Source organism: Butyricicoccus pullicaecorum (assembly GCF_002160355.1).
In the GTDB taxonomy this organism is placed as follows: domain Bacteria; phylum Bacillota; class Clostridia; order Oscillospirales; family Butyricicoccaceae; genus Butyricicoccus; species Butyricicoccus pullicaecorum.
Genome location: NZ_NFKK01000003.1, coordinates 173,014 through 229,986, shown reverse-complemented (window position 1 = coordinate 229,986; position 56,973 = coordinate 173,014). Strand labels below are relative to the sequence as shown.

At 52.3% G+C, this 56,973-nt stretch carries 63 protein-coding genes and 1 tRNA gene (2 of these 64 cut by a window edge); 7 read left to right on the top strand and 57 right to left on the bottom strand.

All coding sequences use genetic code 11. The features are described from left to right. Both B5F17_RS04300 and B5F17_RS04295 read left to right on the top strand, forming a co-directional pair. On the top strand, positions 1-319 hold the 3' portion of the coding sequence (locus B5F17_RS04300) for a phosphatase PAP2 family protein (protein WP_087371176.1). It extends 236 nt beyond the left edge of the window; 319 of the gene's 555 nt are visible here — the last part of the coding sequence; its start codon lies off the left edge, out of view; its stop codon occupies positions 317-319. Positions 320-431: 112 nt separating this feature from the next. Continuing rightward, complete coding sequence (locus B5F17_RS04295) at positions 432-1,751, top strand: Na+/H+ antiporter NhaC family protein (protein ID WP_164470496.1); 1,320 nt, start codon at positions 432-434, stop codon at positions 1,749-1,751. 52 nt (positions 1,752-1,803) lie between these two features. On the opposite strand, the gene B5F17_RS04290 is transcribed toward B5F17_RS04295, so the two are convergent. The 8 genes from B5F17_RS04290 to mtaB form a co-directional block, all read right to left on the bottom strand. Continuing rightward, the gene (locus tag B5F17_RS04290) at positions 1,804-3,021 is read right to left on the bottom strand and encodes a dicarboxylate/amino acid:cation symporter (RefSeq protein ID WP_040332643.1); all 1,218 of its coding nucleotides are present in this window, start codon (positions 3,019-3,021) and stop codon (positions 1,804-1,806) included. A gap of 27 nt (positions 3,022-3,048) precedes the next feature. Next, complete coding sequence (locus tag B5F17_RS04285) at positions 3,049-4,332, bottom strand: L-cysteine desulfidase family protein (protein WP_087371170.1); 1,284 nt, start codon at positions 4,330-4,332, stop codon at positions 3,049-3,051. A gap of 246 nt (positions 4,333-4,578) precedes the next feature. Beyond that, positions 4,579-4,654, bottom strand: a tRNA-Val gene (locus B5F17_RS04280). Positions 4,655-4,692: 38 nt separating this feature from the next. Beyond that, the gene (locus tag B5F17_RS04275; protein WP_087371165.1) at positions 4,693-5,103 is read right to left on the bottom strand and encodes a CD1247 N-terminal domain-containing protein; all 411 of its coding nucleotides are present in this window, start codon (positions 5,101-5,103) and stop codon (positions 4,693-4,695) included. A 48-nt stretch (positions 5,104-5,151) separates the two neighbouring features. Then, a complete protein-coding gene (efp, locus tag B5F17_RS04270; protein ID WP_016146627.1) occupies positions 5,152-5,715 on the bottom strand; it encodes an elongation factor P in 564 nt (187 codons plus the stop codon). A gap of 214 nt (positions 5,716-5,929) precedes the next feature. Next, positions 5,930-6,085 carry a hypothetical protein gene (locus B5F17_RS14780; protein ID WP_162608072.1) on the bottom strand — a complete coding sequence of 52 codons (156 nt, stop codon included), beginning with the start codon at positions 6,083-6,085 and terminating at the stop codon, positions 5,930-5,932. Positions 6,086-6,150: 65 nt separating this feature from the next. Then, complete coding sequence (locus tag B5F17_RS04265; protein ID WP_016146629.1) at positions 6,151-7,266, bottom strand: S-layer homology domain-containing protein; 1,116 nt, start codon at positions 7,264-7,266, stop codon at positions 6,151-6,153. A 66-nt stretch (positions 7,267-7,332) separates the two neighbouring features. Continuing rightward, positions 7,333-8,628, bottom strand: coding sequence for a tRNA (N(6)-L-threonylcarbamoyladenosine(37)-C(2))-methylthiotransferase MtaB (gene mtaB / locus B5F17_RS04260; protein ID WP_087371163.1), 1,296 nt, complete (start codon positions 8,626-8,628; stop codon positions 7,333-7,335). A 210-nt stretch (positions 8,629-8,838) separates the two neighbouring features. Between mtaB and B5F17_RS04255 the strand changes: the two genes are divergently transcribed. After that, positions 8,839-9,138 carry a hypothetical protein gene (locus B5F17_RS04255; protein WP_016146631.1) on the top strand — a complete coding sequence of 100 codons (300 nt, stop codon included), beginning with the start codon at positions 8,839-8,841 and terminating at the stop codon, positions 9,136-9,138. Positions 9,139-9,205: 67 nt separating this feature from the next. Continuing rightward, entirely contained in the window at positions 9,206-10,096 is an 891-nt protein-coding gene (locus B5F17_RS04250) for a C40 family peptidase (protein ID WP_162608071.1), read from the top strand. 49 nt (positions 10,097-10,145) lie between these two features. Here the strand turns inward: B5F17_RS04250 and B5F17_RS04245 are convergent, their stop codons facing one another. The 11 genes from B5F17_RS04245 to B5F17_RS04195 all read right to left on the bottom strand — a co-directional run bounded on the left by B5F17_RS04245 (position 10,146) and on the right by B5F17_RS04195 (position 18,941). Beyond that, positions 10,146-10,703, bottom strand: coding sequence for a hypothetical protein (locus B5F17_RS04245; RefSeq protein WP_087371159.1), 558 nt, complete (start codon positions 10,701-10,703; stop codon positions 10,146-10,148). A gap of 124 nt (positions 10,704-10,827) precedes the next feature. Further along, a complete protein-coding gene (gene acpP / locus B5F17_RS04240) occupies positions 10,828-11,052 on the bottom strand; it encodes an acyl carrier protein (RefSeq protein WP_016146634.1) in 225 nt (74 codons plus the stop codon). A gap of 28 nt (positions 11,053-11,080) precedes the next feature. After that, positions 11,081-11,872, bottom strand: a complete 792-nt coding sequence (gene accA, locus B5F17_RS04235) for an acetyl-CoA carboxylase carboxyl transferase subunit alpha (RefSeq protein ID WP_087371157.1) — start codon at positions 11,870-11,872, stop codon at positions 11,081-11,083. After that, positions 11,869-12,720, bottom strand: a complete 852-nt coding sequence (accD, locus tag B5F17_RS04230) for an acetyl-CoA carboxylase, carboxyltransferase subunit beta (RefSeq protein WP_040332645.1) — start codon at positions 12,718-12,720, stop codon at positions 11,869-11,871. Before accD ends, accA begins: the two co-directional genes overlap by 4 nt. A gap of 23 nt (positions 12,721-12,743) precedes the next feature. After that, positions 12,744-14,090: an acetyl-CoA carboxylase biotin carboxylase subunit gene (gene accC / locus B5F17_RS04225; RefSeq protein WP_016146637.1), complete on the bottom strand. Its 1,347-nt coding sequence runs from the start codon at positions 14,088-14,090 to the stop codon at positions 12,744-12,746. A 16-nt stretch (positions 14,091-14,106) separates the two neighbouring features. After that, complete coding sequence (gene fabZ / locus B5F17_RS04220; RefSeq protein ID WP_016146638.1) at positions 14,107-14,529, bottom strand: 3-hydroxyacyl-ACP dehydratase FabZ; 423 nt, start codon at positions 14,527-14,529, stop codon at positions 14,107-14,109. Positions 14,530-14,542: 13 nt separating this feature from the next. Continuing rightward, positions 14,543-15,004: an acetyl-CoA carboxylase biotin carboxyl carrier protein gene (accB, locus tag B5F17_RS04215; protein ID WP_016146639.1), complete on the bottom strand. Its 462-nt coding sequence runs from the start codon at positions 15,002-15,004 to the stop codon at positions 14,543-14,545. Further along, positions 15,005-16,240, bottom strand: coding sequence for a beta-ketoacyl-ACP synthase II (gene fabF / locus B5F17_RS04210; protein ID WP_087371154.1), 1,236 nt, complete (start codon positions 16,238-16,240; stop codon positions 15,005-15,007). Between the two features lie 12 nt (positions 16,241-16,252). Continuing rightward, entirely contained in the window at positions 16,253-16,984 is a 732-nt protein-coding gene (gene fabG / locus B5F17_RS04205; RefSeq protein WP_087371151.1) for a 3-oxoacyl-[acyl-carrier-protein] reductase, read from the bottom strand. A 3-nt stretch (positions 16,985-16,987) separates the two neighbouring features. Beyond that, positions 16,988-17,947 carry an enoyl-[acyl-carrier-protein] reductase FabK gene (fabK, locus tag B5F17_RS04200; protein ID WP_016146642.1) on the bottom strand — a complete coding sequence of 320 codons (960 nt, stop codon included), beginning with the start codon at positions 17,945-17,947 and terminating at the stop codon, positions 16,988-16,990. Between the two features lie 10 nt (positions 17,948-17,957). Beyond that, positions 17,958-18,941 carry a beta-ketoacyl-ACP synthase III gene (locus tag B5F17_RS04195; RefSeq protein ID WP_242968700.1) on the bottom strand — a complete coding sequence of 328 codons (984 nt, stop codon included), beginning with the start codon at positions 18,939-18,941 and terminating at the stop codon, positions 17,958-17,960. A gap of 255 nt (positions 18,942-19,196) precedes the next feature. On the opposite strand from B5F17_RS04195, the gene fabD reads away from it, so the two are divergent. Beyond that, the gene (fabD, locus tag B5F17_RS04190) at positions 19,197-20,114 is read left to right on the top strand and encodes an ACP S-malonyltransferase (protein ID WP_087371148.1); all 918 of its coding nucleotides are present in this window, start codon (positions 19,197-19,199) and stop codon (positions 20,112-20,114) included. Between the two features lie 61 nt (positions 20,115-20,175). Here the strand turns inward: fabD and B5F17_RS04185 are convergent, their stop codons facing one another. From B5F17_RS04185 to B5F17_RS04035, 31 genes are all read right to left on the bottom strand, one after another. Beyond that, complete coding sequence (locus B5F17_RS04185; RefSeq protein ID WP_087371145.1) at positions 20,176-20,790, bottom strand: suppressor of fused domain protein; 615 nt, start codon at positions 20,788-20,790, stop codon at positions 20,176-20,178. A gap of 53 nt (positions 20,791-20,843) precedes the next feature. Continuing rightward, entirely contained in the window at positions 20,844-21,302 is a 459-nt protein-coding gene (nrdR, locus tag B5F17_RS04180) for a transcriptional regulator NrdR (protein ID WP_016146646.1), read from the bottom strand. Between the two features lie 103 nt (positions 21,303-21,405). Beyond that, positions 21,406-22,194, bottom strand: coding sequence for a sugar phosphate isomerase/epimerase family protein (locus B5F17_RS04175; RefSeq protein ID WP_087371143.1), 789 nt, complete (start codon positions 22,192-22,194; stop codon positions 21,406-21,408). Positions 22,195-22,255: 61 nt separating this feature from the next. Continuing rightward, entirely contained in the window at positions 22,256-23,167 is a 912-nt protein-coding gene (gene secF, locus B5F17_RS04170; protein ID WP_087371140.1) for a protein translocase subunit SecF, read from the bottom strand. 17 nt (positions 23,168-23,184) lie between these two features. Next, positions 23,185-24,519, bottom strand: a complete 1,335-nt coding sequence (secD, locus tag B5F17_RS04165) for a protein translocase subunit SecD (protein WP_016146649.1) — start codon at positions 24,517-24,519, stop codon at positions 23,185-23,187. Between the two features lie 74 nt (positions 24,520-24,593). Continuing rightward, entirely contained in the window at positions 24,594-26,024 is a 1,431-nt protein-coding gene (purB, locus tag B5F17_RS04160) for an adenylosuccinate lyase (protein ID WP_016146650.1), read from the bottom strand. A gap of 123 nt (positions 26,025-26,147) precedes the next feature. Next, positions 26,148-27,353: a pyridoxal phosphate-dependent aminotransferase gene (locus B5F17_RS04155; protein ID WP_016146651.1), complete on the bottom strand. Its 1,206-nt coding sequence runs from the start codon at positions 27,351-27,353 to the stop codon at positions 26,148-26,150. A gap of 148 nt (positions 27,354-27,501) precedes the next feature. Further along, entirely contained in the window at positions 27,502-28,158 is a 657-nt protein-coding gene (locus tag B5F17_RS04150) for a thiamine diphosphokinase (protein WP_087371138.1), read from the bottom strand. Then, positions 28,128-29,024 (bottom strand): ribosome small subunit-dependent GTPase A, encoded by an 897-nt coding sequence (rsgA, locus tag B5F17_RS04145; protein WP_206396699.1) that lies wholly within the window; start codon positions 29,022-29,024, stop codon positions 28,128-28,130. The genes B5F17_RS04150 and rsgA overlap by 31 nt, the downstream gene beginning before the upstream one ends. 6 nt (positions 29,025-29,030) lie before the next feature. After that, positions 29,031-31,241, bottom strand: a complete 2,211-nt coding sequence (gene pknB, locus B5F17_RS04140; RefSeq protein ID WP_162608070.1) for a Stk1 family PASTA domain-containing Ser/Thr kinase — start codon at positions 31,239-31,241, stop codon at positions 29,031-29,033. After that, positions 31,234-31,998, bottom strand: coding sequence for a Stp1/IreP family PP2C-type Ser/Thr phosphatase (locus tag B5F17_RS04135; protein ID WP_016146655.1), 765 nt, complete (start codon positions 31,996-31,998; stop codon positions 31,234-31,236). The genes pknB and B5F17_RS04135 overlap by 8 nt, the downstream gene beginning before the upstream one ends. Further along, on the bottom strand, positions 31,995-33,053 hold the full coding sequence (gene rlmN / locus B5F17_RS04130) for a dual-specificity RNA methyltransferase RlmN (protein WP_087371132.1): 1,059 nt from the start codon (positions 33,051-33,053) through the stop codon (positions 31,995-31,997). The genes B5F17_RS04135 and rlmN overlap by 4 nt, the downstream gene beginning before the upstream one ends. Then, a complete protein-coding gene (gene rsmB, locus B5F17_RS04125; protein WP_087371130.1) occupies positions 33,050-34,399 on the bottom strand; it encodes a 16S rRNA (cytosine(967)-C(5))-methyltransferase RsmB in 1,350 nt (449 codons plus the stop codon). The genes rlmN and rsmB overlap by 4 nt, the downstream gene beginning before the upstream one ends. Then, positions 34,392-35,093, bottom strand: coding sequence for a zinc metallopeptidase (locus B5F17_RS04120; protein WP_087371127.1), 702 nt, complete (start codon positions 35,091-35,093; stop codon positions 34,392-34,394). Before B5F17_RS04120 ends, rsmB begins: the two co-directional genes overlap by 8 nt. Positions 35,094-35,119: 26 nt before the next feature. Continuing rightward, entirely contained in the window at positions 35,120-36,049 is a 930-nt protein-coding gene (gene fmt, locus B5F17_RS04115) for a methionyl-tRNA formyltransferase (RefSeq protein WP_087371124.1), read from the bottom strand. Beyond that, positions 36,046-36,519, bottom strand: a complete 474-nt coding sequence (def, locus tag B5F17_RS04110) for a peptide deformylase (RefSeq protein WP_087371121.1) — start codon at positions 36,517-36,519, stop codon at positions 36,046-36,048. Before def ends, fmt begins: the two co-directional genes overlap by 4 nt. A 14-nt stretch (positions 36,520-36,533) precedes the next feature. Then, complete coding sequence (gene priA, locus B5F17_RS04105) at positions 36,534-38,978, bottom strand: replication restart helicase PriA (RefSeq protein ID WP_143287667.1); 2,445 nt, start codon at positions 38,976-38,978, stop codon at positions 36,534-36,536. 6 nt (positions 38,979-38,984) lie between these two features. Further along, complete coding sequence (gene coaBC / locus B5F17_RS04100; RefSeq protein ID WP_087371115.1) at positions 38,985-40,196, bottom strand: bifunctional phosphopantothenoylcysteine decarboxylase/phosphopantothenate--cysteine ligase CoaBC; 1,212 nt, start codon at positions 40,194-40,196, stop codon at positions 38,985-38,987. Beyond that, a complete protein-coding gene (gene rpoZ / locus B5F17_RS04095) occupies positions 40,197-40,541 on the bottom strand; it encodes a DNA-directed RNA polymerase subunit omega (protein WP_016146663.1) in 345 nt (114 codons plus the stop codon). A gap of 47 nt (positions 40,542-40,588) precedes the next feature. Further along, entirely contained in the window at positions 40,589-41,167 is a 579-nt protein-coding gene (gene gmk, locus B5F17_RS04090) for a guanylate kinase (RefSeq protein WP_040332466.1), read from the bottom strand. Continuing rightward, on the bottom strand, positions 41,148-41,420 hold the full coding sequence (gene remA / locus B5F17_RS04085; protein WP_040332467.1) for an extracellular matrix/biofilm regulator RemA: 273 nt from the start codon (positions 41,418-41,420) through the stop codon (positions 41,148-41,150). Before remA ends, gmk begins: the two co-directional genes overlap by 20 nt. A gap of 41 nt (positions 41,421-41,461) precedes the next feature. Further along, positions 41,462-42,337, bottom strand: coding sequence for a YicC/YloC family endoribonuclease (locus B5F17_RS04080; protein ID WP_087371112.1), 876 nt, complete (start codon positions 42,335-42,337; stop codon positions 41,462-41,464). Positions 42,338-42,351: 14 nt separating this feature from the next. Continuing rightward, on the bottom strand, positions 42,352-42,873 hold the full coding sequence (locus B5F17_RS04075) for a hypothetical protein (RefSeq protein WP_087371109.1): 522 nt from the start codon (positions 42,871-42,873) through the stop codon (positions 42,352-42,354). Continuing rightward, positions 42,873-43,472, bottom strand: coding sequence for a J domain-containing protein (locus B5F17_RS04070; protein ID WP_016146668.1), 600 nt, complete (start codon positions 43,470-43,472; stop codon positions 42,873-42,875). Before B5F17_RS04070 ends, B5F17_RS04075 begins: the two co-directional genes overlap by 1 nt. Further along, a complete protein-coding gene (locus tag B5F17_RS04065; protein ID WP_087371106.1) occupies positions 43,459-44,346 on the bottom strand; it encodes a DUF5685 family protein in 888 nt (295 codons plus the stop codon). Before B5F17_RS04065 ends, B5F17_RS04070 begins: the two co-directional genes overlap by 14 nt. Before the next feature lie 115 nt (positions 44,347-44,461). After that, positions 44,462-44,842 carry a SoxR reducing system RseC family protein gene (locus tag B5F17_RS04060; protein WP_162608069.1) on the bottom strand — a complete coding sequence of 127 codons (381 nt, stop codon included), beginning with the start codon at positions 44,840-44,842 and terminating at the stop codon, positions 44,462-44,464. Positions 44,843-44,881: 39 nt separating this feature from the next. Then, entirely contained in the window at positions 44,882-46,480 is a 1,599-nt protein-coding gene (locus B5F17_RS04055; RefSeq protein ID WP_087371103.1) for an NAD(P)/FAD-dependent oxidoreductase, read from the bottom strand. Next, entirely contained in the window at positions 46,477-47,823 is a 1,347-nt protein-coding gene (locus B5F17_RS04050; protein WP_087371101.1) for a CdaR family protein, read from the bottom strand. Before B5F17_RS04050 ends, B5F17_RS04055 begins: the two co-directional genes overlap by 4 nt. Beyond that, positions 47,820-48,713 (bottom strand): diadenylate cyclase CdaA, encoded by an 894-nt coding sequence (gene cdaA / locus B5F17_RS04045; protein WP_016146673.1) that lies wholly within the window; start codon positions 48,711-48,713, stop codon positions 47,820-47,822. The genes B5F17_RS04050 and cdaA overlap by 4 nt, the downstream gene beginning before the upstream one ends. Positions 48,714-48,819: 106 nt before the next feature. Further along, on the bottom strand, positions 48,820-49,956 hold the full coding sequence (locus B5F17_RS04040; protein WP_087371098.1) for an aminotransferase class V-fold PLP-dependent enzyme: 1,137 nt from the start codon (positions 49,954-49,956) through the stop codon (positions 48,820-48,822). Further along, on the bottom strand, positions 49,953-50,186 hold the full coding sequence (locus B5F17_RS04035; protein WP_087371095.1) for a putative Se/S carrier-like protein: 234 nt from the start codon (positions 50,184-50,186) through the stop codon (positions 49,953-49,955). Before B5F17_RS04035 ends, B5F17_RS04040 begins: the two co-directional genes overlap by 4 nt. Before the next feature lie 124 nt (positions 50,187-50,310). Between B5F17_RS04035 and B5F17_RS04030 the strand changes: the two genes are divergently transcribed. Then, a complete protein-coding gene (locus B5F17_RS04030; protein ID WP_087371092.1) occupies positions 50,311-51,513 on the top strand; it encodes an ATP-binding protein in 1,203 nt (400 codons plus the stop codon). A 66-nt stretch (positions 51,514-51,579) separates the two neighbouring features. Here the strand turns inward: B5F17_RS04030 and ispF are convergent, their stop codons facing one another. The 7 genes from ispF to B5F17_RS03995 all read right to left on the bottom strand — a co-directional run bounded on the left by ispF (position 51,580) and on the right by B5F17_RS03995 (position 56,530). Further along, positions 51,580-52,053 carry a 2-C-methyl-D-erythritol 2,4-cyclodiphosphate synthase gene (gene ispF, locus B5F17_RS04025; protein WP_087371089.1) on the bottom strand — a complete coding sequence of 158 codons (474 nt, stop codon included), beginning with the start codon at positions 52,051-52,053 and terminating at the stop codon, positions 51,580-51,582. Positions 52,054-52,055: 2 nt separating this feature from the next. Then, positions 52,056-52,766, bottom strand: a complete 711-nt coding sequence (ispD, locus tag B5F17_RS04020; RefSeq protein ID WP_087371087.1) for a 2-C-methyl-D-erythritol 4-phosphate cytidylyltransferase — start codon at positions 52,764-52,766, stop codon at positions 52,056-52,058. Positions 52,767-52,788: 22 nt separating this feature from the next. After that, positions 52,789-53,355: a site-2 protease family protein gene (locus B5F17_RS04015; protein WP_087371083.1), complete on the bottom strand. Its 567-nt coding sequence runs from the start codon at positions 53,353-53,355 to the stop codon at positions 52,789-52,791. Then, positions 53,352-54,101: a M23 family metallopeptidase gene (locus B5F17_RS04010; RefSeq protein ID WP_162608068.1), complete on the bottom strand. Its 750-nt coding sequence runs from the start codon at positions 54,099-54,101 to the stop codon at positions 53,352-53,354. Before B5F17_RS04010 ends, B5F17_RS04015 begins: the two co-directional genes overlap by 4 nt. An 84-nt stretch (positions 54,102-54,185) precedes the next feature. Continuing rightward, entirely contained in the window at positions 54,186-55,574 is a 1,389-nt protein-coding gene (locus tag B5F17_RS04005) for an MATE family efflux transporter (protein ID WP_087371077.1), read from the bottom strand. 3 nt (positions 55,575-55,577) lie between these two features. Then, positions 55,578-56,342, bottom strand: a complete 765-nt coding sequence (gene udp / locus B5F17_RS04000; RefSeq protein ID WP_087371074.1) for a uridine phosphorylase — start codon at positions 56,340-56,342, stop codon at positions 55,578-55,580. Continuing rightward, on the bottom strand, positions 56,336-56,530 hold the full coding sequence (locus B5F17_RS03995; protein ID WP_016146682.1) for a DUF951 domain-containing protein: 195 nt from the start codon (positions 56,528-56,530) through the stop codon (positions 56,336-56,338). Before B5F17_RS03995 ends, udp begins: the two co-directional genes overlap by 7 nt. A 103-nt stretch (positions 56,531-56,633) precedes the next feature. Between B5F17_RS03995 and B5F17_RS03990 the strand changes: the two genes are divergently transcribed. After that, positions 56,634-56,973 carry the 5' end (the start) of a S1 RNA-binding domain-containing protein gene (locus tag B5F17_RS03990; RefSeq protein WP_087371071.1) on the top strand. Its footprint extends 584 nt past the window's final position, so only the first 340 of its 924 coding nucleotides appear in the window; it begins with the start codon at positions 56,634-56,636; the stop codon falls past the right edge of the window.

The window sequence follows — 56,973 nt, the reverse complement described above, 5'->3', positions numbered from 1 at the left end:
CGTTGCGCGTCCTCGGCCGTTCCGTACTTATACCGATATTATACCGCTTGTCTCGCCGGGAGATTTGTATTCCTTCCCTTCCGGACATACATTGTCTTCCTTCTGCGCGGCGACTGCATGCTTTGGTTTTTACAAAAAACCGGGAATCGCATGCGGGGTACTTGCGGTATTGATCGGACTTTCTCGCCTCTATGTCGGCGTTCATTATCCGACCGACGTGCTGTGCGGTGCACTGTTGGGCATTGTGCTGGGCTGGATTTCGGTCTGGATTGTCAATCAGATCGGTGACCAAATGCATTTTCGCCGCATGAAATATTGATCTTCAGGGATATGCACAAAAGCATATCCCTTGTTTTTTCTACGAAAATCGTGTATGATAGGCTACAAGGAAAAATGACATGGAATATGTCAGAAAGAAAGTAGGTTTCACTATGAAAAAAGGAAATCCGTGGGCGCTGCTCCCGATTGCGGTCTTCTTGGTGCTTTTCATCGCGGTTGGCATCATAGATAATCGCATGGGCGGCATGTTCGGAGATTCCCTGCCAGCGATTGTTGGCTTTTTGATTGCGCTGATCGTTGCATTTTTGCAGAATCCCAAAGGAACCAAGCTGACCTTTGAGGAAAAGCTGAATACGATGGCGCGCGGTGCTGGTGAGGAGAACATTATGATTATGTGTCTGGTGTTCATTCTCGCAGGTGCATTTTCCGCTTCGGTAAAGGCGGCAGGCGGCGCAGATGCGACGGTCAATTTCGGCCTGTCCATTCTGCCGGGCAACGTCGCAGTTGTTGGCGTATTTATCATCGGCTGCTTTATCTCGACCTCGATGGGTACTTCGGTCGGTACGATCGTTGCACTGGCGCCGATTGCGATTGGTATCAGTGAAAAGACCGGCATTTCCATGGCACTGTGCATTGGTGCGGCGGTCTGTGGTGCAATGTTTGGCGATAACCTGTCCATGATTTCGGATACGACCATCGCGGCAACACGTACACAGGGCTGTGCGATGAAGGACAAGTTCCGCGAAAACTTTAAGATTGCCCTGCCTGCTGCGATTGTCACAGCGATTATCTTCTTTGTCAGCACGATGGGGACAAATTATGCGCCCGCTGAGGAACTGACATATAATGTGGTTCGCATCATCCCCTATCTGGTTGTCCTGATTGGTGCACTCGTTGGCTTGAATGTATTTCTGCTCCTGGTTGGCGGCACGGTCCTTTCGCTGGCCATCGGTGTTGCTTACGGAGACTTTGGTCTGCTGGATATTTTCAAGATCATGGGCGACGGTATTATGAGCATGTATGACATTACCGTTATCTCGATCCTGGTAGCTGGTGTCGTTTCTCTGGTTCGCCAGAACGGCGGTATCGATTGGATCTTGTACATGATTCGCCGCTGCATTCACGGTAAGAAGGGTGCAGAAATTGGTATTGCCGCGCTGTCTTCGGTCGTAGACTGTTCGACGGCAAACAATACGGTTGCGATTGTCATTGCAGGTCCGATTGCAAAGGAGATTGCAGAGGATTATGATATCAGCCCCAAGCGTACCGCTTCCCTGCTGGATATCTTCACCTCTACCTTCCAGGGAATCATCCCTTACGGTGCACAGCTGCTGTACGCAGCAGCAGCGACCGAGATGGCAACTCAGAAAATCTCGTCGGTGCAGATTGTGCCCTATTGCTACTATCCGATTCTGCTCGGTGTCAGCGCGTTGCTCTTCATCATCTTCGGAAAAGAGACTGCAAAGAAATAAGACATAAGAAAAGAGCTGTCCGTTTGGACAGCTCTTTTTTACTGCACAGAAATCAAAGAGAGAAATCGATGTGCTGTTCTTGGATATTGTGCTTTTCCGCATAACCGGTGAGCATCAGCGTGAGCGCACCGTCGCCGGTAACGTTACAAGCAGTACCGAAGGAATCCTGCAGCGCGAAGATGGTGAGCATAAGCGCTGTACCAGCATCGTCGAAACGAAGAACACCGGTGATGAGGCCCAGAGAAGCCATAACCGTACCGCCCGGAACACCGGGTGCACCGATCGCGAAGATGCCGAGCAGTGCGCAGAACAGAACCATGGTGCCAAAGCTGGGCAGAGAGCCATACAGGATCTTGGAAACGACCATGACGAAGAATACCTCGGTCAGAACCGAACCGCACAGATGGATATTCGCAAAGAGCGGAATACCAAAGTCGATCATGTCGTGACGCAGAACCTTGGATTTCTTCGCGCAGCGCAGTGCGACAGCCAGCGTAGCAGCCGAAGACATGGTGCCGACAGCAGTGATGTAAGCGGGACCGTAGTTGCGCAGAACATCCCAGGGATTCTTACCCGAGTACGCACCAGCCAGACCGTACAGAACGCCCAGCCAGATGTAATGGCCGATCATAACGATGATGACGACGATCAGGAAGACAGGCAGCTGCTTGGTGATCGTACCCTCGTATGCCAGCGTGCAGAAGGTGGTGCTGATGAATACGGGCAGGATGGGGATGATGACACAGGTAACGATCAGAAGAACGATGCGTTGGAACTCGTCGAGCGCCTGAGAGATTACCTTCGCGTTGCTGACCGTTGCAGCCAGACCGACCATAACCGAGATGACCAGTGCACTCATAACGGACATAATCTGCGGAATGTCCAGCTTGAAGACAGCTTCCGGTGTATCGCGCAGACCGTCAACCGCACTGGCGATATTCAGGTGCGGAATGATGGTAAAGCCAGCACCAGTGGACATGAGTGCAGCGCACAGCGACGATACATACGCCAGAATCAAGGCGACACCCAGCATACGCGATGCGTTCGAACCCAGCTTGGTAATCGAGGGTGCGATAAAGCCGATGATGATGAGCGGTACACAGAAGTTGATCAGCTGGTTTAAGATATACTTTGCCGTCACGATGACCTGAAGGATACCGGTGTTAATCGAAGCCGGCAGCAGATCCTCTGCGAGGAATAGGCCGACAGCCATACCGATGATAACGCCGAGAACCAGCTTCGCGGGCAGGCTCTTCAGAATTTTCATAATGTAGATTACCCCTTCCAATAAAATGACTTAGAGACCGGTCATAATGCGGATGATTTCCTTATCGGTCTCACGCATACCGTCGTGCCCCAGACGACCGATATTGCGGATGGTGTTTTCGACACCCTTGGTGACAATGCCGTCACCGCCATAGAACTGCTGGCCGTCACAGTACATCTGGTGACCCAGAATACCGGCGTCGACGGCTGCCGCAATCTTAGCCGCACACGAGGGTTTTGCACCGTCACAAATGACACCGGATACCGTTGCCAGAGAGTTGACCAAGGTGTGTGCGATATCCTCGTATCCTCCACCCTGCAGCCAGGCAATCGCGGAGCCAGCCGCACAGCCAGCGCTGACAGCGCCGCAGTATGCGGACAGGCGACCGATACCTGTTTTGAGGTGGATGGTCAGAAGGTCGGATAAAGTGACCGCCTGAATCAGTTTGTCATGAGACACTTGCAGTTCCTTGGCATATTCAATGACAGGAACCGATGCGGTAATGCCCTGATTGCCGCTGCCGGAAACAATGATAACCGGCAATTCACAGCCGCTCATACGAGCATCGGAACCAGCTGCTGCCATAGCGCGTGCGCGAATCTTGACATCGTTGCCGTAGTGATGCAGTAAAACTGAGCCGATATTCGCACCCCAGTTGCCGTCGATGCCGGCCTGTGCGATGGCAGAGTTATACTCGATCTGTCGTTCCACCATTTCGCGAACATCGTCAATGCGCATGGTCTCGACGAAATCCAGAATGCCCTCGACAGACAGACTGCTGCGGTCGGTGAGCGTAGAAGCTTGTACATTTTCTGCGGTGTGTCCAGCTTCCAAGAGCAGAACGCCGTCCTTCTCTACATGGACGATGTTGGTGTGATAGTCTGCAATGCGCAGCTTCACATAGGAGTCACCGGAACGTAGCGTCAGGATGATATCAAAAATGACATCTCCTTCGGCGGGACGGACGGTGATTTCGTGTTCGTCCAAATAAGTGCGGATGGCTTGCTTTTCGGCATCAGATACCGATGCAATGACTTCCAGAATCTGATCGGCGTGTCCTGCAACGATACCCGCTGCTGCAGCTGCTTCAATACCCTTCAGACCATCGGTGTTCGGCACGACAACACTCTTGACATTTTTGATGATGTTGCCGCTGGCTTCAACCAGAACGGTCTCGGGTAAACATCCGAGGATTTCCCGTGCCTTGGCTGCACCGTATGCAATCGCAATCGGTTCTGTACAGCCCATAGCCGGAACAAGTTCCTCTTTCAGAATCTGAATATAATTCTGATAACGGATGTCAGTCGGCTGCATGTGAGTTCCCCCTTTCCTGATAAAGCAGATAGAAATAATGCGAGGCCAAAGCCCTGTATCATTGTAGCATCAAAGGACAAAATATACAAGGAAATTCCACCAGAGGTTGTGTCTATTTTGGCATGGCGCACAAAAGACACCTCGTAAAATGTAACAACTTATAGAAAAACGTAAAAATATGCGAAAACGTGAAACCTTGATTTGGAAAATAAAAAAAGCAGTTCTCATTCGAGAACTGCTTTTTAGTGGTGGACACTAAGGGGCTCGAACCCATGACCTTCCGCACGTCAAGCGGATGCTCTACCAGCTGAGCTAAATGTCCATATTCAACGTTGGAGTGAACCAACGTTGAATATTATATCAGACTTCTTCTTCGTTGTCAAGCTCTGAAAGATCAAATTCTAATTCTTCTCCGCAGGCATTGCAAACGATAGAACCGGCACCCAACATATCCTGATCCAGGTAAATAATCTCGCCACAGGTCGGACAAACAACCTGATAGAGATCCTGATCGGGATCGGGGGCAATTTCATCCTCAGTGTCGTCATCGTCGAGGAGAAAATCCTCGGTGATTGCCGACAGCTCTTCGTAAACATCGTCGAGCTCATCAAGCAGTTCCTCGTTCTGCTGCTTGAGGGTCGTTACAGCCTCAGCCAGCTCATCGAGGGCAGACAGCATACCACTGAGTAATTTGCCTTCCTTTTTCTCGGTATCGATTTCAAGACCTTCAAACAGTCCTTTCAAGTAGGCAACACGTTCTGTGACAGTCATTTAACATCCTCCTCCGTGAAAAGTGAAGACAGTATATGAAATTGGGACTTAGCCCTTTGCGCGCTCGAGGTACTCGCCGGTACGGGTGTCGATCTTGATGCGGTCACCGATCTCGATGAAGAGCGGAACCTGAACGGTAGCGCCGGTCTCGAGAACAGCGGGCTTCAGGGTGTTGGTAGCAGTGTTGCCCTTGAAGCCGGGATCGGTCTCGGTGATCTCGAGCTCAACGAAGAGCGGGGGCTCAACTGCGAATACGCTGCCCTTGTAGGACAGAACCTTAACGTTGGTATTCTCCTTGACGAAACGGAAGTCATCGCCCAGAGTGGACTTGTTGATCGGCAGCTGATCGTAAGTCTCGGTATCCATGAAGTAGTAGAGATCGCCGTCAGCGTACAGGTACTGCATCTCCTTGCGTTCAACGTAAGCGGGCTCGTACTTATCGGTGGGGTTGAAGCTGCGCTCGGTTACAGCGCCGGTGATGACATTCTTCATCTTAACGCGAACGAAAGCAGCGCCCTTACCCGGCTTTACATGCTGGAACTCAACGACCTGAAGAACCTGGCCGTCCATCTCAAAAGTAACACCGTTTCTGAATTCACCTGCAGAAATCATAATTTTGAATCCTCCAAATCATTAAACACCAGTGTGTTCTAATAAATTCTAAATGAATGCTCATATATTCTACCCTATTTTGAGCTATTTGACAAGTCCCTTTTTCACGTTTTCGTGGAAATGCGCAGAATTCGTCGGGAATTCTATGCATTTTTTACGGGCAGGAAAAAAGCGCGGAGAGAGTTCTCCGCGCTTTTTTGTGGGACAGGATCGATTAACGGCAGCCGTTGCAGCCGCAGTCGAGAGCGGGCGTGTTGCAGCAGCAGGTATCCTGTGTGTTGTTTCCGCAGCAGATCCAGAGCAGAATGATTGCAAACAGGATGATGATCCACCAAGAATCGTTGCCCCAGCAAGAAGAATTGAGATACATAATGTTTTCCTCCTTTTGTGGATTACATCTTATCCTATGATATCAGGAGGAAATTGGTTCTTGATTTACAGGCCTTTTTTCTGGACGGCTTCCAGCTGGCTCTGAGAGAAGACACCGGCAGCGACGAGATCATCACATAGCCTGCTGCCGCGCTTGGTCTTGACGAAGAGCGCACGATAAGAGGTATAGGCGACGTGATCGCGCAGGAATTTTCCGCTTTGCAGGATGGCCTGCCGCTCCCCTGCCGTTTGAATGCCCAGATCAACCGCGCTCTGGTCGGATGTTGCCCAGCTGAAATCGCCACCTGTGTCGGAGTAGCCGAGAGCACGGAGCAAAAAGGTCATGTAATCCAGATAACGCAGATCCATGGTAGAGCCAAACGTCGTGGCATCAATTCCGCTGGTGTAGCCTTGTTGATAGGCGTAAGCAACGTAGCGAGTCGCCCATGCGGGAACATCGGTAAAAGGATGCGAACCTGTACAGGATAGCGCAGCCTGTTCTTTTCCCAGCAGACGAATGAGCATTACAATGCCTTCCAACCGGGTTGCAGGACGTTCCAGCTCATAGCCTTTGCTGGTGCCCTGAAACAGACCCAGTGATTGCAGCGCATCGGCGTATGCCATGTATTGCACGGTGACATTTGAACCGGAGGAAGAAGTTCCGGTTGTGTATTGCCCAGAAATCAGAACCGAACTACTGCTTTGCAGTTTGATCGATACATTATCATCTGCGGCTAAATAGATCTGATTGATTTGCAGTGCAGAACCAGCGGACACGGCCTCTCCAGTCGTCAAATTGATCCAAGTGCCCTGCGAGACAGCTGCACTACCCGATTGCAGCGTGATTTCGGTACCGGTCTGTGCGGTGATGACCGTGTTCGCTGCCAGAGAGGACGAAGTTTTGTCGCCGAGTGCAGCCATGATTTCGCTTTCCAAACGGGTTGTGATCATTTCGGTGTCGTATTGGCTTTCCAATGCGGTTAATTTGGTGGTAACCGAGGTGTTTAAGATGGATTTCGCCTTTGCAGATGCCTGCCCCGCAACAGATTCAAGGTATGTACCGAGTACGTAAGATTGACTGATTAAAGAGTCATTTGCCGAACCCGGAAGGCTGAGCGCTCCCGCAACCGTTCCGCCTATAAAGAGCGCAATTGCAATCCAAACGATGGGCTGACGCTTCATAATGGTGCACCGCCCTCCTTTTTGTAAATGTACTGTTTTTCAGTATAATCGCTGCTGAAAGTTTTGTCAAAGACAGATCTTTCCGGACAATCCGCTTTCGGTCAGACCGGTGATTTGCACGGGCAGCTGCTTGTTTTTGGAGATTGCCGGGTGCGCAGCCTGTACAGGAAAGCAGAAGTCACTGTGTCCACTCCATAGATCGGAACCGCTCACCGGGTGTTCAAACAATACGTTCATGGTGCGGCCAATAAATCGACTGCGGTAGTCTGCGCTCATCTGGGCGGCAATCGATTTTGCTTTTGTCGCGCGTGCAGATTTTTCTGCATCGGGAATCTGCATGGGCATGGATGCTGCCGGCGTACCCGGACGAACGGAGTATGGGAATACATGCATGTCCGAGAACTGACATTGCTGGATAAATTGTAGGGTCTGCTCAAATTCTGCATCGGTTTCACCGGGAAATCCCACGATCAGATCGGTCGTGATTGAGCAGTCCGGGAAGTATGTGCGTAATTGTTCGCAGCGTTCAGCAAAGAATGCAGCCGTATAACGGCGCTTCATGCGAGCCAGCGTGCTGTCGCAGCCACTTTGCAAGGATAGATGAAAATGGGGTCGTAAATTTTGATATGCGGCGAGCGATTGACAGAAATTTTCGTCAATCGTGCGTGGTTCCAAAGAGCCTAGACGAATATGAGTATGCGGAACAGCTTGGCAAAGCTGCACAATCAAATCCAGCAGGGATGGCTGTTTGGGAAGATCACGCCCATAGGAAGAAATTTCAATGCCGGTCACGACAATTTCCTGTACTCCCGCCTCGGATAGACGGATCGCTTCGGATACCGCGGTATCCATGGGCATGGAGCGAACATGTCCGCGTGCATACGGGATAATGCAGTAAGTACAGTAGTTGTCACACCCATCCTCTACCTTGAGCAGCGCGCGTGTGCGTCCAACAGGTACGCCAGCAGGCAATACTTCGTAGCTGCGTCCGGGACAGCGGAACTTGTCCAGATCGTGCGGGAATCTTCCCTGTATGGCTTCTTCGCACAGTGCGATGACTTCAGAGCGCGCGGAGGTACCGCAGATGAGGTCGATCTCTCCGCTGGCTTGCAGTTTGTCGGGCTCAGTCTGGGCAAAACAGCCGCAGGCGGCAATGATTGCATGTGGATTTTCCCGACGAATTTTATGGAATGCGCGCAGGTTTTTGTGATCGCTGATGGCGGTGACACTGCAAGTATTGATGATGAAAGCATCGGCATCATGCGTGCAGATTTCATGGCCGCGCGCCTGTGCCTGCTGCATCAGTGCCTGCGTTTCGAACAGGTTCACTTTACAGCCTAAAGTGTAAAAACCGAATTTCATGGATAGAACTCATTTCTTGTAAGATTGCCTTATATTATACGCGAAAGTGCGCAAGAACACAATAAGAACGGTCGGATTTCGCCTGTTTAGTAAATTTTAGTTTGACAATCACAACTTATTGTGATATTATATACACGTATTGTAATTCGCGTTTGTAACCAAAATGTAATTTACAACATCGTTTTGTAATATTAGAGAAGGAGATTTTGTATGGCATCTATCGTCAAAGACGGAGAGCTCCTGATGTACAAGGGCCATCCTCTGATGCGAAAAGAGAACATTATTTATTACGGCAGCATGGAAGATCGCTACATCATTATGATGCAGATTCTCGAGACCAAGAAAGAGGGCGACCTCGAGGTTGCGACTAAGGTTGCGGTTCAGCTTCAGCAGACCAGCCAGACCGTTCGCATGAAGGATCGCATCGTTAAGAAGAGCGAAAAGAGCAGCCTGTGGAGCGCGATGGATATTGCTTCCATTTGGCTGAGCCGTGCGTTGTCGGCGAAGTAAGACAGAAATCCACGTTTGAATCGCCGATCCGCATGGTTCGGCGAAGAGAAGGAGTATTCATATGAAGATGAAGCACGTAAAGGTGGTGCTGACGACCGCACTTTCAGCAGCGATGGTCATCGGAAATGCATCCGCCCTTTATGCGGGTGTTAATACCGCTTCTACCAACTTGAATTTCCGTGAATCCGCAGGAGGCACTGTAATCGGTGCAATTCCGAGCGGCGCGAGAGTAGCAGTCATCGACAATACCAGTGAATGGTATCGCGTTGCGTATAATGGCGCAATTGGTTATGTCAGCGCAGACTATATTCAGTACAGCGAAGACGGAGACGTAGATCTTGGAACGGGTATCGTAAACGAGGATTCGGTTAACATCCGTACCGAGCCCAACACCGATTCCGAGGTTATGCTCCAGCTGAATACCGATGATTGTGTTGACGTCAATGGCGTTGTCGATGGCTGGTACCGCGTTGCGATCGATGATACGGCAGGTTATATCTATGCTGATTATCTGACTTTCGAGCATACCATGACCGATACCCCGGCACAGCATCATGAAGCTGCTGCTACGCAGGAACAGTCCAGCGCAGAAGCGGACAAGCTGCTCAGCTATGCAGAGAAGTTCCTGGGCACCCCGTATGTTTACGGTGGCAGCACGCCGAGTGGTTTTGACTGCTCTGGTTTTACTACATACGTATTCCGTAATGCACTGGGTATTTCCCTGCCCCGTACTTCTTCGGAACAGAGCCAGACCTACACCCGTATCAATTCGATCTCTGAGCTCAAGCCCGGCGATCTGGTATTCTTCGGCAATGGTTCCAAGGTAAACCATGTTGGCATTTATGTTGGTGAGGGCGAGTTCATCCACTCTCCGCACACCGGCTCGTATGTCAAGTATGATACCCTGAACTCCGGCAACTACTACAAGAACTTCATGTGGGGCGGCCGCGTCCTGTAATGAGCAAATGACAAGACCTGAAACCAAATCGGTTTCAGGTCTTTTTTTATCAATCTAAGTTGATGTATAGGATTTCATTTTCAATCGAGAGCGATTGCAGCGAAATGCCCTGTGCACGCAGTCCATTGGTTGCAGCCTCAGCAAGCGTATCACAGACTGGCTCCAGTAAACTGTGCGGCAGTGTAAGTCCTCCGATTTCGAGCGCCTGCGGATGCAGGATGATGGAACCTTCCTGATATCCGATTGAGACAACTGCGGTGAGTTTGCATGTATTGGGCAACAGGATCGAGGCAGCGCGCGGCAATTCCAGCGCGCTGGGGTCGATGTCTGCGGTAAAACATGCACTTCCCTGCTCGGTCAATTGAATGTTCAAATTGGTCAGCGGGAAATCAACCGGAAGCTGCCGGGAAATCAGAGTAGTCAGGGCACCGCCGTCGAGTGTGATTTGTCTGGTATCCTGCTCAGCGTCACGCCCGGAAACCCGTTGAACGGTTGTGCGCGGCATATGCAGCGGTATGTCACTGTGCAAGACGACTCGTCCGATTAGAAGCACACAGAGCAGCAGACAAACGAACATGCAGACAGAGGGCAAATATTTACGCAGCATGATAGGACGCCTCACTTCCCGACTCTTTTGATAAAAGATATGTCGGTGAACGCATGGTTATGTTTTCCGAGCATAGAAAAAAGCATCCCAAACTGGGATGCTTTCTTGTACGCAAAGCGATCAATTACTGATTCTCTTCGATGTACTTGCAAATATCACCGATGGTGGACATCTTCATAGCTTCCTCGTCGGAAATGGAGATACCGAAGTTCTCCTCCAGATCCATCATCAGCTCAACGATGTCGAGGGAGTCAGCGTTCAGATCTTCCTTGATCTTGGTGTCCATGGTCATGGACGCTGCGTCTGCGTCGAACTTCTCAGCCAGCAGCTCACAAATCTTTTCAAACATAGTGTGTCTCCTTTTTGATAAAGAGTTTTTATTCTGCGAAAATTCCGATTTTGCGGAATTTCTCGTAGCGTTTTTCAAGCAGTTGGTCAATCTGCGATACATTCATCAGCTCTCGCAGCTGTTCACCAATTGCTTTTTTGACATTGCGCATCAGGGAACCACTTTCCGGAATGATGCCTTCAATCATGCCGAATGCATACAGATCATCCGCAGTGATTTTCAGACGCTCTGCAGCTTCAAATTCACGGCTGGCATCCTTCCACAGAATGGACGCACATCCGCGCGGCGAGATCACCGAATAAATGGCATTTTCCAGCATCAGAACGCGGTCGGCTACGGCCAGTGCAAGCGCACCGCCCGAACCGCCTTCACCGGTTACAATGCTGATAACCGGGGTGTGCAGCGCCATAAAATCACTCAGGCAGCGAGCAATCGCCTCACCCTGTCCGCGCTCCTCGGCGCCGACACCGCAGAATGCACCGGCGGTATCAACAAAGCAGATGACCGGACGATGAAACTTCTCAGCCTGCTTTGCCAGACGCAGCGCCTTGCGGTATCCCTCAGGATGCGCCATTGCAAAGTTTGCCTTGATGTTTTCCTCGGTATTTTTGCCCTTGCGGTGACCGATTACCGTAACCGGAATGCCCTGGAAGGTAGCGACACCGGCGCAGATGGCATAGTCATCTGCATAACCGCGATCACCATGCAGTTCGATGAAATCATCGAAGATGGTGCGGGTGTAATCGTCGATCGTGGGACGTTTGCTGTCGTGAATGATACGCATTTTATCGCGTACAGGGAGTTTTTCTTTTGTACTCATACCGAATCCCCCTGTCTCTGATGCATCCGCAGGAGCGTTTCCAGCGTGTGCTTCATTTGATTACGCGCTACAATTTTATCACAAAATCCGTGCGCAAGCAAGAACTCTGCGGACTGAAAATCATCCGGAAGTTTTTCGCCGATGGTACCCTCGATGACACGTCGGCCAGCGAAGCCGATCGTTGCACGAGGCTCGGCCAAAATAATATCTCCGAGCGAAGCAAAACTTGCCGTTACACCGCCGGTCGTCGGGTCGGTCAGAACGGTGATGTAGAGCAGACCAGCGTCCGAGTGACGGCGTACCGCACCGGATACCTTAGCCATCTGCAGCAGAGAGAACATACCTTCCTGCATGCGAGCGCCGCCGGAAGCCGTGAACAGAATTACAGGCAGCTTGTGTCGGGTCGCATATTCAAACAGGCGGGTCAGCTTTTCACCGACCACGCTGCCCATAGAAGCCATCAGGAAATGGCTATCCATGACACCAAGGCAGGTCTCAAGACCGCCGATGGTGCACACACCGGTAATCACGGCATCTTTCATGCCGGTCTTTTCCTGAAGGGTTTCCAGCTTCTCGCTGTATCCCTCGAAGTCCAGCGGATTGCAGGGACGGATATTGGAAAACAGCTCGGAGAAAGAATCCTTGTCGGCAGTAATGCGGATACGCGTGCGAGCAAGCAGACGCGCATAGTGTCCGCAAGACGGGCAGACGTAAAGGTTGCGGCCATAATTGCGTGCCTGTAAGTGTGTACCGCAGGCTTTGCAGACAATCTGCGGCTTTTCTTCAGGCAGCGTCGATGCAGATTTCATCTGCATGGAGGTTGTTCTTGTTTTCTGAAAAAGATCGATCAGCATGTAGAAAACCTCCTTTCTTAGCGGTCAAAATCGCCGTTGGCGATGGAATTGGTGTGGAAATTACCCGAAATAAATGCATCCGATGCCAGCAGATGTAAGTGGAAATCGGTGCTGGTGGTAACGCCGTCGAATAAGGTCTCAGCGAGCGCACGACGCATGCGGGCGATTGCCTGGGTTCGGTCTTCGCCGCTAACGATCAGCTTGCCGATCATGCTGTCATAGAACGGCGGAATCATGTAGCCCTGATAGGCAGCGGTATCCATGCGGACACCCGGGCCGCCGGGCAGGTGCATTGCGTTGATTCGTCCCGGACAGGGTGCGAAATCACGTGCAGGGTCTTCTGCGTTGATACGGCATTCAATGGCGTGACCGCGCAAATGCAGGTCTTCCTGCGTAAACGACAGCGGCTCTCCTGCTGCAATACGAATCTGCTCGCAGACCAGATCAACACCGGTAACTTGCTCGGTGACCGGATGCTCTACCTGAATACGGGTGTTCATCTCACAGAAGAAGAAATTCTTGTCGTTATCGACCAAAAATTCTACCGTACCGGCATTGATATAGCCAACCTTTTTGGCAAGATCACGCGCAGCACAGCACATTTTTTCGCGGGTTTCCGGATCGAGGAAGAACGAAGGTGCTTCCTCCAGCAGCTTCTGATGACGGCGCTGGATGGAGCATTCACGTTCAAAGAGATGTACGACGTTGCCCTGCGTATCACCCAGAATCTGCACCTCGATGTGGCGCGGATTCTCGACGTATCGTTCGATATACAGACGACCATCACCAAAGTTTGCCTGTGCCTCGCTCGATGCAGTGTCGTAGGCGCTCTTGAGCTCTTCCGGAGTCTTTGCGACCCGGATACCCTTGCCGCCGCCGCCGGCAGAAGCCTTCAGCATGACCGGATAGCCGATCTTTTTTGCCCAAGCCTCAGCCTCAGCGTAATCAGCGACCGCACCGTCCGAACCCAGAGCAACCGGTACACCTGCTGCAATGGCGGTACGTTTTGCCTCAGACTTATCACCCAGCAGATGAATGGTCTGCGGCTTAGGGCCGATGAAGGCAATGCCATTTTCAATGGCCATCTGTGCAAATTCAGCGTTCTCAGACAGGAAACCAAAACCGGGATGGATTGCCTGCGCACCCGATGCCAGCGCTGCCGAGATCAGGTTTTGCATATTGAGATAGCTGTCACGCGGATTGGCAGGGCCGATGCAAATGGCCTCGTCAGCAATCTGCGCGTGCAGTGCCTCGCGATCGGCTTCTGAATACACAGCAACTGAGATGATGCCAAGATCACGGCAGGCGCGGATGATGCGCACTGCGATTTCGCCGCGATTGGCAATTAGGATTTTTTGAAACATAATACAATCACCCGAATCACTTGCCGATGAAGCACTTAATTTCTGCTTCGGAAGCCAGTTCTCCGTTTACGAAGGTCTTGCCCTGTGCAATCGCAAGCGGGCCGCGCTGCTTGACCAGCTCGATCTCCATGCACAGCGTCTCGCCCGGATGAACCATGCGGCGGAACTTGGCCTTGTCGATGCTGGTGTAGAAAGCGGTCTTACCGCGGTTTTGCTCTTGAGAGAGCAGAGCAACCGCGCCGACCTGAGCCAGTGCTTCCAGCTGGAAGACAGCGGGCATGATCGGTGCGCCGGGGAAATGGCCCTGGAAGAAGAATTCTTCGCCGGACAGATGCAGCTCACCCTTTGCACCATTGTCAGACTGTTCGGTAATGGTATCAACCAACAGCATCGGCGGACGATGCGGGATGATCTCCATGATTTGTTCTTTGGTTAGCATGTGATTGCCCTCCTTACTCGATGACGACAAGTACCTGCTTGTATTCGACCATGTCGCCGTTCTGAGCGAGAATGCGGCTGACTGTGCCGTCACAGGGGGCGGTAATTTCGTTCATGGTCTTCATTGCTTCAATGATAAACAGCGTGTCGCCCTTCTTGACCTGCTGGCCGACCTCGATAAACGGCGGCTCTTCGGGAGCGGGAGCGCTGTAAAAGATGCCGACCAGAGGTGCCTCAACCGGCGTGCCGGAGAAGGATTCCTCGACCGGAGAAGCGGCTGCGGGCTGTGCCTGCGGTGCTGCGGCAGCTGCCGGAGCAGCGACTGCAACAGCGGGAGCGGCTACAGCAACCGGAGCCTGCTGCGCTTCGATGCGAATCTGAAAATCCTCACACTTGAGCGAGAACGCGGAAAGATTGCGCTGACGGACGGCATCCATCAGGTCAATCGACAGTGCCTTTAATTCTTTTGCGTCCATTTAGTCCTCCATTTTCCGGAACAGCAGAGCTGCATTGTGACCGCCAAAGCCCAGAGAGTTGCTCAGTGCGATATTGACGGGTGCTTCTACTGCATGGTTAGGTGTGATGTCCAAATCACAATCCGGATCGGGTTCCTCATAGCCGATGGTAGGCGGAATGATACCGTTCTGGATTGCCATGACACAGGCAATCGCCTCGACCGCACCTGCTGCGCCGAGCAGATGGCCGGTCATCGACTTGGTGGAAGAAATGTGCACCTTATATGCACTCTCGCCCATTGCCTTCTTGATTGCCATGGTCTCGATCTTCTCATTGATCGGAGTCGAGGTGCCGTGTGCGTTGATATAATCGACCTGATCGGGGGTGATGCCAGCGTCAGCCATTGCAACCATCATAGCGCGTGCGCCGCCCTCGCCTTCCGGATCGGGAGCGGTGATGTGGTATGCGTCCGAGGTTGCACCGTAGCCGATCACCTCAGCCAGGATTTTCGCACCGCGTGCCTTTGCATGGCTCAGGCTTTCGAGTACCAGTGCACCAGCGCCCTCACCCATGACAAAACCGCTGCGGCGTGCATCGAACGGAACCGAGGCTGCCTCCGGGTCCTCGCCGGTATGCAGAGCCTTCATGTTCTGGAAGCCAGCAGTTGCAATGCGGATGATGCATGCCTCTGCGCCGCCTGCGATCATAACGTCCTGATAGCCATGCTTAATAGCGCGGTATGCTTCACCGATCGCATGGTTGCCGGTTGCACAAGCGGTAACCGGGCAGATGGACTCGCCCTTAAAGCCGAGCAGCATAGAGATGTGTGCTGCGCCCATGTTGGCGATCATCTCGGGGATGCAGAGCGGAGATACGCGGCCGGGGCCCTTTTCGACCATCTTGGGGAATTCATCCTCAAATACCTTCAGACCGCCAACACCGGAACCGAAGAACACGCCCGAACGATAGGGATCGAAGGAACCTTCGACCAGTCCGGCCTGATCTGCGGCCTGCTTGGCTGCTGCGACTGCAAAATGGCAGTAGCTGTCCATGCGCTTTGCCTCGCGCTTATCAACATACAAAGTCGGGTCGAAGTCCTTGACTTCAGCCGCAAGCTTTGCTTTAAAGTTGGTAGTATCAAAATGGGTAATCGGTCCAATACCGTTTTTGCCGGTCTTCAGACCCTCCCAGAAGGTCGGGACATCATTACCGATCGGGGTAACTGCACCCATACCTGTGATAACGACTCTTTCCATGTATGATCCTCCTTAGATGCCCATGCCGCCGTCTGCGATGATAACCTGACCGGTTACGTAAGATGCGGCGTCGGATGCGAGAAACGCAACCACATTTGCGATCTCTTCCGGCTGGCCAAAACGGCCGAGAGCAATTTGCTTTTTTGCGCCTTCCTTGACAGCGTCGGGAAGGTTTTGGGTCATATCAGTATCAATAAAACCGGGAGCGACAGCATTTACGGTGATGCCGCGCGCACCGAGTTCCTTTGCTGCGGATTTGGTCATACCGATCAGACCGGCCTTTGCAGCCGAGTAGTTGACCTGACCAGCGTTTCCGGCGACACCGGAAACCGAGCTGATGTTGACGATACGGCCAGCCTTGGCACGCAGCATCATCGCACCACACAGACGGAGCATATTGAATGCGCCCTTGAGGTTGGTGCTGATGACCTCGTCGAACTGTGCCTCGCTCATGCGTACGAGCAGACCATCGCGGGTGATACCGGCGTTATTGACCAGAATACCCGGCACGCCAAGCTCTTCCTTGATTTCCTTGAGCGCTGCGTCACATGCTGCAAAGTCAGCGACGTTCCAAGCCTTTGCAACGGCACGAACACCGTGTGCACGGCACTTTTCTGCAACTGCTTCTGCCTTTTCTACCGAAGAAGAGCAGTTGATGACAACGTCGTGACCCTGCTCGGCCAGTTTTTCAGCGATTGCGGCGCCAATACCGCGGGAGCCACCAGTAATGATTGCTAATGCCATGCGTTAGCCTTCCTTTCCAACAAAACGTGCGGCGCGAGCGGCCAGTACTTCCTCAGCTCCGCCGATGAGCTTGTCCATGATTGCCTTACAGGTGGTGGGCTCGTTGAGCAGACCGGCAATCTGACCGGACATGAAGGTACCTTCCTCAAAGTTGCCGTCCTGAACAGCCTTGCGCAGCGAACCTGCGGTCATAGCCTCGATTTCCTCGAGTGAGCGGTCGTCGCCGGTCTTTTCCAGCTGTGCACACTTGCGTACCAGCGGAGACTTGATCGAGCGAACCGGATGACCGTTTGCACGGCCGGTAACCATGGTCGAAATATCGCTTGCTTTGAGAACGAGTTCCTTGTACTTGTCCGAAATCTCGCACTCTTCTGCGGTCAGGAAGATGGTGCCGCACTGTACGCCTTCTGCGCCCAGTGCCAGCATTGCAGCAACACCGCGGCCATCGCCTGCGCCGCCTGCACCGATTACCGGAATGCTGACTGCGTCGACAACCTGCGGCAGCAGAGCCATCGTGGTGGTCTCACCGATGTGACCGCCGGACTCCATACCTTCAGCGATGACGGCGTCTGCACCAGCGCGCTCCATGCGCTTTGCCAGTGCAACCGATGCAACGACCGGAATGACCTTGATGTTTGCGGCCTTCCAGTCTGCCAGATACTTGCCGGGGTTGCCTGCACCGGTGGTGATGACCTCGATCTTTTCTTCTACAGCCAGCTTTGCCAGATCATCCGCATTGGGGCTGAGCAGCATGATATTTAAGCCCAGCGGCTTTTTGGTCAGAGCGCGTGCGGTGTGGATCTCCTGACGGATGACTTCAACCGGAGCAGCACCGCCGGCGATGATACCAAGGCCGCCAGCCTCGCTGACAGCAGCTGCCAGATGACCGTTTGCGATCCAAGCCATAGCACCCTGGAAAACAGGGTATTCAATTCCGAGAAGCTCTGTAATTCTGGTTTTCATGATATCCTCCTCAAATCCGAATCAGTGCAGCGCCATAAGTCAGGCCGCCGCCGAATCCGCTAATAACGATGTGCTGGCCGGCCTTGAGCTGACCATTCTTGCGCATTTCATCCAAACAAAGTGCAACGCTGACACCAGAGGTGTTGCCGTAACGATCAATGTTGACGTAAACCTTTTTGGGGTCCAGACCATAGCGTGTGGTGACCATTTGCAGGATACGTACATTTGCCTGATGCAGAACGAACCAATCAATCTGATCGGCGGTCATGTTTGCCTGATGCAGTACCGCATCAATGGCCTCGGGTACAGCAGATGCAGTGAAACGGAATACATCGCTGCCAGCCATTTTCAGGAAACGGTGGTCGCACACAGCGCGGGGACCCTGTGCCAGAGGATCTTCTACCGGCAGGCATTGTGCCTTGAGGCACTCGCCCAGCGTACCGTTTGCGCGCATATAAGTCGTCAGGACACCTTCCTGCTCAGAAGCCTGGAATACAGCAGCTGCTGCACCATCACCGAAGATGACACAGGTAGAGCGGTCGGTGTAGTCGATGATGCGGCTGAGCGTCTCTGCGCAGATGACCAGAACATTCTTGGCCTTTCCTGCACGGATGAAGCTGTCTGCAACATCTACACTGTACACAAAACCCGAGCAGGCCGCGGACAGATCAAAAGCCATTGCCTTGGATGCGCCCAGCTTGCCCTGTACCATACAGGAAACCGAGGGCGTGAAGAAGTCCGGGGTTGCGGTGCCGACGATGATGAGGTCGAGCTCGGATGCGTCCAAAGCGGCATCCTCCAGTGCACGTCGACCAGCCTCGAGAGCCAGTTCCCAAGTCGCGGTATTTTGTGCAATACGGCGTTCGCGGATACCCGTGCGTTTTACGATCCATTCGTCGTTGGTATCTACCATGCTTTCCAGCATTTCGTTCGTCAATTTCAGGTCCGGCATGTAACTGCCAGTACCAATCAGTCTCGTACCGATATTGTTCACGCTCCTCGCGTTTTATAATATAAATCCGGTGTTAAATCCTGCCAGATTTGCAGCGGAAAAAAATTTACTTTATCAATCGCCGGAAACCACCAAATCGACAAAAGATTTAGAATTTGGCGATAGTTTGATTGACAAAGTAATCTTATAATATTATAATAAGACCCGATTGTGATGTCAACCTTTTCTTGATAGAAAAAACGGAAAAGATGGAAAAATACGTGGTTTTGAAAACCATGAACAATGGAGGAGAAGGTAATGGAATACGGATTTGCATTTTTCCCTGGACAGGGCGCACAGCACACACAGATGGGTCAGGCGCTGTATGAGAGCAGCGAGGCGGCACGCCGCGTATTTGATCGTGCATCGTCTGTTGCAGACCTGGACGTTGCAAAACTGTGCTTCGAGAGCAGCCAGGAAGAGCTGAATCGTACGGTCAATTCGCAGATTGCGATTTTCACCCATTCGCTGGCTTGTTATGAGACACTTAAGGATGCAGGTGTTACTTTCAAGGCATGCGCTGGCTTTTCGCTCGGTGAGTATACCGCGCTGGTGGCAGCAGGCATTCTGTCCGTTGAGGACGGCATTCGTCTGGTACGCCGCCGCGGACAGCTGATGCAGCAGGCAGCGGATTCCATGGATGGCTGCATGGCAGCGATTCTGGGACTGGAAGACGAGCAGGTTGAGCAGGCTTGTGCATCGGTCGACGGCATTGTGTTCCCTGTAAACTATAACTGCCCGGGTCAGCTGGTTATCGCCGGTGAGCGTCCGGCGGTTGAAAAGGCAATTGCAGCTTGCAAGGAGGCTGGTGCACGCCGTGCCCTTCCCCTCGCAGTCAGCGGTGCATTCCATACCAGCCTGATGGCTGAGGCTGCAAAGGAACTGCGTGCATTCGCGCAGGATCTGACCGTACACGAAGCAGTGATGCCGATTTACACCAATGTAACGGGCGAGAAGCTGGAAGTTACCGATCTGCCCGCACATCTGGAGCGTCATATGTGCTCTCCGGTACGCTGGAAGAGCTTGGTTGCAAACGGCATGGCTGATGGCCTAACCACTGGTGTTGAGATCGGCCCTGGCAAGACTCTGGCTGGTTTTGCTAAGAAGATCAGCAAGGAACTGACCGTGCGCACGGCAGAAACACCGGAAGATGTTGCAGCAGTTGCTGGCGCATAATTCAGAAAAAGAAAGGCGAAATAAAATGAAAAGAACCTGACATTTGTCAGGTTCTTTTTGGTTATAGAATGGAATCTCGAGTATAATCGGTCAGTCCATCGGGTAACTTCTCAAGCAGCGCGGAGACCGTTGTTTTGCCATCTACAAGGGCTTTCAGCTCGGCATCGGTTGCACCGACCAGCTGCACAAACTGTACCTTGCCGTTCGGTGTATCCATCGTACCCAGCCCATCTTCCATGGTTAAAAATCCGGTGATTTGCGAACTTCCGTCCGCATCAATGCCGGTGGTCTGGCCGGTGTAAATATACTCTTCGGGAGAGAAAATATCGCCGTCTTCAAAAGACATGCGTGCGAGCGTCTGCAAAATGCCGCAGATGTTTTTATATTCCTTGTCGCGCTTGCGGATGCCGTCTTTTTTGAGCTTTAACGTCAGTTCAAAGCCCAGACCGCTGTATGCAGCATGCTGAGATTCCTTTTCGTAGAGCTCGGAAAATCCATAGGTGACAAAGTGGTAGTACGAACCGCCGTCGTAAATGCTGATGCCGTCGAGCGGGTCGTTGCCGCCCATACGATAGCTCAGAACTGGTGCATAGTGGATTGGATCAGTTTGGTCAGGGTATAAGGTGAGCATGGCCTGCGTAATGGCGTCCCAACCGCTGGTTTCGGGCATATCCATGATTATATCATCTCCTTATCACGAAAAAGCGGCCAAAAACAGGCCGCTTTTGCTTACTTCTTGTTTTGCAGCAGAGAATTGAGCTCTTCCAGGAAGGTATTGATATCCTTGAACTGACGATAAACCGACGCGAAGCGCACATAGGCGACTTCGTCGACGTTTTTCAACTCCTGCATGACCATTTCACCGATTTTCTGGGAAGAAATTTCGGTTTCCAGTGTACCGAACAATTTTTGTTCGACGGTATCTACCAGTTGCTCCAAGCGTGCCTGAGGTACCGGGCGCTTTTCGCATGCTTTCATCACACCGCTGAGCAGTTTATTACGATCATAAGGCTCACGGGTGCCATCACGTTTGACCAGCATAAGGGGCAGGCGCTCAATCGTCTCGTAGGTTGTGAAACGCTTGAGGCAGTGAAGGCATTCGCGTCTGCGGCGGATGCTAGTTCCCTCGTCTGTCGGTCGAGAATCTACGACCTTGCTGTCGGGGTAATTACAGAACGGGCACTTCATAAGATCACTCACTTATCTTCACATAGGTTCATGCATATATTTTACCATAGAACCAATCTGCGGCAAAGAGGTTTTTGCAAAAATCGCAAAAATCTTTGAGGGCTCAATATAATTTTGCGCGAAGCAAATCGCCTGCACATTGTACCTGAAAATCGTCAGAAAAGTTTGCAGAATAGACCTCAATGAGCATCTGATGGTCGTATTGATACCGTTTCAGCGATTGCATGAGCAGGTCATAATCCATACTTCCCTCCCCTGGCAGCAGACAGCTGTGGGTGGTATCGTAGTCGTTAATATGGATATTGCGCAGACGATTTCCCATCACATCCAGATAAGCCGACCAATGCTGACCGGCACGGTTGGCTTGCTTGATATCTAAGGTATAGCGCAGTTCCGGGACATGTTCGGTCAGCAGCCGCAGATATTCCGGATCACGGGATTTACACCATGCGACGTTCTCCTGTGTCAGCGTGATCCCCTCCTGCTGCGCCATATCGCATAACGTGTGATAGACCTCATAGGTGCGTTCCATGTGTTCAAACAGAGTCTCCTGTGCCATGAAACGCTCTCCGTGAAAGGTCAGATATTGAGCGCCCAATCGTGCTGCGGCACGCATGTACTTGCGGTATTGCGTCAGTCCATCTTCTGTTCGGCGCGCATAGTTTGAGAATAAAAGCATGCCTTCCATCAAAGACGTGTATGGATGAATGGAGATGATTTCGATACCGTTGTGATCGGTTGATCGTTTCAGCGTATCCAGAAAAGACGGATCATATTCGCTTTCGGTGTTGAAGAAAATCTCGATGACCGAGAAGCCGAGGGATGCAATCCGGTCAATGGTTTCCTCGAGCGGCTGCGGATAAAAACAAGCGGTGGAGATGCCGAGGCGCATGGACGCCCTCCTTTCGTGAAAGAAAAGAAGGACACCAAAACGGTATCCTTCTTTATGGTTGTTATACGCGGCGCTTCTTGAAGCGCTTTCTGAAGAAAGCCCACAGGGAGCTGGACAGGAAGATGGACGAATAAGCACCAGATACAATACCGATCAGAAGCGGCAGCGTGAAGTTGCGCAGCGACGGCACACCCAGAATGAACACCATACCGATGGTGAACAGCGTGGTGAGCGTGGTATTGATGGTACGACCCATGGTCTGCCAGATCGAACGATCGGCAATCGACTCGAAGCTTTCCTTGCGTGCGGTGCGCAGGTTTTCACGAATACGGTCGAATACGATGATCGACGCATTGATCGAGTAACCGAGAATGGTCAGCGCACACGCGATAAAGTTCTGGTTGAACGGCAGCTGGAAGATGACATAGACCGACAGCATGGCCAGAAGGTCATGAATCAGGCAGATGACAGCAGCCAGACCAGAGGTAAACTCAAAGCGGAACGAGATGTAGACGAGCATCAGAACAACGGCAACGATTGCAGACAGGAAAGCTGCCTTCTTCAGGTCGTCACCGACCGTCTTACCGACGTCTTCGTTGGAGATCAGATCGTCATCGGTCAGACCATACTTTTCCTGCATCGCAGCGATCACGTCTGCACGCTGCTCACTGGTGAGGCTGGTCGAACGGATGATGACTTCGTTGTTCTCATCGCCCGTAATCTGCGGTGCGTTGGGTTCTACACCGGTGGTGTCCTTCACCAGAGCCTGAATCTCATTGAGGACATCTGCGTTGAGCTCGGTGTTTTCCATGCGGAATTCCATCTGCGTGCCGCCGGCAAAGTCGATGTCGAAGTTATAAAGGTTCACACCGAACGGAAGTGCCAGCAAGCTGACCAGACCGGTGATGCAGAGCAGGACGGAAATAACAGCAAAAATCTTAAAATGCTTTACGATTGAAAAATGGTTCTTCATTTTGGCTCCTCCCCTCCTTACGCACCGTAGACCTTAGGACTGCGAATCTTAAAGTCGACCATGCGATTGAGCAGGAAGTGCGTGAGGGTCAGCGCAGTGAACATGGAGATGATAACACCCAGTCCAAGCGTTGTAGCAAAGCCGACGATCGTACCGGTACCCAGGAAATACAGGACGCCGGCAGCGATCAGGGTCGTAACGTTAGAGTCCAAAATTGCAGTGAATGCACGCTTAAAGCCCGAATCGATCGCGGATTTAACCGTCTTGCCTGCACGCAGCTCTTCCTTGACGCGCTCGAAGATAATGACGTTTGCGTCAACTGCCATACCGATCGACAGGATGATACCGGCAATACCGGGCAGCGAAAGGTTAACATGCAGCAGCCCCAGAATGATCAGCTCGAGGGTGCAGTAGAAGGCCAGCGCGATGCAGGCGATGAAGCCAGGCAGACGATAGACCAGAATCATAAAGATGCAGACGAGAGCAATACCGATTGCTGCGGCGTAAACGCTGGTCTTGAGTGCATCAGCGCCCAGCTGAGGACCAACCGAACGCAGCTCAACCTGCTGCAGCGAGAACGGCAGCTGACCGACGTTAATCAGGTTTGCAAGCTCACGGGCAGAATCCTCGGTGAAGTTACCGTTGATCGAGCAGGTGGAGCTGTTGATTGCCTGGCTAACGGCCGGAGCGGAAACGATCTGATCGTCCAGAACGATGGCGAGCAGATTCTGACCGCTGGCTGCGTCCATCTGAGAGATTGCAGAAGTGGCTTCGTAGAACTTCTGAACGGCATCGGAGTTGAACTCCAGTGCAACATACCATTCATCGACAACCGAGCTTGCCGACGGCTTACCGTAGACAGCAGTTGCCTGCTTGATGTCCGAACCGGTCAGCCATTCCTTGCCGGTCATATCCATAAAGGACAGCTTTGCCGTAGCACCCAGCATCTGTACCGCGTCTTCGGGATTCTTGATGTTGGGGATCTCGACCAGCAGACGATTGTCACCCTGGATGGAGACGTTGGCTTCGGTGTAGCCTTCGGCAGTCAGACGGCTGCGCAGCAGGCTCTGTGCGGTAACCATGTCGTTTGCCAGATTACCGTTGTCGTAATCCTCGGGCAGAATGGCCTCAAAGGTGATAGACGAACCGCCTACCAGGTCCAGACCACGACGGATACCATTGGTAGCATCGTGAATGCTGGGGATGATGACCGTGGCGTTTTCGGCATCTTCGGCCGACATGTTGACCGGGGTGACGAATCCGCCAGGGATGGTGAGTCCCTTAATTGTCGCGACGGCCATCACGCCGATGAGCAGGATCACGGCAATAAAAGAGAAAATACTCTTTTTCACGTTTTAAACCTCCTAAATAAAATACACATAACGTGTATTATAGCCCCATTCGACAGGGTTGTCAAATCGGTCGATTACAGATTGATTTCGACCGTAATATCTGCGTCTGCGAGGTAGGGCTTGATACGAGGCTCAACTTCGTTGTGCAGGAAATCGTCGACCTGTGCCGGGCAGCGTCCGATGTAGCGAGCGGGATCGAGCTCAGCCATGATTTCTTCACGGGTCAGACCGAACATCGGGTCAGCAGCAATGCGATCGATGAGGTCATTTTCCAGACCTTCCTCCTTGATGCGCTTGCCAGCTGCCATAGAGTGCATACGAATCTGCTCATGCAGCTCCTGACGGTTGCCGCCGCGCTTTACAGCACTCATCATGATGTTCTCGGTTGCCATAAAGGGAAGCTCGTTCATCACGCGCTGATGAATAACCTTGGGATATACAACCAGACCGGAGACGACGTTAATCATGATGTTCAGGATGGCGTCAACAGCCAGGAAGCCTTCCGGAATGGAGATACGCTTGTTGGCGGAGTCGTCCAGCGTGCGCTCGAACCACTGATTGTAAGCGGTAAAAGCGGGGTTCAGGCTGTCGCAGATGACATAGCGAGCCAGAGCGCAGATACGCTCGGAACGCATAGGATTGCGCTTGTAAGGCATTGCGGACGAGCCAATCTGATGTGCTTCGAAGGGCTCTTCGATCTCCTTGAGGTGCTGGAGCAGGCGCAGGTCGGTTGCAAACTTACCGGCAGACTGTGCGATGCCGGACAGCGTAGCGAGTACCTGAGCGTCGATCTTACGGGAGTAGGTCTGACCGGAAACCGGAACGACACCAGCGAAGCCGAAATCGTCAGCGATCATCTGCTCCATCTTCTTGATCTTCTCATCATCGCCGTCGAACAGTTCCATAAAGGAAGCCTGCGTACCGGTGGTGCCCTTAGAGCCCAGCATGCGCAGATTTTCGATACGATAGTTGATCTCATCGAGATCCATGAGCAGCTCGTTCATCCAAAGGGTTGCACGCTTGCCGACGGTGGTCAGCTGTGCGGGCTGGAAATGGGTGAAACCAAGGGTGGGCTGCGCCTTGTGCTCTTCTGCGAAGACAGACAGCTTTTCCAGAACAGCAACCAGCTTTTTACGTACCAGCTTGAGGCCTTCACGCAGCTGAATGATGTCGGTATTATCGCCTACATAAGCGCTGGTCGCTCCCAGATGAATAATGCCGGCAGCCTTGGGGGCAACCTTACCGAAAGCATAGACATGACTCATAACGTCATGACGGACTTCCTTCTCACGTGCACGGGCGACCTCATAGTCGATGTTGTCCTTGTTGGCCTCCATCTCATCGATCTGCTCCTGGGTGATGTTGAGACCCAGAGCCTTCTCTGCCTTAGCCAGAGAGATCCACAGACGACGCCAGGTGGAGAACTTCATGTCGGGAGAAAAGACATACAGCATCTCCTTGGAAGCATAACGTGCCGAGAACGGACTTTCATAAACAGCGCTCAATGTTAGACATCCTTTCGCATACAAAATTGGTCAAATGAACAAAAAAGACGGACGAAAACGTCCGTCTTTATTTTAGCAGTTTTCGCAGGTGCCTGCAAGAAAAAATGCAGATCGCCGATGATTTTAGGCGTTTTTAATAAACTCTTCCAGTCGGTCGAGGCCCTTATCGATTTCTTGCATAGACGTTGCGTAGCTCCAGCGGATAAAGCCGGGGGCTGCGAACGCAGTACAAGGTACGGTTGCAACCAGACCCTTTTCCAGGAACAGCTTGGCAAAGTCGTTGTCATCGTTGATTTTCTGGCCGTACATTTCCTTGCCGATAAAGGAATGCATGTCCATCATAACGTAGAATGCACCCTGCGGCTTAATGCAGGAAACGCCTTCGATTTTATTCATGCGTTCAACCAGGTGGTCACGACGTGCCTGGAATGCCTTGCGCATGTATTCAATATCTTCCTGCGGGCCGTTCAGTGCTTCGATGGCAGCATACTGAGAAATGGTGCTGGGCGCGGAGGTCGAGTGGCTGACATAGTTGCTCATTGCACGTGCGATTTCGGGGGACGCTGCGGCATAGCCAATACGCCAACCGGTCATAGCATAGGACTTGGATACACCGTTGATGACGATGCAGCGGCGGTTAATCTCTTCGCCCAGGGACGCGATCGAGCAGTACTCCAGATCATCATAAACCAGATTGCTGTAAATATCGTCAGCGATTACATACAGATTGTGCTTGATGCAGACATCAGCGATTGCCTGCAGCTCTTCCTTAGTATAGACCATACCGGTCGGGTTGGAGGGCGAGTTGAGCATGAACGCCTTGGTCTTGGGCGTAATAGCAGCTTCGAGCTGATCGGCGGTGATTTTGAAGTGCTGATCCTGGCCTGCTGCAACGATGACCGGAATTGCGCCTGCCTGCTGAACCATTTCGCTGTAAGAAACCCAGTACGGCGCTGCGATTACGACCTCATCACCCGGATCACAGAGAACCATGAGCGAGAGGAAAACGACGTGCTTTGCGCCGGAAGCGACAACGATCTGCTCGGGACGATACTCCAGACCGTAATCTTCACGCATGCGGTAGCAAGCAGCCTTTTTCAGCTCAAGCAGACCGGATGCCGGTGTATATTTGGTTTTATTGTTTTCAATTGCGAGAATACCAGCCTGCTTGATGTGCTCGGGCGTGGGAAAATCGGGCTCGCCGGCGCCAAAACCGACAACATCGATACCGTTGGCCTTCATATCTTTGAACATCGAGTCAATCACCAATGTGGTAGATGCCTGTACACGGGATGCAATTTTTGAAATGGGCTTAAGATCCTGATGCATTTATAGTGACCCCCTTGGTTTAGTAATTCTATTATACGGCAATTGATCGATTTTTGCAAGATGAGAGCGAAAAAGCTGCAAGGCATAGAAAACAAAAAAATCGCTCTGACTCCAGAAGAATCAGAGCGATTGTGACAAAGTGCGAAGATCAGCGAGCGCGATCATGGGAACGAATGATAAACGCTCTTCCCTGTTTGATCGCAATGCGCGCGTGCGATGCGGTCACTTCGTTTGAGATTGTGTACATCGTGCTGCGCGTGACCGATGCATCAGATAACGGATATTTTGCACCTGTGATGGATACACCGTGCAGTGTGTAGTCCAGCGGAATGATGGAAAAATACTTATATGCATCATCCCGTGCAAGTTCAATGGTGTCGGAATCGACAAAGAACAGTTCGTTCTGTGCATCCAGAATACGGCAGGTGCAGCCGCGCTCCCAGGCATATTCACATAGGGAGAGATTGGACAGCAGATGATCGAGCCGTCCACCGGTTGCACAGGCAATCCAAGCCGAGGTGCACCCGCGATCGATGACAACCTGCAAGGCGTGCATGGTGTCTGTGTCATCTTTTTCGGGTACCAGCTGAATGCGCTCACAGTCGATATCCGGACAGACACTGGAATCAAAGTCTCCGACGATTAGGTCGGGATGACAATGCAGCTTGGCAAGATGGCGTGTACCGGAGTCGGCACAGACGACTTTAACAGACGGATGCACCTGCAAAAAGCGTGCAACATAACCGACTTCCTGCTCTGGAGAACCGGATAAAATCAGCGCTTCTGTTCCTTGCCAAGTTTCCATTCTTTCAGATCCTTTACACTTTCGTACAGTTTGACATAGCTGTCATAGCGTGACTGCGCGATTTCACCCGCCTCCACGGCTGCCCGAATGGCACATCCCTTTTCCTTGACATGTGCACAGCCGGTAAACTGGCACTGCATTAAGTAGGGTTCGAACTCGCGGAATGCATATTGCAGATCTTCTCGCAGGACAAGATCCATCTGCTCGGTGTCGAACGAGGAAAAGCCCGGCGTGTCGGCAATATATCCGCCGTCGTAAGGAACAAGTTCAACGTGACGGGTTGTGTGACGGCCACGGCCGATACGATCAGAGATCGTACCGGTTTCGGCAGCAAAGTCCGGAATCAATCGGTTGAGCAGGCTGGACTTGCCAACGCCGGAATTACCGGCGAAGGCAGCCGCCTTGCCGCGCAGGAAGGTGCGCAGTTCCTCTACGCCCTCCCCTGTCGCTGCACTCAAACGGAATACTTCGATTCCGACACTCTTGTAAATTTCATAGAGCTCCTGACTGTCATTGAGATCGCATTTATTGAGCACGACACAGGAGTCAATGCCCTTGTTTTCTGCAATCGCGATGACCTTATCAATCAGAAACGGTTCGGTTTTGGGCTGCGCTTCGGTCGCAACGATGACAACCAGATCCAGGTTTGCAACAGCCGGACGGATGAGACTATTTTTGCGAGATTTGATCTCAAGCAGGTATCCTGTTCCGTCCGCTTGTACTTCGAGCTCTACCAGATCACCGACGATCGGCTTGCCGATGGTCTTACGGAACTTGCCGCGTGCTTTACACTCAACGACACCTTCCTTGGTATCGACGTAGTAAAAACCACCGATACCCTTTAAAATACGTCCATCCATGTACATTGCGGTTTACCTGTACATAAACGTGAACGAGTTCGCGTTGCCGTTGATGTAGTATTTTACGGTTTCCGACTGACCAACGGGGCCATGTACGGTGTAGGTAAACGCACCGTTCGCCGGATCATACGGGCCGGAATGCAGGATCGTACCGTCACCCAGCTCGACCGAAAGCGTTACCGTGTTCTGTGCATTGATCGGAATGCTGATCTCGTAAGAACCGTCACCCGTACCGGTGCTGCCGCCGGAAGAGCCGCTCTGCTCGGGATCACCGTTACCGCTCTGCTCAGGATCGCTGCTCTGATTGGAATCAGAGTTGTTATTTTCCTGGTTATCCGAATCATTGTCATTGTTTTCCGGACCCTTGGAGATGTAGAGCGTGATCGAGGTATCCGGCATAATCTTCTCACCGGAATCCGGGCTCTGACGGAAGACCTGACCAGCCGGTGTATCGTTGTACTCCTCGCTGGTGTTGATCGAGGTGAAGTTGAGCGCATTCAGCTCAGCGCGAGCAGCCGAGATGTCCTTACCGACTACATTCGGCAGTTCAACAGCCTCCGGACCATCGCTGACATATAGGTAAATGGTGTCACCCTTCTTGACTTCACGGCCAAGCTCGGGGCTGATGCTGATGACCTTATCCTTTTCGACGGTCTGATCGTTCTTGTGCTCAATCTGAACCTCAAGGCCCAGACTGGTCAGCTTGTTTTCAACTGCCTGATAGTCTTCACCGAGGATACCGCCGATGATGCTTTCATCCAGAACGATGACATCTTCATCCTTGGTGTCCTCTTCTTCGTTATCGCATACAACAACGGTAATCTGACTATTCTTGTCAACCTTGCCGCTTGCGGGGTCCTGCTCGAGGATTTCGCCATCCTCGGCATTTTCATCTGCACGGCTCTCGCCCTCAACGATAATAAAATCATTGCCGTACTGGGACTGAGCATCTTGCAGCTGCATGCCGACCAGATTGGGTACATCGACCTTGCCCGAACTGCTGAACAGGTTTCCGGCCTGCATCATAAAGACTGCAACACCGGCTGCAATCATTACAAAGACAGCGACTGCGATACCAGCCATTGCAGCGGGAGAATCGCTAAGCGAGCGTTTCTTCTTTTTGCGCTTGGAAGAACGACGATCGTCTTCATCCTCTGCCTCGTAGCGATCACGACGGTCGCGGTCAGCGGGAGTCGAGCGCGACTGCGAGGGCTTCTGGCTGGGGCGATAAACCTGATCCTGCGGCTGCGGATCGTCAAACGAACGGCTGTGCGCAGTTGCTGCGGCAGCCTGCTGGCGATTCATACGCGGCAGTGCGATGGTTTCGTCAGTAGCAGCACGACCACCGCCAGGCATGCGCGCTTCGGCACCAGCCGAAGTGAAGCGCAGATTCGGGTTGTTCTTGAGACGCTCCAAATCATTGTAGATATCGTCAGCCGATGCATAACGCTGAGACAGAACCGGGCACATTGCACGCATGACGATGTCGTCCATACCGCGCGGAATGCCGGGAACCAGTTCGCTCGGGAGCGGTGCCTGTGCATTGATATGCTGCATGACAATTGCGATCGGGGTATCGCCGTCAAACGGTACACGACCGGTCAGCATTTCGTACATAACAACGCCGAGCGAGTACAGGTCTGCGCGATGATCGATGCGGGAGCCCTTGGCCTGTTCGGGAGAAATATAGTGAACCGAACCGATAGCCTCCTGAATGACGCGCGTCTCCTGATTCTTTTCAAAACGAGCGATGCCGAAGTCGGTTACTTTGACCGTGCCATCACGCAGCAAGATGATGTTATGCGGCTTGATATCCTGATGGATGATGCCGCGGCTGTGCGCGTGAGAGAGCGCCTTGGAGATCTGCTGCGCAAAAAACAGCGTTTCCTGCCAGGACAGACTTCCCTTGCGCTGCAAGTAATTCTTGAGCGTGATGCCCTCGATTAGCTCCATAACGATGTACTGAACCGGGCTGTTGGAGGGCGAGACGTCGAAGATCGAGACGATATTGTTATGGGACAGCTTGGCAACCGCCTGTGATTCATTGCGGAAGCGGCGATGGAATTCCTCGTCGTTTGAGAATTCCTCCTTCATGATTTTGATGGCTACAAAGCGATCCAAAACGCGGTCACGCGCTTTATAGACCACAGCCATGCCGCCGACACCAAGAATCTCCAACATTTCATAGCGGTTGTCGAGCAGCTTTCCTATGTATTTATCCATTTTCAGCTTCTCCTTGTTTTGAAATCCCTGCGCCTGTAAACAGGATTGCGGTAATGTTATCAGAACCGCCATTGTCGCAGGCGGCGGCGATCAGATGTTCAACCGCTTCATCAAGAGAGCGGGAAGCGTTGACGAGAGAGACGATTTCAGCATCTTCCAGCATACCGGTCAAACCGTCGGAACACAAGAGCAAAAGATCGGTCGGGGCGAGCTCGCCCTCAAAAATATCGGCTTCTACGAATTCATCCACACCGACAGCGCGGGTAATCAGGTTGCGATTGGGATGATGACGTGCCTCCTCAGCGGTGAGCTTGCCCTTGCGGTAGAGCTCCTGCACGTAGGAGTGGTCGAGCGTAAGCTGTGTGATGTCATCCCCGCGGATGCGGTAGGCACGGCTGTCACCGATATTGATGAGCGTTGCATGGCGACCATCAATGACAGCGGCAACCAGCGTTGTTCCCATACCTTCCAGATCGGGATCACTGATAGACTCCCGGAACACAGCTTCGTTTGCGCGGTCTACGGCAATGCGCAGTGCACGGACGGAGGGTCTGCTGGTACCGGAAAACAGTTCTTCGACCTTGTCGGCAAAGGTATGAGCGGCGATGGTAGAGGCAATATTTCCGGCTTTTGCACCGCCCATGCCATCACAGACAACCAGAAGCGCATTATTTTTCTCTTCGTGTAAGATGGTCAGGAATGCGTCCTGATTGTTCTTGCGTACCATACCCTGGTGGGTTTTTCCAGAGACGATCATTGTATGATTTCACCTTCTTCAAGGGTTCTGCGACGGAGCTGACCACAGGCTGCGTCAATATCCGGGCCGAGCTTGCGGCGAACGGTTGCGGTGACGCCGTGACGTTCCAAGATTTGCTGGAACTTACGCACGGTATCACGTGAACTCGGCTGCAAGGGACTTTCCTTGACCGGATTGAGCGGAATCAGATTGACGTGTGCCGGACGGCCACGCAGCAGAGAGGCAAGTTTTTCCGCCTGCCAGGGGCGGTCGGTCTTGCCGCGAGCCATCATATATTCGTAAGAGATACGGCGACCGGTTGTATCAAAGTAGTATGCACAGGCCTGCATGAGACGTGCAACCGGATAACGCTTGTCGACCGGCATAATACTGCTGCGGCTCTCGTCGTCTGGCGCGTGAAGCGAGATCGATAACGTGATCTGCAATTTTTCATTTGCCAGTAACTCTATTTTATCAGCTAGACCGCTTGTTGACAAGGAAATATGGCGCTGACCAATCTGAATACCGCCGGGACAGGAAACTAAATGGAGAAATTTTAGTACATTTTCATAGTTATCGAGCGGTTCACCGGTGCCCATCAGTACAATATTGCTGACCGGTTCGCCGGACTCCTTTTGAATAAACAGCACTTCATCCAGAATCTCGCCCGCGCTGAGGTGACGTTTGAGACCAAACAGACCGGACGCACAGAATTTGCAGCCCATGCGGCATCCGACCTGTGTGGACACACATACCGTGTTGCCGTGTTCGTATCGCATCAGGACACTTTCCACGCAGTCGCCGCCGCGCATCTGCCAGAGATACTTTCTTGTGCCATCTACCTGGGATACCTGCTTGCGGACGCAGACCGGAACGGTCAGCTCATATCGCTCGGATAATTTTGCGCGAAGCTCCTTGGATAGGTTGGTCATTTCATCGAAAGATTCAACGGCCTCGTGCAGCCATTTGAAGATCTGACCGGCACGGAAGGGCTTCTCACCCATTTCTTTCAGATCGGCTTTGAGTTCTTCGATGGAAAGACATTTGATTTCTTTTTTCTGTATTGCTTCGCTCATGTCAATCTCCTCAGTTTTGCAATAAAGAAGCCGTCCGTATCATGAATAGACGGTAATAATGTAATCATGCCGTTTTCCGATGTACCAAAGACGGGGTGTTCAATGGGGACAGCTTCAAATTCCGGATGCTGCTGCAAAAATTCCTGTACAACGGCTTGGTTTTCGCGTTCCAGAATGGTGCAAGTGGAATAAACCAGCGTACCACCCGGCTTGACATAATTTGCGCAGTTTTCCAGAATCTTTTTCTGGATTTCCGAAAGATTTTGAATCTCATCGGCATCCTTATAGCGAATTTCAGGCTTTTTCCGAATGATTCCCATACCTGAGCATGGAACGTCACACAAAACAGAATCTGCCTTCCCTACCCATTCGACACGCGGCTGTGCGGCATCCTGTAAGGTGGGCTGAACAGTGGACAATCCCAGACGCTGGGCACCAGCCTGGATTTTTTCCAGTTTATGTTCGTAGATATCGCAGGAAATCACCGTTCCCTGATTGTGCATGCGTTCTGCGATGTAAAAAGTCTTGCCGCCGGGAGCTGCACAGCAGTCCAGCACCAATGTATCGGGCTGCGGGTCGAGCAGCTCGACACAGACCGCGCTGGCGGTATCTTGAATGGTCACAACACCTTCGGTAAAAAGCGGATGGGATGCGATATCACCGCTTTCTGCAAGAATCATAGATGCAGCTTTGGGATGCGGATGAACGGTAAATCCATCTTCGGTCAGTCGCTTCAGCACGGTATCTCGATCACTGCGCAAGAGATTTACACGGATAGACACCGGAGCAGTCGCGTTGTTTGCTGCTAAAATGGCTGCGGTCGGTTTTTGACCGTACTGTGCAGTCAGCAAACGCACCAGCCATTCGGGATGGCTGTAATGCAGACTGTAAAAGCTTTCCTTGTCCGGACAGTTCAGACGCGGCAGCTGATTGTCTGCCGCTGCCTGTGCGACAGCACGCAGCACACCGTTGGCAAAACCGACGGTGCGCTCGTTTGCGTGCGCGTAATTGCGGATAAGCGTAACGGTCTCAGCCACTGCGGCATGCGCAGGAATGCGATCGGTTAGAGCGAGCTGATAAATACCGAGTTGCAGACAGATGTGCACACGAGGTGCAATCTTAGATAAACGCACCTTGGAAAATTGCCGCAGATACCAGTCGCACAGCAGACGGTTTTGGATGACGCCGTAAGCGAGGCGGGTAGCCAGTGCGCGATCACGCGGTGCAAGATCGGCACGATCTAAGTAGTGGTGCAGCGCACCATCTGACCATGCACCTTCCTCTTCCATGGAGAACAGTGTAAATGCCGCAACTTCTCGAGCGGTATGGGGTCTTTTTTTAATCATCACGGCGGCCTCCGAACAGAATGATCAAACGCAGCAGCTGCGCAAGAGATACGGCGAGCGCTGCAACATAGGTTAGTGCAGCGGCGGTCAGCGTCTTGCGTGCCATGGGATATTCGTCGTCATACAAAATGCCTGCATCTTGAATGGCAGCCAGTGCACGGCGGGATGCATTGATTTCAACCGGCAGCGTAATCAGCTGGAACAGCGTGGACAGACCAAACAGTGCAATGCCGAAGATTGCAAGATTCTGCGAGTTCAAAATGATACCCAGAAGCAACAGCGGCAGGGACAGTGCGGAGCCGGCGCGGGTCAGCGGAATGATCGCAGCGCGGACGCGGATGGGAGAATACCCCTTTGCGTACTGGACTGCGTGTCCGGCCTCGTGGCAGGCAACACCAATCGATGCAACCGAGGTGGAATGATAAACGCTGTTAGACAGACGAATCACATTTGCACCCGGCTCATAGTGGTCGGTCAGCTTGCCGGGAATCTCCTCAATGCGCACATTGGTGATGCCATTGCGGCGCAGAACGATGCTGGCAGCCTGTGCACCGGTGATTCCTCGGCGAGAATATACCGCAGAATACTTGGTAAACGTCGAGTTTACGTTATACTGTGCCCAGAGCGCTAAAATAATGCAGGGTACGACGAGAACAAGATAGGTCCAATCAAAGCCGTAGTAATATCCAAACATTTGAGAACCTCCGTGAAAGGATCGTGTCAGGTACCAAACTGAGTACCGACGGGAATTGCGTGGCCGCGCAGATAGTCGCAGGCAGACATGCGCTTGCCGCCAACCATCTGGAGCTCTGTAATGCGCATCGCACCGTCGCCGCAGGCGATGAGCAGACCGTGTTTTGCATCGGACTCGAGTACGGTGCCCGGTGCACCGGAGCCGGATTCCGGAAGCGCAGCATACACTTTGACGCGTGCGCCATCTAACGTAGTCAGCGCAATCGGCCAGGGATTCAGTCCGCGAATCAAACAGTCGATTTCATGTGCGGACTTATTCCAGTCGATCACGGCCATTTCTTTATCGAGCATGGATGCGTAGCATGCCTGGGCTTCATCCTGCGGAATACCGGGCATATCCTGTACTTCCAGCTGTGCGACGGTTTTTTCGAGTAGCGCAGCACCCATGATTGCCAGACGGTCAAAAAGTTCGCCAGCGGTCTCCCGTGCGCCGATTTCGGTGCGCTCAACAAGCAGAATGTTGCCGGTATCCAGTCCTTCTGCCATTTTCATTGTAGTAACGCCAGCCTCGCGGTCGCCAGCGATGACAGACCACTGGATCGGTGCGGCACCGCGCCAGCGCGGCAGCAGCGATCCGTGTACATTAACACAGCCCAAACGCGGGAAATCCAGTACATACTTGGGCAAAATCTTGCCATAGGCTACAACGATGATGAGATCGGGCTGGGTTTCGCTGAGTAGGTCAGCAATCGCGTCGTTTTTGAGCGTTGTCGGCTGGTGTACCGGAATATTATGTGCAAGCGCAAGGGTTTTAACCGGCGGAGGGGTCAAGATCTGCTTGCGTCCCTGCGGTTTGTCCGGCTGGGTCAGGACACCAACGACCTCGTGCGAGCTGTCGATCAGCATTTGCAGCGACGGCACGGCGAAATCGGGTGTACCCATGAACAAAATTCTCATTCCTGCTCCACCTCGACGTACTCGGTGACCTTTTCGGTGAACAAATGACCGTCCAGGTGCTCGGTCTCGTGGCAGAAGCACTGCGCAACGATGCCCTCGCCTTCACGCTCAAACCAGTTGCCATTGCGATCCTGCGCACGGATCTTTGCCCAGGTCGGACGCATGACATAGCCGTACTTGCCGGGAACGGACAGACAGCCTTCAATAGTCTGCTCCAGTTCGTTCATCTCAATAACTTCGGGGTTAATGAGTTCGACAACCTCTTCCGGGTCCTTATTGACATCGAGCAGTACGACAACGCGGCGCAGAATGCCAATCTGCGGAGCAGCCAGACCAACACCGCCGGACTCGAGCAGGGTCTCGGTCATGTCATCGAGCAGCGTGTGCAGATGATCGTTGAATTCGGTAACCGGACGGCATTTCTTTTTCAGCGTTTCGTCGCCGACCGTTAAAATGGTTCTCAGTGCCATAATGATATTATCTCCTATAATGTATCGGGGTTCAGGTCTGCAAAGAGCGACACCCCACGGTTTTTGTTGTCTTTTGAAAATTCGATCAGTACACCGGAAATCAGCTGCCGGCGTCTTTTATTGTCCGGGCATCGCAGAATGAGGTGATAGCGATAACGCCCCATGACGCGCACAACCGAGGCCGGTGACGGCCCGAGCACGGGATAATGAAAATCGGAAAATTGTCCTTCCATCAGGCTTAGGATGCGCTGTTTCAGACGCAACAGCGCGGCCAATACATCGCTTTCGTTTTCACCTGTGCCGGTCAGCATGAGCATCTGCTCTACCGGTGGCATCAATAGTGCCTGACGGCTTTCAATCTCATCGGCATAGAACTGTTCATAATCCTGCCGTGCGGCGCATAACAGTACCGGGTGATCGGGATTGTATGTCTGAATGATCGCACGTCCCTGTTTGCCGCGCCGTCCGGCGCGACCGACCACCTGCGTAATCAGCGAAAAGGTGCGTTCTTTGGCGCGATAATCTTGCGCAAACAGCGATTGGTCGGCATCCAGTACACCGACCAGGGTCACATGGTCAAAATCTAAGCCCTTGGCGACCATCTGTGTACCAAGTAGGATATCAGCGCGACCTTTGGCAAAGATTTCGAGCAAATGGTGGTGAGATCCCTTTTTGCTGGTTGTATCGGCATCCATTCGAAGCACACGCGCCTTGGGAAGAATGGTGTGCAGTTCTTCTTCCACTTTTTGCGTACCCGGACATTCGGTAAACAGATGCGGCGAATAACAGACCGGACAGAGTCCGCTGATCTCGATGGATGCACCGCAGAAATGACACATTGCGCGTCCGCTGACCGAGTGATAGGTCAGCGTCGTGGAGCACGACGGACATTCGGGAATCCAACCGCACATACTGCATCCGATTACCCGGCTGTTGCCGCGACGGTTGAGAAACAGAATGGACTGTTCGCCGCGTTCCAGATTTTCCTGCAATGCTTCATACAGTGTCTGACCGATCGTATACGTCCACCCTGCCCGGGACTCTCCGCGAATATCGGCGATCGTTACTTGGGGCAGTGCAGCGCCTTGATAACGCTCACGCAGTGTGAACATGGGATATCTCCCCTGCTGTGCACCGTAATAGCTTTCGATGGACGGTGTGGCAGAACCCAGTACGAGGACAGCGTTTTCTTGTTGTACACGGCGTTTTGCCACATCACGGGCGTGGTAGCGCGGAGACTGTTCAGATTTGTACGCACTGTCCTGCTCTTCGTCCAGCACGATCAGGCCGAGGTCACGCACAGGCGCAAAGACCGCCGAACGTGTTCCGATTACGACCCGGGCACGGCCGGAACGAATTTTTTTCCAGCTGTCGTATCGCTCACCGGCTGACAGCGCGGAGTGCAGAACAGAAACAGTATCTCCAAATCGACCAACAAACAGTCGGATAAATTGCGGGGTTAAACCGATCTCGGGTACCAGCATGATCGCCGAGCGGCCTTGTGCTAGAACGTCATCGATGAGTTTGAGGTAAATTTGTGTTTTACCACTGCCGGTTACGCCAAACAGAAGCGCAGCCTCGGGTTTTCCGGAGTCTAACAGCTGCCGAATGCCTTGATAGGCTTGTTCCTGTTCATTGCTGAGTACAGGTGCAGGAATCTGTTCGATCATGGAGTAATCGGGAACGCGCAAAGTCTCGATGGAACTCTGTTCCAGAATGCCCTTGCGCACCATGCCGCGCAGCGCAGATTCCGAAATACCAGTCATGTACAGCACTTCTTTTTGACTCATAGAACAGCCGTCCGAGAGCAGCGATACAACATCCATCTGCGCAGGGGTTCGTGCGCGGGAGGCTTTTTGCATGGCCTCTGCGGGATCAATCGCGAGCGACAGAATCCGTTCGGTTTTGTCCAAAGTTTTCTGTTTGATATTGCTATGATAAACCAGATATCCTTCGGCTTCTAGCTGGCTGAGCATGACACCGGTACAGCGTCCGTTGGTGAATCGACGAATTTCCTCGACCGTACGTTCGGGCACATCCTCGGAAAACAAGTCCATGATTTCCTGTAAGGGCTGTGACAGTGGGAGTATGGGCTGCTGCACAAGCGTATAGGTTTCCTTGCGCTGAAACCACAGGCCGCTGGGCAGCATCAGCCGCAGACAATCAAAAAAGGTACAGTACAGATGCTCGCGCAGCCAGATACCCAGCTTGATCTGTGTGGCATCTAAAACGGGTTCTTCATCAAGCACTTCGGTCACAGGTTTGAGCCGCTGTGCAGAATATGCTTCAGGACGCAGAACGAGAACCATGCCCTCTACTTTTTTGTTGCCGCGACCAAAGGGAACCAACACCCGGCAGCCAACTTTGACTGCTGGGATGAGCGGTTCCGGAATGGAATAATCGTATAGTTTGTCGATGGCATAGGTTGCAGCGCTGACTGCAACACCACAAACGGGCATGATCAATCAGCCTTTCTTGCGGTGCAGAGCCAGCATGCGATCGAGCACGATGTCGGCGAGAGAATCCTTCTGCATCAGACTGAGCGGTTCGCTGGAACCGTCACGATACAGCAAGGTTGCGACATTGGTGTCGTGTGCGAAGCCGGCGCCTGCAGTTTTGAGGTTGTTGGCGACCAGCATATCGCAGTTTTTCCCTTCCAGTTTTGCACGCGAGTTCTCGATCAAATCACGAGTTTCCATCGAGAAGCCGCACACAGTCTGGTTGTCTCGCTTCTGCATGCCGATTTCCTTGAGAATATCGGGATTTTTGACCAGTGCGACCGACATTTCGTCTGCTTTCTTTTTCAGCTTGTCATTAGCTTGGGTTTCCGGGCGGTAATCGCCGACAGCGGCAGCTTTGATGACCCAATCCTGAAGGGGCAGCTGCTCCATCACTGCGTCGTACATTTCCATTGCGGAGGTGATCGGGATAACCGAGACATTTGCCGGTGCATCAAGCGCAACCGGACCAGAGACCAGGGTTACCTTTGCACCACGCATTTGCGCACGCTGTGCAATTGCATAGCCCATTTTTCCGGTCGAATGATTGCTGATGAAGCGAACCGGGTCCATTGCTTCGCGGGTCGGACCAGCCGTTACCAGAACTGACAGGCCTTCCAGGTCGTGCGGCGTTGCAGCGGTTTCAATTGCATGTGCAATGTCAGCCGGATCGGCAAGCTTGCCCTTCCCAGTATCACCGCAGGCAAGACGACCGCTTGCGGGCTCGACAAAGGACACACCGCGTGCCTTGAGCAGCGCGATGTTCTGCTGTACGATGGGATTTTCGTACATATTGGTATTCATTGCCGGAGCAATGACCATGGGTGCCTTGGTGGCCATAAGGGTTGTAGATACCATGTCATCCGCAATACCATGAGCCGCCTTACCGATAATGTTTGCAGTTGCGGGAGCGATGACAAATACATCAGCGCGCTTGGCAAGAGAAATATGTTCGACCTCCCAGGTAAAGGTACGGTCGAACATATCGGTCACAACGCGGTGCTCAGACAGCACCTCAAGCGTCAGCGGGGTGATAAAGTGGGTGGCAGATTCAGTCATGATGATATAGACCTGCGCGCCCAGCTTGCGCAGACGGGAGGTCAGATCAGCTGCCTTGTAGGCTGCGATTCCGCCGGTAATGCAAAGGACGACATTTTTTCCCTGTAACGAGCTGCTCATTTAGGCATCCTCGTCGGTATCATCATCCAGGGTGTCCTCGTCTGCGGTGTCATCCTCGACATGATCTTCATGAACATCTGCGTCTTCGTGGTCATCCAGATCCAGCATACCGGGCAGCAGATCGGAAGTCAGTCGATACTCGGGCTCAACCTTGGGGCCGGGGCAATAAACGATGGTGCCGGCAGCGATCTCGTCGAGTGCCAGCTTGACTGCCTTATCCGGCAGCTGCTCATCTTTCTCCTCTGCTTCCTGTGCGATGTCGCGGGCACGCTGTGCGGCCAGATTTACCAAAAGATAGCGATTGCCTACCTTGTTCATCAGTTCCTTCATAGACGGTTTTAACATAGCTCTTTACCTCTTTTATGCTTAGAATTTTGGATTAACAATAGAAATTAGCGTACAACGCGGCAGCGCTCGGCACGCAGAATTGCCCGCAGATCAGCGATTGCCTCGCCCAGATCATCGTTTACGATGACGTAATCAAACTGAGACTGATGGGACAGCTCTGTTTCCGCCTGTGCAAGACGGGCTGCGACCTTTTCCGAACTTTCGGTGCCGCGACCGTGCAGACGGTTGGACAGTTCCTCCATTGAGGGCGGTGCAACAAAGACCATAATCGCATCCGGACGCTTTTTGTGAATCTGCATGGCACCCTGTACTTCAATTTCCAGAATGACATCATAGCCCTCTGCAAGCTGGTCATTGACCGGCTGTTCGGGAGTTCCATAATAATTTCCAACATAGCAGGCATGTTCTAAAAACGCATCGTGTTCGATTTTGTTTTCAAATTCTGCCTGAGACATAAACCAATAGTGTACACCGTTGACCTCGCCCTCACGCGGCTGGCGCGTGGTTGCCGAAACCGACAGACGCAGCTGCGGCTCGCAAGCCAAAACCTGGCTGAGAATGGTGCCCTTTCCGGTTCCGGACGGGCCGGTGAATACAAATAATTTACCTGGATTCATTTTCATCCCCCTCATCATCATCTTCGCGTGTATCGACGCGGCCGGCAATGGTTTCCGGTTGGATTGCAGACAAGATAACGTGATCGCTGTCGGTGATCAAAACGGCGCGGGTGCGTCGGCCGTAGGTGGCATCGATGACGATACCTCGGTCGCGTGCTTCTTGCACAATACGTTTGATCGGTGCGGAATCCGGGCTGACAATGGCCACAAGCCGGTTGGCAGAGACCATGTTGCCGAATCCTATGTTAATCAGTTTCACTGCACTCCCCCATTTCTGTACCGCGGTGTGATTTCGGAAGATTATTCAATGTTCTGAATCTGCTCTCGGATTTTCTCGATTTCCGATTTGAGCTCAACGACGAGCTTGGACAAAGTCACGTCGTTTGCCTTGGAACCGATCGTGTTGGACTCACGGTTCATTTCCTGTACGAGGAAATCCAGCTTACGGCCGATAGGCTTGTCATCGCACAGCATCTGCTCAAGCTGGCTGAGATGGCTGCGCAGGCGTACGGTTTCCTCATCAATGGCCGTGCGATCGGCAAAGACCGCAGCTTCGGTCAGGATGCGCTGTGCGTCGATCGTGGTGTCGGACAGAAGCTCCTGCATGCGCTTTTCCAGCTTTTCGCGATATTCGATCGTGCGCTGGGGTGCACGTGCTTCAACCTGCTCGAGCAGACCGATGATCGTCTGCTTGCGAAAACGAACGTCATCTGCAAGCTTTTCACCTTCACGGCCACGCATGCCTTCGAATTCATCAGCTGCCAGATGGAATACAGACACAACGTCCTGCGTGAGCTTTTCTGTATCGGGCTCGGCCTGTTCTTCGGTCAGAACCTCGGGCATTTTGGCCAGCGTCAGCAGCGAGACATCATTTGCAAGTCCGGTCGCCTCGCTCAGCGAACGCAGCGCAGTCAGATAGTGCTGCGCGAGTGGGATGTTTACCTTGACAATAACATCATCGGTGGAATTGCCGATAATCTGTACAAAGATATCCACCTTGCCGCGTGCGATGCGTTCACCGGCTGCTTTCTTGAGCGCTTCTTCCAAAAAATTATAAGCGCGGGGGCACTTGACGTTTACATCGAGGTAGCGATGATTGACCGCGCGAACCTCTACCGAGATTTCGCGTCCATCAATGGCCATACGGGCACGGCCGTAGCCGGTCATACTTTTCATGATTCAATACACCCTTACTTGAAAGAATTATTTTGCAGTCGCTGTGCCAGGCCGCGCAGTCCGGGAAAAATGCGGGACAGACACAGGTCATAGTAAATCAGAATGAGATTTCCTGCGATAAAGACAATCAATGCGGTGAAATCCGATTGAATTGGAAAATTTGGCAGAAAACCGGTGCGGATGCACCAGAGTACAATCAGTACCCAAATATTTCCGAAGATCAGCTTGCACACCCAGCGCAGCAAACGGCTGGGAATACGTTCAAACAGAAAGCGCAGAACAGTGTAGAGCCCGAACAGTCCTGCATACAAGACCGCAATTACCTTGTCCGGCAGGAGAAACAGAGAAAGTACCGAAGTTGCCGCATAGACTAGATATCCGGTTTTCTTCTGTCCGGTGAGGAAAAACAGTTCGGGGATAAAGCCGATCAACATACAAGCGGCCCAGCTGGCGATCGAGAGAAAGGTTGCAATGTATAGAAGCGCAACCGATACACCGGTCATCATGCCGCCGCGTGCAATTTGATTTGCGTGCATCAACAGCCACCGCCTCCGCAGCAGCAATTGAGCAGACAGTTGAGACAGAGAAGCTGACCGCAGCAGTCACAAGCGTTGGCCGAGTTCATGGGACGATAGCCACCGTAGTTTGCGCCCATGTTGAGATTGTTGAGTGCGTTTCGATACTCGAAGTTGTTGGGATCAAGTGTGCATGCCTGGGTATAACATCGCTGTGCTTCATCGTACCAACCCTTTCGAAAGTACACCGTTCCCATGAGGAAATACCATTCGGCATCGCGGGTCGGACAGCGTCCAAGCAGTTCTTCTGCGATTGCCAAATTGCCCGACGTGATGGCGCTGCGGATCTGGGCATAGATACCGGTACCGCTCTGACGCTGCTGGTAGTATTGCTGTCCCTGCTGAGACTGCGAAGAACCACCATTTTTGGCCGCATTGCGCTCGTTCATAATCATGTCGTATGCTTCGTTGATCTCTTTCATACGAGCTTCGGCAAGGTCAGCGAGCGGATTGTTTACGTAGTTATCCGGATGATACTTGCGAGCAAGTTCGCGGTATGCGCGCTTGACATCATCGTCGCTGGTCTGCGGTGTTACGCCTAATACTTTATAGGGATCCATGCGTTTCATGTCCTCCGTTTGCATGATAGGTTCCATCCAGTACCTGCCGCGTGACGAGCGGCAGTCCCAGATCGATAATATTCTCAATTAAACCCTGATCACGATACAGGGGTAAGAGCTGATATGCGGTGTGGATGTCGAGCAGTGATCGCTCTAAGGTGCGCTCCAGCGGCTGCTTCACCGAGTCGATCTCAGGTGACTGTAATTCATATCGCAGCACGATGGGGTTATAAGAGCCGGACGCAAAATCATCTTTGACATCGGCGCACGCGTCCAGTAAATAAATCCATCTTCCAGTATGATAAAACATTTGGGATAAGATTCGCTGTACGTCTGATGGATAATCCGATGGAACTGCGGCGGCGAGCAGCCGGGCAAAGGTGTCGGCTGGACGATCGAGTGAAGGCGTTTTTGCCTGCTCCAGCGCGGTCAAATCATCCAGACAAGCGCGCATCGTGTTATCCAGTGTGGGAAGCGCAGCCTGCGCTTTGGCATAAGCTTTGCGCATCAGACGACGCAGCAGGCGTGCAGCAAAACGCTTATATCCAGTCTCATCCTGGACGCTGTCCTGTACCTTGTGGTAGGTTAACAGAACACTGACATCGGCAGCATAAGATAAGGTAGACGAAGTGCATGCCACTTGCTTTTTGCGAAAAGGGCTGGCATCACAGCGACAGCGTTCGGTTCCGGGATCGGACGGCTGGACAGCGCCGATCACAAGCGCAAAGAAAGTCATGTCATAGCTCAGAAAGTAAGTTTGCAGCCGACCATATCGGCGCTTGAGTTCGTGACATAAACCGCAATATACGGCCTGGAAGCGATCGACTTCCTTGACGCGTAATTCTGGTTTGAATGGGCGGATAAATCCGAACATGACACCTCTCCTCTGTCCGCCTGAAAGCAGGCATACCATATTCATTATATTTTACAGGATATTTTGAGAAAAAACAAGACTGCCCAGCAAAAGGCAGCCTGTGTTCAAAAAATTTTTACCCTTTTTTAATAATGGTAAAGACGATCTCACCAGAGGTCTTCATGCGATGATTGCGGCGGATTGCCACCCAAATGCCGAGTGCAAAGCCGACAACACCGGCCAAGATGGAAAAACCTTCCGAGACATGCAGCAATGCACAGATGCCATAAAAGACAAAGAACAGAATCAGCGGAATGGCATAAACAATAGCAGCCATGCCTAAAATCTGCTTGCTGGAGCCTTCTACCGTCACAATATCGCCGACCTGCGCATCCACAGAGTTGACAGCGGTTGCCTTGATGCGCTCGGTGGGCGTGCCGCAGCCGCCGCACTTCGAGCAATCATGACCGCACGCAGACTGACGCTGTACTTCAATTTCTGCTTGTGTCGGGTTCAAAATTTTTTTTACTACAGCTTTTTGTACCATGATGTTTTGTCACTCCAAGTTTTTAGGTTGCTGATGGGATTCGATAATCTGGCAGGCAGCGCGCAGACCGTCAACGGCTGCCGACATGATGCCGCCAGCATAACCGGCGCCCTCGCCGCACGGAATGATGCCGCGAATAGAGACACTGGACAGGTCTTCCCTGCCGCGTGTCATGCGCACCGGAGAAGAAGTTCGGGTTTCCGGACCGGTGAGAACGGCATCTTTTGCACCAAACGCACGCAGTTTACGCGCAAAGGCCGAAAGACCAGTGTGCATTTGCTCATGTACGAACTGCGGGAACAGTGTATTGAGATCGCAGAACTGTGTGCCGATTGGATAGGTCGGACGGACTGCACCAAAACGATGGGAGGTGCGCTTGTCCAGAAAATCACCGACCAGCTGACAGGGCGCGGCATAACTGTCGGTCATTTGATACGCGCGGCGCTCCAGTGTGCGCTGGAACGCAATACCGCCAAAGGGCGTGCCGTCATCATAGTCAGAAGGATCAACCGAGACAACAATCGCAGCATTTGCGTTTTTGCCGTCACGGGCATGATAGCTCATACCGTTTGTGACGATACTTTCCGCTTCACTCTGTGCGGCTACGACATGACCGCCCGGACACATACAGAATGAATAGCATGCACGTCCGTTCTCACGGTGCGATAAGTTGTATTCACCTGGCGGAAGCAAGGGATGTCCGGCATGTTTTCCATACAGCGCACGGTCGATTTCACTTTGTAGGTGCTCAATACGCGCACCAACCGAAAACGGCTTCGGCTCAAAGAATACACCTTGTCTATGCAGCGCAAAGAAGGTGTCTCGCGCACTGTGACCAAGGGCAAGAATGGCGTGCTCGCAAGCGATGCTCTGATTTTCTGCATCGATTGCACAGAGCACGTCTCCCTGTTGACGAATGCCGGTCATTGCGGTCCTGAAGTGGACTTCACCGCCCCAGGCGATGATCTGTTCACGCATATTGCGGACAACCTGCTTTAAGATATCGGTTCCAATGTGGGGCTTGGCCAGTCGGCCGATTTCTTCCGGTGCACCATGCTCCATCAGAATGTGAAGCACCTCATCGCAAAGCGGATCGTTAATGCGAGTGGTCAGCTTGCCGTCTGAATAAGCACCGGCACCGCCCTCGCCAAATTGGATATTGCTTTCCGAGCGGAAAATACCCTGCTTCCAAAATGCGTCGACATCCTGGTCGCGCTGCTCGATGGCCTCGCCGCGTTCAAGGACGATGGGACGATAGCCATACCGTGCAAGCAGGTATGCAGCGAACAAGCCTGCGGGGCCAAGACCGACAACAACCGGCCGATGTTCCATGGGAGCAGTGCCGATTTGCGGCGATAGGCGCACACAAGGCTTGTAACGGACAGAGGGCATTTGCAGCTGTGCTGCAAATGCCTCCTCCTGGTCGATTCCATCAAGCAGAACCGAATATACGCGATCGATTTTTCCGCGGCGGGCATCCAGCGATACACGATAGATGGATGCCTGCGCGTCATTGGCGGTCAGTCCGCACAGAGACAATGCCTGTGCGACAGCCGCACCGTCATTTTCGTCAAACGGCAGACGGATGCCGGATACAATGATACTCACGTAGTTTCGTTTTCCTCCGTGGGAGTAGTGGTTGCGGTTTCACCGGTTTGTTTGATCTCGATGGTCACCTTTTCGTCCGGGTTCAGCAGCGTGAAGCTGGAATTCGAACTTTCAAGCTGTTCACATTGCACCTCGATCGGAACCTCGTGAATACCGGGGCCGAGTTCATCGGCATTAAAGACAGCGATGACATGGAATGCATCTGCGGTCAAATTTGCCAGTGCAGCGGTCTCTGCCTGAATTCGGATATTGACCGACGTCGTGCGCAGCGTTGCGGTAAGATTGGGGTCGCTGCCGCTGTTTTGCAGCGTGATTCTGGTAACAGGCATCTCACGGGTACTCATACCAACAGCCTGGATCGTTACCTTAGCCGATGTCGCTTCGCCCTGTACACGGGTGACACCTGCGGGCAGTTCGATCGGAATGGTAATCGGATCATCTTCGTCCAGACTTACCGTGCTCAGCTGCAAATCACCAAGGCTAATCGCGGTCAGCTTGCTGATGACTTCCTCTGCACCATAGACCGCAATTTCCTGCGGATCAATGGTTGCCTTGACCGAGTTTTTGTCAACCGTATCAGAGCTGATGAGGTTGATGGTCAGCGGAAGTTTTGCCACAGCATAAACCGGGATGGTTACCGAGTAGTCGTTGGGTTCGCTGGTTAGATGGGTCTGATCGACCGGCTGGTTCTTTTCATCGAGGAAGGTAAAGGATGCCAGCACACTGGTTGTCTTGGTCAGACCGGTGGAATCCTCTGCCGGGACCACAGCCGTTGCCTTGCGAATCTGGTTTACAACGGTTTTCGGGCCGGTGACGCTAACCGAATCCTGTTCACCTTCGGGGTCATCGTACATATATCCAGTAGAAGGCGTGCCGTCTACCTGGATGGTAACAGGTACTTCCTTGGTGATGACTTCATCAATTACAATCTGAAATGAGTTTGGCGTAGAAATTTCTGATTCACGTACACTGGAAGAATTAACAATCAGCGTGCAGTTCGTGGACTGCGAGGACGTGTTGATTGTATAGGTGCCGGGTTTTTGGAAGTTTGCCAGATTGACACGAACCTGAATGTCGTTGGTGGTCAGTGAGGATAAGCTGGCATACGGACCGGTCACCTTAACCGTGACCATCTGATCTTGGCCTTCAATTAGGCGAAGACCATAATCGCTTTCCAGTGTGTCCTCATTTGTATAGGTAATTGGAATATTGGCGATTGTATAAGTACGCGTCAGATCATCATTGTTCGCAACAACAATGAACCAAAGCGCAATCGCCATTAAAATTGCAATCAACTTATGTGCCAAGTCGTGCTTGGTGAAAAACTCTTTTATTTTGCTCATTTAGACTTCCCCTTCCGTTCCGCCTGGGTGTTCCGTTTACGCGGCAGGAAGCCGTTGCGCTTGGGGGGCTGTTCTTCTTTTTCTTCGGGCATCAGCTCGGCAACCAGAATTTTGCGCAAGGTTTCGGGTGATAAATGACGTTTGAGCATGCCGCCGATGGCAACCGAGATTGCACCGGTCTCCTCGGATACAACGACCAGTACAGCATCGGATGCTTCGCTCATGCCCACAGCGGCACGGTGTCTGGTGCCCAAATCGCGGGACAGATTTTGATTGCTGGAAAGCGGTAAGACACAGCCTGCTGCAAACAGGCGTGCGTCACGCACAACCAGCGCACCGTCGTGAAGTGGTGAATTGTGGAAAAAGATATTTTTGATTAACGGCTCAGACGGCTCTGCGTCAATGCGCGTGCCGGTCGTGATGATCTCGCTCAGACGTTCCTGACGCTCGAAAACCATCAGTGCACCGGTACGCGTCCAGCTCATCGATTCGCATGCCGCAACTGTCTGGTTGATGCACTGCTCAATGGCGACAACGTCCACCTCAGTGCCGGTCAAAAACTTTCGCAGCTGTCCCTGACCTTTACCAAGCTGTTCCAGCATACGGCGCAGTTCGGGCTGAAAGACAATTGCGAGGAACAATGCACCGAACGAGAACACCTGCTGTAAGATCCACGAGACTGTGTTCAGCTGTAAAGATTCCGCGACAATTTGTGCCGCGAAAATGATTAGTATGCCCTTGGCCAGACGCATTGCGCTGGTATCTTTCAGCAATTTCATACCGCGATAGATGACATAGGCAATGATACCCATGTCAATCAAGTCTTGGATAGAAATGAGTTGGATACAGCGTTGCAGGGTGCCGAGCGTCTCTAGAATCGCTTCTTGCATATTATGTAAACACCTAGATTCTATATTCCGTATCGTTAAAATTTCACATAGTTCATATACATTTTACCATATTCCTTGCAGCATGTGAATACAATTCAAAATTTTTTCACATTTTTCCAACAAGTTCCTGTAGGATTTCGGCTGTACGCTGCATTTCTAAACGGGTATTGTAAGGGCCGACCGAGAGCCGCACTGTTCCGGTTGTCTGCGTATGGGCACTCTGATGTGCAAGCGGTGCACAGTGCAGTCCGCCGCGTACACAGACTCCCTGATCGGCCAACGCCTGTGCTAAAATTTCGGAAGGCTGATTCGGGATGCGAATGGACAGCACACCGGCTTGCCGTTCGGGTTCTTCGGCAGCGAATACTTCCAGATTTGGAATGGTGCGGAGCACTGCAATACAGGACTGAATGCAGTTCCGTTCGTGGCGATGGATTGCGTCAATTCCCTGTTCGAGTAAAAACTCCATACCGGCGTGAAGTCCGGCAATACCGGGAACATTTGGCGTACCGCTTTCTAGGCGATCGGGCAGAAATGCGGGTTGTTCCAAACTGGACGATGCACTTCCGGTACCGCCTTGCAGGAGTGGCCGCGGCAGGTCGTCCGGATTGGATAAAATAAGCATGCCAGTGCCCTGAGGTCCTAGGAGTCCTTTGTGACCGGGCATACAGATTGCACGGAGAGAACGCAGTCTGCGCACGGAGATTGGAATGGTTCCGGCAGATTGCGAGGCGTCCAGAATCAGCGGGATTTGATAGGCTTGCAGCATGGCATCCAGCTGCTCGAGCGGGACAATGGAGCCGAAAACGTTGGAAACATGGTTTATGATAAAAATTTGAACACCGGCATCAATGGCGCGTTCGGCCTCGCGCAAAAAATCGGCACTGTCGAAGAGTTTGCTGCGCAAAATGCGCAGTGGACATCCCAGCGCGTGAAGCGGTCGCATGACCGAGTTGTGTTCGTAGCTGCTGACAGCTACAACCGTTGATGGGGTGCAGAATCCATGAATGGCCAGATTCAAGGCGTGTGTGGCATTCATGGTGAAGATAATTTGTTCGGGATTATCCACGGAGAATAGTTGCGCTGCGGCCTCGCGGCATTGATAAACCACCTCACCGGCACGCAGCGCAGGTGCATGGCCGCTGCGTGCATATCCGGCACAGGTCTTGCAGGCAGTCAGCATGGCCTGGCAGACCTCGGGCGGCTTTTGCAGTGAGGTCGCAGCCTGATCGAGATAAATCATAAAACCCTCCCCGCCTGATCCATCCAAAAGTTTGGACGGATATTGCAATCAAGACATATTTTCCGGGCCTGTTGCTCGGTTTCCTCTGAAATGCCGACTGCCCAAATGCAGGTGTGCTGCGCGTTTGCTGGTCGCGGTGGTTTTCGAAGTAATCCAGCGATACCGTTTTTCGCCAGCACATTTCGACAGCGAACGGCCTGTGTTTGACCGTAAAAGACAATCCAAATCATAAAAAGATCCTCCTCATCCGGATGCTTGTGAATCATGCTATGCAGTGGGATTGAGGATTGCCAACCCTATCCGTGCGTGTTATACTGATAAAGTATTAAAATCTGGAGAGGAGTTTTAGATAGTATGGATTTGCAAATGTTAGCGTTAGATCTGGACTTCTTATCGGTTCTGCGCAATTTGGCACAACATCCACTGATTCAAAAATATCGCAATGCGCTGCGGGCACTGTCTGGTACGCCGCATGACTTCGCCGAGGCGTATGGTGCACTGTGCGCAGAGGTCTATCAAAGTGGCGATCAGGGACAGGTGTTGCTGCGCAGTCTTCACTGTGACACCAATGCACTGACCGATACCATCGATCATCCGAGTGCAAATGTTATTTTAGCGGTATCCCATGATGTACGCACTTTGAATGATTTGCTGTCTGTCAGCGGTTCCGAGCTGTTGGATACAGCAAAATCTATTTTCGGACAGGCTCTGCCCAGCATCAGCGTCCTGCCGACATTTGCTTCTGGGTCTGCCCTCCCCTTTACAGACGGCGACGGACTGCGCGCGTATTATCAGGATAAGGGCTTTGGATTTTTCGCAGATGCGACATTCTATGCTGTGGATAAGGAAAAGATTGTGCCGGTTGTACATCCCGATCCGGTACGCTTGACCGACCTCAAGGGTTATGCGCATCAAAAGGCACAGATTCTCACCAATACGCGGGCATTTCTGGCAGGTCGTGCAGCCAATAATATTCTTTTGTACGGCGATAAGGGTACTGGCAAGTCCTCTACAGTTAAGGCTGTAGTCAATGAATATGCAAAGGAAGGCTTGAAAATCATAGAGCTTTCTGTGACGCAGATTTCTATGTTCCCTGTCATCTGCACCTATGCAGCGCATAGTCCGTACAAGATTATTGTATTCTTGGATGACCTGACGTTTGAGCGTGAAGATGAGAATTTTGCAACGCTGAAAGCGTTTATTGAGGGCGGCCTGACTGGCAAGCCGGACAATTTGATCCTGTATGCAACATCCAACCGCCGTCACCTGATTCGAGAGCGCTTTTCCGATCGTGAAGGTGATGATGTACATCGCCGCGATACGCTTGAGACCGTGACCTCGTTGTCCGACCGTTTCGGTTTGGAGATCACCTTCTCGGTACCGGAGCGTGACGAATATCTGATGATTGTCGATCAGCTGGCCGAAGACTGCGGCATTGAGATGGAGGCTGAACAGCTCCACCTGCTTGCCGAGCGCTTCGCTCTGCGACGCAATGGTCGTTCTCCGCGTACGGCCAGACAGTTTATTCAGATGCAGCTGGCACAGGAAATGGCATAAAAGAAAAATGCCGGACGAATCTATCGTCCGGCATTTATTATACGCAAAAATAGATGGAAGAAAGTATCATAGTTTGTCAATCAGACATACAGCATGTGCGGCAATGCCTTCTTTGGCACCGGTAAAGCCCAGTCCTTCTTCAGTGGTTGCCTTGACGCTGATCTGGTCGATCGATACGCCCAAAGCATCGGCGATATTCTGGCGCATCTGCAAAATATGAGGTGCCATTTTGGGCGCTTGCGCCAGGATTGTGGCATCCAAGTTGCTTAATACCCAGCCGTTCACCTGAAGTACGCGCCCCACTTCGCGCAGTAGTGCCAGAGAATCCGCTCCCTTGTATTTCGGATCGTTGTCGGGAAACAGATGCCCGATGTCGCCGAGTGCAGCCGCGCCCAGCAGTGCATCCATCACAGCGTGCAGCAGTACGTCGGCATCGCTGTGTCCCAAAAGTCCGGTCTCGTGTGGGATATAGACACCGCCAATGATGCATTTACGGCCAGAGACCAGTTTGTGTACGTCGTATCCATGTCCAATTCGCATGGTTAGTCCTCCTGATTGAGTAGTGCTTCGGCCATCGGAATATCTTCCGGGGTTGTGACTTTGAGATTCCGATAGCTTCCAGATGTTGCAGTGACCAGTGTGCCCAGACGCTCAACGGCGGCACAGTCATCGGTTAGCGCAGCGCCGGCGGCAATGGCTTCTTTGAGCGCAGTTGAGATCAGTGCACGGTCGAAACATTGGGGGGTCTGTACGGCGGCGATGCTGTCGCGTGCCACATCGGCAATGATTTTTCCATCAGAAATTCGCTTGATGCTGTCCTTGAGCGGAACCACGGGTGCAGCTGCGCCAGTGTCCATAGCAGCAGTAATCGCTTCTTCAATTACGGCTTGCGGAACGAGCGGACGTGCGCCATCATGAATGGCAACATAGGCGGTGTCCGGTTCACAGGCATTCAGTCCGGCAAGAACCGATTCCGGCCGGGTTTGTCCACCGCGCACAATGTGACGCACTTTCGTGCAGCCAAATTCCTGAGCCAGTTTGCCGTACGGAGCGATATCCTGTTCTCGACAGACAATGATGATGTCATCTACCAAGAGGCATTGTTCAAACGCAAGCAGTGTGCGTGCGAGAACGGGAATGCCATCCAGCGGTAACAGTAATTTATTGGTACCCATGCGTGTAGACGAGCCGGCAGCAGGGATGACAGCTGCGATACGAGGACGAACCTCCTCTTTTTTTTGTCGAAAAAACATAGAGCAAACCTCCCAAGGTACTTTATATTTTACCTTGTATGCGGAGGGAATGCAAGCCTGTTTGCCGTTCGAGTGTTAAGAGAAGGCCGATCAGACATAAGCCCCACCCATTATGACAGATACCGGCATAGATACCAAGAAACAGGATGAGTGCAGAGAAAAAGGTTGCAAGTGCTTGCGGCAGCGGATGACCGGGAGCAAATAGGCAGTCGAGCGCACGGCCGCCGTCCAGAGGTGGAATGGGTAGCAGATTAAAAATACTCAGAACCAGACTTGCGCCAGCAAGCAGTTCGTGGTGCGACAGACCTGCCGCGAGCCAAAGGATTAGACCGAACAAAGGGCCGCCCAGTGCAATCAAGACCTCTGATCGGACAGATAAACGAGGTAAATGATATTGCATTGCGCCGCCTGCGGCAGAAATTTCGAAACGAGTTACTGTACCACGGCACAAACAAATTACAATCCAGTGCCCTAGTTCGTGCACAGCAGCCGCGGCGAGAAAGTAAAGAAAGATGCCGTTCGGGTCGAGCAGTATAATGATGGCGAGCAGTAGCCAGAAAGAATCTTTTACATGGATTTTTGAAGTCATAAAGCGATGTAATCCTCCGGATTGAGCAGTTTTCCCGCATACCACAGTTCAAGATGCAGGTGATATCCGGTTGCGGTACCGGTATCCCCTACGGTTGCAATGGTCTGTCCAGCTTGTATGTGCTCTCCTTCTTTAACCAGCAGCTGCTCGCAGTGGGCATAAAGCGCGCAGATCCCATCGGTGTGCTGTAAGATTAAATAATTTCCATAGCTGTCGCTTTGAGCAGCCGTGCGCACGGTACTGTTGGCCAAAGCATGGATCGGATTTCCCTGCTCAGCGGCAAGATCAATCCCCTTGTGAAAACTGCTTTGCTGTCCGGTTACCGGATGAACGCGTGGGCCGAAGGAAGAGGTTAATACGGCATTTTCAACCGGCTGGGTGTTAGATAGCGAGATTGGATATACCGCATCTGCTTCCTGAGTTGGAAAAACGCCCGCCGCAGTTGCGGCGAGCGTCTCGCTTGGTACGGATGATTCCATGACCGGTTGATTTCCCTGTGGGCTGATGGTCGGAAACCAGTCCGAAAAAACAGCTTGCAGCTGATCGGATTCCGTGAATGATCCAACTGCCTGCACAGCCTGCTCGATGGACTGATTGCCTGTGAGAAAGGTTTGTACGGCTGTCTGCACGCGTAAGAACGGTTCAAATTGTATGGTGCGCAATACAGTGACCGATAAAAAGAGGAATGCGATTCCAAGCAGGAGTTTTTCAAATCCGTTGAGCCGATTGGGCTGCTTGCGTGGCATTCCAATCCCTCCTTCCCGACTGAAAGTAGATACCATACTATATGAAAACGCCGAGGGCAACATGCCTTCGGCGTTTTGTTTCGGTCAAATTTCTTTTTCGAGATCGGGCTTTTGCAGATTTGCGATGATCTTCCGTACGCGCCAGAGAAAGAAAGTCATTGTTGACATGGCTGCAATAAAGTCGGAGATCGGTTCTGCAAGGAATACGGCGAACAGCTTGTCGTCGAAGAAGTTCGGCAGAATTAGAATCAACGGAATCAGCAGGATGATTTTACGCAGAAGTGCGAGGAACAGCGAAATACGCGCCTCACCCAATGCAATAAAGGACTGCTGGAAAGAAGTCTGGATACCCGAGACAAATACCATTGCCATATAGATGCCCAGAGCCCAAACGGTAAAGGTTTGCAGTTCGGGGTCGCTCGTAAACACGCCGACCAGCAAACGCGGTGCGATACGAGTGAGCAGCCAGCAGAAGGTTGCATAGGCAACTGCCGTCGTTACAAGGAGACGGATAGCCTTTTTCATGCGGTCGATCTTTTTTGCACCGAAGTTGTAGCTGATGATGGGCTGTGCACCCTGTGTCAGTCCGGTCAATGGCAGACTAATCATCTGTGTCAGGCTGGTCAGAATGGTCATAGCACCGACTGCCAGATCTCCGCCAAACTTGGCAAGTGAGATGTTGAATGTAATGGACAGCAGGCTTTCAGTCGACTGCATGACAAACGGAGACAGGCCCAAACTGATGACAGGAATCAGCTGTTTGAGCTCAGGACGCAGATATTCTCGACGCAGACGCAGAAGCGCCTTGGAGCTGGTCAGAAAACGTACAACCCAAATTGCGGAGACAAACTGCGAGAATACGGTTGCAATCGCTGCACCGCGAACGCCCAGATTGAATACAAAGATGAAAATGGGATCAAGGATGATGTTGAGCGCTGCACCGATCAAGACCGTGCACATAGCCGTTTTTGCCTTGCCCTGGGTTGTGATAAATCCATTCATGCCCAAAGCAATCTGAATAAAGATCGTACCCAGAACATAGAGGTTTAAATACTCAAGCGCATAAGGCAGCGTGTCTGCACTGGCACCGAATAACATCAAAATCTGCTTTTGTGTGAGCAAAAAGAGAACGGTTAAACAGATTGAGATGATGATGAGCGCGGTGAAGCAGTTGCCCATAATCTTCTCCGCGCGTTCATTGTGTTTTTGTCCCATCGCGATGGACGCGCGCGGCGCACCGCCCATACCAATGAGGGAGCTGAACGCGGTGATCAGAATGATAATCGGGAAGGTTACGCCGACACCGGTCAATGCCTGAGAACCGATGTTTGGGATATGGCCGATATAGATACGGTCAACGATGTTATAAAGCATGTTGACGATCTGTGCTGCAATATTAGGAACCGCCAGTCGGACAAGCAGCTGCCCGACTGGGGCGGTTCCCAGTTCATTTTCCTGGGGATTGGTTGCCAAAGTTTATTTCTCCTCTCGATCCTGCTGGATCAGAATTTTCAGTGCCTCTACGGCGGTTTTTACGCCGCGCTCTGCCATTTCAGGGGAAGCGTCCAGCGTATCATCTGTATCTGCGTTCCACAACACGTTGAGTACGCCGCCGCAGCGCACATGGCGTACAGCGCCGACAACAAAGACAGTCGAGCACTCCATTTCGCTGGTCAGTACGCCGGCAGCTTTCCACGCTTCCCACTTTTCGCGAAGCATAGAAGCGGTTGGCTGTTCGGAAGGACGGATTTCACCGTAAAAGCTATCTTTAGACTGAATGACGCCGACGTGTTGGCGGTAACCAAGCTGCTTGGCTGCCTGGTGTAGCGCGCTGACTACGGAAAAGTCAGCAGCAGCCGGATACTCAATGGGCATGTATTCTCGCGTTGTGCCTTCCTGCCGGACGGCTGCGGTTGCGATGACAACGTCTCCACCGCGCACAGAGTCCACGATACCGCCCGAAGTGCCAACGCGAATAAAGGTGTCCGCACCGCACTCGACGAGTTCTTCCAGTGCGATTGCAGTGGAAGGGCCGCCGATGCCGGTGGAGCAGACTGCGACCGGTTCGCCGCACAGCTTGCCGCGCCATACGGTGTATTCGCGATTGGAAGATAAAAATTCTGGTTCGTCGAAATACCGTGCAATGCGCTCACAGCGGCCGGGATCACCGGGCAGGATGACATAACGTCCAATATCGCCTTTTTGAATCTGGATGTGCATCTGTTTGCCTTGAATCAACATGAAGCATTCTCCTCTCGCACAACTTGACGAATATTTTTTTCAATTTTACTGCGAGGAACCATGATTTCATGGCCGCAGCCGCAGCAGCGCATCCGGAAATCCATTCCGACGCGCAGTACGATCCATTCCTTGCTTCCGCAGGGATGGCCTTTTTTCATGGTGAGTCGGTCGCCAACTTGAATGTCCATGGGACGATACCTCCAGGGTTCTAAAATCAATACGATCTTCCAGGATAAAATGTCTGTTGTCAAGCATATAGTAGACCAACGCAAAAAGGAGGTCTGGATAGGCATGACACAAATATATTTCCCGGAAGGAATCAAACTATATGAAAAAGAAAATTTGAATGCGGTCAGTTCACTCGAACAGCTCCGACTGGCACAAAAACGAGGAATGATCTTGGAAGGACTTGCGGTTGCCTGTACTGCCGAACACGACCTCGTTGTAGAATTGCCCTGCGGACGTGCAGTCATCCCACGAATCGAGTGTGCACGCGGGATTGCTGAGGGTACGACACGTGATATTGCTATTTTATCGCGCGTCGGTCGGCCGGTGTCCTTTGTCGTAACCGATGCACAGTCTCAGCCGATACGCCTGTCGCGCCGTTTGGCACAAGAGCGGACGGTTGCTT

Coding starts and splice junctions, on each gene's coding strand:
- B5F17_RS04070 (WP_016146668.1), bottom strand. CDS start 43,472: ATGGATCCCTATAAAGTATTAGGCGTAACACCGCAGACCAGCGACGAT.
- gmk (WP_040332466.1), bottom strand. CDS start 41,167: ATGAAAATGAATCCAGGTAAATTATTTGTATTCACCGGCCCGTCCGGA.
- B5F17_RS04295 (WP_164470496.1), top strand. CDS start 432: ATGAAAAAAGGAAATCCGTGGGCGCTGCTCCCGATTGCGGTCTTCTTG.
- fmt (WP_087371124.1), bottom strand. CDS start 36,049: ATGAGAATTTTGTTCATGGGTACACCCGATTTCGCCGTGCCGTCGCTG.
- fabD (WP_087371148.1), top strand. CDS start 19,197: ATGGAATACGGATTTGCATTTTTCCCTGGACAGGGCGCACAGCACACA.
- B5F17_RS04135 (WP_016146655.1), bottom strand. CDS start 31,998: ATGATCGTCTCTGGAAAAACCCACCAGGGTATGGTACGCAAGAACAAT.
- priA (WP_143287667.1), bottom strand. CDS start 38,978: ATGCCCGTTTGTGGTGTTGCAGTCAGCGCTGCAACCTATGCCATCGAC.
- ispF (WP_087371089.1), bottom strand. CDS start 52,053: ATGCGAATTGGACATGGATACGACGTACACAAACTGGTCTCTGGCCGT.
- B5F17_RS04015 (WP_087371083.1), bottom strand. CDS start 53,355: ATGACTTCAAAAATCCATGTAAAAGATTCTTTCTGGCTACTGCTCGCC.
- B5F17_RS04150 (WP_087371138.1), bottom strand. CDS start 28,158: ATGGAAACTTGGCAAGGAACAGAAGCGCTGATTTTATCCGGTTCTCCA.
- B5F17_RS04255 (WP_016146631.1), top strand. CDS start 8,839: ATGGCATCTATCGTCAAAGACGGAGAGCTCCTGATGTACAAGGGCCAT.
- B5F17_RS04080 (WP_087371112.1), bottom strand. CDS start 42,337: ATGAAAAGTATGACCGGCTACGGCCGTGCCCGTATGGCCATTGATGGA.
- B5F17_RS04250 (WP_162608071.1), top strand. CDS start 9,206: ATGAAGCACGTAAAGGTGGTGCTGACGACCGCACTTTCAGCAGCGATG.
- B5F17_RS04185 (WP_087371145.1), bottom strand. CDS start 20,790: ATGGATATGCCCGAAACCAGCGGTTGGGACGCCATTACGCAGGCCATG.
- B5F17_RS04285 (WP_087371170.1), bottom strand. CDS start 4,332: ATGCAGCCGACTGACATCCGTTATCAGAATTATATTCAGATTCTGAAA.
- B5F17_RS04050 (WP_087371101.1), bottom strand. CDS start 47,823: ATGAGCAAAATAAAAGAGTTTTTCACCAAGCACGACTTGGCACATAAG.
- B5F17_RS04010 (WP_162608068.1), bottom strand. CDS start 54,101: ATGCCACGCAAGCAGCCCAATCGGCTCAACGGATTTGAAAAACTCCTG.
- rpoZ (WP_016146663.1), bottom strand. CDS start 40,541: ATGTTAAAACCGTCTATGAAGGAACTGATGAACAAGGTAGGCAATCGC.
- B5F17_RS04155 (WP_016146651.1), bottom strand. CDS start 27,353: ATGCATCAGGATCTTAAGCCCATTTCAAAAATTGCATCCCGTGTACAG.
- fabG (WP_087371151.1), bottom strand. CDS start 16,984: ATGGCATTAGCAATCATTACTGGTGGCTCCCGCGGTATTGGCGCCGCA.
- fabK (WP_016146642.1), bottom strand. CDS start 17,947: ATGAAAACCAGAATTACAGAGCTTCTCGGAATTGAATACCCTGTTTTC.
- B5F17_RS04040 (WP_087371098.1), bottom strand. CDS start 49,956: ATGATTTATCTCGATCAGGCTGCGACCTCACTGCAAAAGCCGCCCGAG.
- accC (WP_016146637.1), bottom strand. CDS start 14,090: ATGTTTCAAAAAATCCTAATTGCCAATCGCGGCGAAATCGCAGTGCGC.
- B5F17_RS04275 (WP_087371165.1), bottom strand. CDS start 5,103: ATGACTGTCACAGAACGTGTTGCCTACTTGAAAGGACTGTTTGAAGGT.
- rlmN (WP_087371132.1), bottom strand. CDS start 33,053: ATGAGCGAAGCAATACAGAAAAAAGAAATCAAATGTCTTTCCATCGAA.
- fabZ (WP_016146638.1), bottom strand. CDS start 14,529: ATGCTAACCAAAGAACAAATCATGGAGATCATCCCGCATCGTCCGCCG.
- rsgA (WP_206396699.1), bottom strand. CDS start 29,024: ATGTACATGGATGGACGTATTTTAAAGGGTATCGGTGGTTTTTACTAC.
- coaBC (WP_087371115.1), bottom strand. CDS start 40,196: ATGAGCAGCTCGTTACAGGGAAAAAATGTCGTCCTTTGCATTACCGGC.
- B5F17_RS04245 (WP_087371159.1), bottom strand. CDS start 10,703: ATGCTGCGTAAATATTTGCCCTCTGTCTGCATGTTCGTTTGTCTGCTG.
- udp (WP_087371074.1), bottom strand. CDS start 56,342: ATGTTGATTCAAGGCAAACAGATGCACATCCAGATTCAAAAAGGCGAT.
- B5F17_RS14780 (WP_162608072.1), bottom strand. CDS start 6,085: ATGTATCTCAATTCTTCTTGCTGGGGCAACGATTCTTGGTGGATCATC.
- B5F17_RS04065 (WP_087371106.1), bottom strand. CDS start 44,346: ATGTTCGGATTTATCCGCCCATTCAAACCAGAATTACGCGTCAAGGAA.
- B5F17_RS04030 (WP_087371092.1), top strand. CDS start 50,311: ATGGATTTGCAAATGTTAGCGTTAGATCTGGACTTCTTATCGGTTCTG.
- acpP (WP_016146634.1), bottom strand. CDS start 11,052: ATGTTTGAAAAGATTTGTGAGCTGCTGGCTGAGAAGTTCGACGCAGAC.
- def (WP_087371121.1), bottom strand. CDS start 36,519: ATGGCACTGAGAACCATTTTAACGGTCGGCGACGAAACGCTGAAAAAG.
- nrdR (WP_016146646.1), bottom strand. CDS start 21,302: ATGAAGTGCCCGTTCTGTAATTACCCCGACAGCAAGGTCGTAGATTCT.
- B5F17_RS04035 (WP_087371095.1), bottom strand. CDS start 50,186: ATGATTTGGATTGTCTTTTACGGTCAAACACAGGCCGTTCGCTGTCGA.
- B5F17_RS04075 (WP_087371109.1), bottom strand. CDS start 42,873: ATGCACGCAAATCAAATTGCACGCGGCGGCATGATGACCGGTGTATCG.
- pknB (WP_162608070.1), bottom strand. CDS start 31,241: ATGGATAAATACATAGGAAAGCTGCTCGACAACCGCTATGAAATGTTG.
- B5F17_RS04120 (WP_087371127.1), bottom strand. CDS start 35,093: ATGTTTGGATATTACTACGGCTTTGATTGGACCTATCTTGTTCTCGTC.
- secF (WP_087371140.1), bottom strand. CDS start 23,167: ATGAAGAACCATTTTTCAATCGTAAAGCATTTTAAGATTTTTGCTGTT.
- efp (WP_016146627.1), bottom strand. CDS start 5,715: ATGATTTCTGCAGGTGAATTCAGAAACGGTGTTACTTTTGAGATGGAC.
- fabF (WP_087371154.1), bottom strand. CDS start 16,240: ATGGAAAGAGTCGTTATCACAGGTATGGGTGCAGTTACCCCGATCGGT.
- accB (WP_016146639.1), bottom strand. CDS start 15,004: ATGGACGCAAAAGAATTAAAGGCACTGTCGATTGACCTGATGGATGCC.
- ispD (WP_087371087.1), bottom strand. CDS start 52,766: ATGTTTTTTCGACAAAAAAAAGAGGAGGTTCGTCCTCGTATCGCAGCT.
- B5F17_RS04175 (WP_087371143.1), bottom strand. CDS start 22,194: ATGCGCCTCGGCATCTCCACCGCTTGTTTTTATCCGCAGCCGCTCGAG.
- accA (WP_087371157.1), bottom strand. CDS start 11,872: ATGAGTACAAAAGAAAAACTCCCTGTACGCGATAAAATGCGTATCATT.
- rsmB (WP_087371130.1), bottom strand. CDS start 34,399: ATGATTAAAAAAAGACCCCATACCGCTCGAGAAGTTGCGGCATTTACA.
- B5F17_RS03995 (WP_016146682.1), bottom strand. CDS start 56,530: ATGGACATTCAAGTTGGCGACCGACTCACCATGAAAAAAGGCCATCCC.
- B5F17_RS04265 (WP_016146629.1), bottom strand. CDS start 7,266: ATGAAGCGTCAGCCCATCGTTTGGATTGCAATTGCGCTCTTTATAGGC.
- mtaB (WP_087371163.1), bottom strand. CDS start 8,628: ATGAAATTCGGTTTTTACACTTTAGGCTGTAAAGTGAACCTGTTCGAA.
- cdaA (WP_016146673.1), bottom strand. CDS start 48,713: ATGCAAGAAGCGATTCTAGAGACGCTCGGCACCCTGCAACGCTGTATC.